The organism is Nocardioides mangrovi (genome assembly GCF_020073815.1).
GTDB lineage: Bacteria > Actinomycetota > Actinomycetes > Propionibacteriales > Nocardioidaceae > Nocardioides > Nocardioides mangrovi.
In genome coordinates this window covers 54,594-111,197 of sequence record NZ_JAIQZJ010000005.1, presented here as the reverse complement: position 1 = coordinate 111,197, position 56,604 = coordinate 54,594, and the positions used below count along the sequence as shown (strand labels likewise).

Sequence of the window (56,604 nt, the reverse complement as noted above, 5' to 3'; positions counted from 1 at the left end):
GACCCAGGTCAGGTCCGCGCCGATGACGGTCACCGACGCGAGGCCGGCCGGCGCCAGGCCGGTGCGCGCGTCGACGATGTGCGCACCCCGGTGAGCGGTGCCGGACGTCGCGACCGCGCCGCGGGCGACCGGCACCCGGGCCACCAGTCGTCCGGGGTCCAGCGGGTGCTCGATGCCGATCTCCCACGGCCGGCCGTCCGGGTCGGCGGTCCAGCAGGCCATGTCCCCTCCCCCGGACAGGCACGAGTCGGTCTCGTCGAGCGCGCGGAACCGCTGCGCCGCTCGCGCCACGGCCCAGCCCTTCACGACGCCGTCGAGGTCGAGCACGTCGCCTCGGCGTACGTCGAAGGCGCCACCGGACTGGCGCCGCGCCTGCTCGGCGAGGTCCAGCACCTCACCGAGCCCCTCCGGCGCCGGCGCGTCCTCGCCGCGGCGGCGCCGCGAGACCCAGGAGTCCGGCAGGTAGGAGCTGTACGCCGCGTCCACGGCCCGCAGGTCGTCGACGACCGCCGCCCAGGTCGCCGCGCCGGCAGGCGAGCCGGCGTGCCGCCCGCGGAGCGCGACGCTGATCGGCAGGCCCATGACCTGCTCGACCGCGCGCCAGACCGGGTCGGTCACGCGGACACCTGGTCGATCGCGCTCTGCAGGGACTGGACGTAGCCGGTGCTCGTGACGGTCGCCCCGCTGACCATGTCGATGTCGGCGCTCTGGGCGTCGATCGTCTCCTGGACCAGGATCGGCAGCGCGTAGGAGTTGATCTCCTGGTCGCGGCCGTTGCCGTTCGGGTACTGCACGACCGAGACGTCGGTGATCGTGCTGCCGTCCAGGGTCAGCTCGACCTGCACCGGTCCCCACTGGGTCTGGGCGGTGTCACCGGTGACGGTGGTGCCCGCGGCCGGTGCGGCGGTCGTACCGCTGCCGCTCGCGCCACTGCCGGTCGCACCGCTGCCGCTCACCACCGAGGTCTGCGATCCGGTGGAGAGCGGTCCGGACGTCGAGGTGTCGTAGCCGAAGAGCAGCACCACCACGGAGACGGTGCCGGCGAGGACGAGGACGATCTTCTTCACGCGGTCACCAACCGAAGGTCTCGACGTGGAGCCGCTCGGGCGGAAGACCCGCCCGGCGGAGGTCCGCACGGACCAGGTCCGCCCAGGGCGACGGACCGCAGAGGTAGACGTCGCGCTCGGCGAGGTCGGGGATCCAGAACATCAGCGCGTCGAGGTCGGCGTGCGGGCCGGCGGCACCCTGGCCCAGCCAGGAGTCCGGTGCGCGCCGCGGGCCCGGCAGGGCGAGCACCTCGAGCCCCCGCTGCTGCATGAGGGCGACGAATTCGGCCGCGAAGAGCGGCTCGTCGCGGTAGCGGTGCAGGACGACCGCCTCGCCGGGGCCGTAGTCGAGGCCCTCGGCGAGGGCGCGGATCGGGGCCATGCCGACGCCGGCGCCGATGAGCGCGACCTTGCGCCGCGAGCGGGCTCGGGGCGAGAGCCGGCCGAAGGGGCCCTCGACCACGACCCGCGTCCCGGGCCGCAGCGCGGCCAGCGAGGCGCTGCCGTCGCCGGCCGCCTGGACGGTGATCCGCAGGCTGCGGCCGTTCGGGGCTGCGGACAGCGAGTAGGGGTTGGCGCGGGTCCAGCCGGGCCGTCCGGCGAAGCGCCACAGGAAGAACTGCCCCGCCTCGACCCGCAGCCGGTCGAGCCGACGGCCGGTCAGGTGGACCGACACGATCCCGTGACCCTCGGGTACGACGGACGCGACCCGCAGGTCGTGGCGCACGGTGCGCCACAGCGGCAGCCCGACCCGCCAGGTCAGGACGGCGGCGGCGGTCGCCGCCCACGCGGTCCACCAGAAGACGGTGCGCGCGACCGAGGAGGTGAAGTGCTGGCCGCTCCAGAGCTGGTGCGGCAGCGCGAGGCCGACGCCGAGGTAGGCGTAGAGGTGGAGCAGGTGCCAGGACTCGTAGCGCAGCCGGCGCCGCGCGGCGCGGATGCTCGTGACCACGACCATCACGAGGCAGAGCGTCCCGGCCACCGCGAGCAGCATGCCCGGGTAGTCGACGGTCAGGTCCCAGAAGGTGATGGGGATCCGGACGAGGTCGCCGGCGGCGTACCCCCACGTGATCAGGACGACGTGCACGACCATCAGGTCGAAGGAGGTGAACCCGACGAGGCGGTGCCCGCGGGCGAGCCGGTCCTGGCCGAAGGCCCGCTCGAGCGCCGGCACCCGCGCCATCAGCACGACCTGGGCGAGCAGCAGGACCGACGCGGCGAGGCCGGCGAGCTGGCCGAGCGAGGTGAGGCCGCTCGCCCATCCGCCGAGGTCCTCGACCCCGCCGTCGGCCACCCACCAGTAGGTGACGAGCAGCAGCCCGGCCCACAGCGCCAGCACGGCCGCCGTACGGACGGCCGCGTCCAGGCGAGCGCGCGATGCCGGTCCCGGCGCACTCCGGGACACCGGGGCCGGCACGGTCACGCTCGCGGTCACGGCACCAGCATCGGTGCCTCTGCTGAGTGCTCCCGGTGGGTCTCCTGTGCGAAACCTGTGGGGATGTCGGGATCAGCCGACGGTGCGGATCAGCTTCTTGTTGACGAACTCGTCGATGCCGAAGCGACCGAGCTCGCGACCGAAGCCGGAGCGCTTCACGCCGCCGAACGGCAGCTCGACGCCCTCGGCGCCGACCCCGTTGACGAAGACCATGCCGGCGTCGATCTGGTCGGCGACGCGGGCCGCCTGCTCGGCGTCGTTGCTGAAGACGTAGGAGCCCAGGCCGTACGACGTGTCGTTGGCGACCTCGACGGCCTCCTCCTCCGAGCCGACCTTGAAGACCATGGCCACCGGGCCGAAGAGCTCCTCGCGGTACGACGCGCTCGCGCGGTCGATCCCGGTGAGCACGCCGGCCGGGTAGTGGGCGCCCTCGCGGTCGCCGGAGCTGGCCAGGCTGGCACCGTCGGAGACGGCGGCGGCGACCTGCTGCTCGAGCCGCTCGGCGGCCGCGGTCGAGGACAGCGGCGCCGATCCCGCGGCCAGGATCTTCTCGGTGAACTTGGCGACGAAGTCGTCGTACAGGTCCTCGTGCACGATCATCCGCTTGGCGGCGTTGCAGGCCTGGCCGGTGTTCTCCAGCCGCGCCTCGACGGCGGCCTCGACGGTCGCGTCGAGGTCGTCGGAGCCGAGCACGATGAAGGGGTCGGAGCCACCGAGCTCGAGGACGACCTTCTTCAGGTTGCGGCCCGCGATCTCGGCGACGGCGGCGCCGGCGCGCTCGGAGCCGGTGAGCGAGACGCCCTGGACGCGCGGGTCGGCGATGACCTGCTCGATCTGCTCGTTGCTGGCGAAGATGTTGACGTAGGCGCCGTCGGGGTAGCCGGCGTCCTTGAAGATCTGCTCGAGGGCGGCGGCGGAGTCGGGGCACTGCGGCGCGTGCTTGAGCACGATCGTGTTGCCCGCGGTCAGGTTGGGGCCGGCGAAGCGGGCGACCTGGTAGGCGGGGTAGTTCCACGGCATGATCCCGAGCAGCACGCCCAGCGGACGGCGGCGTACGACGGCGCTGCCCTCGCCGTCGAGCAGGTCGATCGGCTCGTCGGCCAGGAACTTCTCGGCGTTGTCGGCGTAGTACTCGTAGATCGCGGCGCTGAACTTCACCTCGCCGACGGCCTGCGGCATGGGCTTGCCCATCTCGCGGTTCATGATCGCGGCGAGCTCCTTGCGGCGCTCGTAGTGGAGCTCGGCGACCCGGCGGATCAGCGCGGCACGCTCGGCGACCGTGCTGGTGCGACCCCAGGACTGGTACGCCGCCTGGGCCTTGGCCACCGCGGCCAGCACCTGCTCGTCGGAGTCGGTCGGCACCTCCCGCACCAGCTCACCGGTGCTCGGGTCGGTCACGGCGTACTGCGTCATGGTGTCTCCCTCGGTTGTGCTCGGTCGTCGGTCAGGTCAGCGCTGGGTGATGCTCAGGGCGCGGACCGTGCTGAGCACGGTCCACTCGGTGCGGTCGCCGGCCCGGACGCGCACGCACGCCCCGGGCTGCAGCTCGATCGTGTCACCGTCCTCGAAACGTAGACGCCCGGCACCGACGAGGACCAGCAGGACCTCGTCGTTCTCGATGTCGGAGACGACCCCGTCGGTGATCTCCCAGACCGACACGTTGGTCCCGCCGACCTCGGCGAGCAGCGCGGTGTGCGCGGTCGGCCAGCCGCCGTCCACCCAGATGCCGGGGTGGCTCTCGTCGGTCAGCGGGACGGTGAAGGCGTCGGTCGCCAGGACCCGGGCGGACACGGTCGTCAGCCCAGGACCGACTCGAGGGCAGCCGCGTCGATGCCGACGGCCGCGCCGACCGGCGCGTTGGTCAGCTGGCCCGCGTGGGTGTTGAGGCCGAGCGCGAGCGACCGGTCGTCTCGCAGCGCCTGCTGCCAGCCCTTGTCGGCCAGCGCGACAGCATAGGGCAGCGTCGCGTTGGTCAGCGCGTACGTCGACGTGTTCGGCACCGCGCCCGGCATGTTCGCGACGCAGTAGAACGTCGAGCCGTGGACCTGGTACGTCGGGTCCGCGTGCGTGGTCGCGTGGGAGTCCTCGAAGCAGCCGCCCTGGTCGATCGCGATGTCGACCAGCACCGAGCCGGGCTTCATCCGGGAGACGAGGTCGTTGGTCACCAGCTTCGGCGCCGCGGCACCCGGGATCAGCACGGCGCCGATCACCAGGTCGGCCTCCATCACCTGCTGCTCGATCGCGAGCTTCGACGAGGCGAGCCCGTGCACGCGGTTGTTGTAGCGCCAGAACGACATCCGCAGCTTGTCGAGGTCGGTGTCCAGCAACGTCACGTCGGCACCCATGCCGAGCGCGATGTTCGCGGCGTTCTGACCCGACACCCCGGCGCCGATGATGACGACCTTCGCGTTGGCCACGCCGCCGACGCCGCCCATCAGCACGCCGCGGCCGCCCTGGGCCTTGAGCAGCGAGTAGGCGCCGACCTGCGGCGCCAGGCAGCCCGCGACCTCCGACATCGGGTAGAGCAGCGGCAGCCCACCCGAGGGCAGCTGCACGGTCTCGTAGGCGATGCCCGTGACCTTCCGCTTCAGCAGCTCCTCGGTCAGCGGCTTGTCCGCGGCCAGGTGCAGGTAGGTGAAGAGGGTCAGGCCCTCGCGCATCCGGTCGTACTCCTCCGCGACCGGCTCCTTGACCTTGAGCACCAGGTCGATGCCGCCGTCAGTGCCCCAGGCGTCCTCCGCGGTCGCCACGATCTTCGCGCCGGCGCCGACGTACTCCGCGTCGGGGATCTGCGAGCCCTCGCCCGCGCCCTGCTGGACGAAGACCTCGTGCCCGTGCGCGACCAGCTCGTGGACCCCGATCGGGGTGATCGCCACCCGGTACTCGTGGTTCTTGACTTCCTTCGGAACGCCGATCTTCATGGTGGTCCTTCACGTCGCTGTGGCAGGTCGGGTTCGACGGTACACGAAACTGCGGAATCAGTCGCCTCCGCTGATTGACGCGGGCCATTTCGTCTTTGTTACCGATGCGTCAAGACGGATTCGTTTGATTTCGGATCACGCATCTGCGCACCATGTGCCCCGTGACCGACCCCCGCACCTTGGCCGTCCAGGACCCCGCCACCCTCGCCACGATCGCGCAGGTCCCCGACGAGGGACCGGACGACGCCCGTCTCGCCGTCGACCGCGCCGCCGCCGCGTTCGCCGACTGGTCCCGCACCTCGCCGCGGCACCGCTCCGACGTGCTGCGCCGGGCCTTCGAGCTGATGCTGCGCGACAAGGACGAGCTGACCGGGCTGATCGCCGCCGAGAACGGCAAGTCCCTCGCGGACGCCGCGGCCGAGGTCGGCTACGCGGCGGAGTTCTTCCGGTGGTTCTCCGAGGAGGCGGTGCGCCCCGGCGGGCAGTACGGCGAGGCACCGGCCGGCGGCGTCCGCACGATCGTGTCGCACCGCCCGGTCGGCGTGGCCGCCCTCGTCACGCCGTGGAACTTCCCGGCCGCGATGGCGACCCGCAAGATCGCGCCGGCCCTGGCGTCCGGCTGCACCGTCGTCCTCAAGCCCGCGGCCGAGACGCCGCTGACCGCCCTGGCGATCGGCCGACTGCTCACCGAGGCCGGTGTGCCCGACGGCGCGGTCGAGATCGTCACCAGCACGGACGCACCCGGCGTCGTGACCGCCTGGCTGACCGACGACCGGGTCCGGAAGGTCTCCTTCACCGGCTCCACCGGCGTCGGCCGGGCGCTGCTGCACCAGGCCGCCGACCGGGTCCTCAACGCCTCGATGGAGCTCGGCGGCAACGCGCCCTTCGTCGTCACCGAGGACGCCGACCTCGAGGCCGCCGTCGCCGGCGCGATGATCGCGAAGTTCCGCAACGGCGGGCAGGCCTGCACCGCCGCCAACCGGATCTACGTGCACAGCGACATCGCCTTCGACTTCCTCGCCCGCTTCGGCGCCGAGGTCGAGAAGCTGGCCGTCGGTCGCGCCGCCGACGGCGCCGCGATCGGCCCGCTGATCAGCGCCGCCGCCGTCGATCGGGTGACCGCCGCCGTCGACCGCGCGGTCGCCGAGGGCGCCCGGATCTCACACCGGGCCGAGCTCCCGGACGCTTCCGGCTACTTCTACCCGCCGACCGTGCTCGCCGACGTGCCGGCCGACGCCGCGATCCTCACCGAGGAGATCTTCGGCCCCGTCGCGCCGGTCGTCGTGTGGCACGACGAGGACGAGCTGATCCGCCAGGTCAACGACACCGAGTACGGCCTCGCGGCGTACGTCTTCGCCGGCGACCTCGGCCGCGCCGTCCGCCTCGCCGAGCGGATCGAGGCCGGCATGGTCGGCGTCAACCGCGGCCTCGTCTCCGACCCCTCCGCCCCTTTCGGCGGCGTCAAGCAGAGCGGCCTCGGCCGCGAGGGCGCCCGCGACGGGCTGCGGGAGTTCCAGGAGACGCAGTACCTCAGCGTCGACTGGCCGGCCTGACCCGCGAGTTCTGTCGGCCGGCCGATGAAACTCACGCCTGGACGACGAAGCTTCATCGTCCAGGGAGGAGATCCATCGGCCGGCCGATGAATCTCTCTCGGGCCGCGAGGTCCAGAGCCGGTGACAGGAGTCGAACCCGCGACATCCTCTTTACAAGAGAGGCGCTCTACCAACTGAGCTACACCGGCCTCGCCGTCCAGCGGACGGCGAGGCCACATGCTACGGGCAGCGGAGCGGTCAGCTCATGCCGCCGTCGTGGGCGATGATGGCGCCGGTGACCATCCGGGCCGCGGGCGAGGCGAGCCAGAGGATGGTCTCGCCGATCTCCTTCGGCGCGATGGCGCCGCCGGGCAGCATCATCATCAGCCGGTCGGCGACCCGGGTGTCGAGGTCGTCGGTGAGCTTGTGGAAGACCTCGGCGACGATCGGGGTGTCGACGGTGCCCGGGCACACCGCGTTGACCCGGATGCCCTCGGGCGACAGCTCCAGCGCGAGCGCCTTGGTGAACTGGGTGAGCCCGCCCTTGGCGGCGGCGTACGCCGTGGCGTAGGGCTGCGCGACGTTGCCGGCCACCGACGAGACGTTGACGATGTTGCCCTTGGCCGCGCGGATGTGCGGCAGGGCGGCCTGGATCAGGAAGAACGGGCCGCGCAGGTCGACCGCGTGCACGCGGTCCCACTCCTCCGGGGTGACCGTCTCGATCCGGCCGAACTGCACGATGCCCGCGACGTTGGCGAGCACGTCGATCCGGCCCTCGCCGGCGCACGTCTCGACGGCCGCGTTGATCGAGTCGAGGTCGCCGACGTTGCACTCGACGTACGTGACGCCCTCGGGGACGGTCGGCTTGATGTCGAGCCCGAAGACGGTGTCGCCGAGGTCGCGGAAGAGCTCCGCCGTCGCGAAGCCGATCCCGGACGCTGCCCCGGTGACGACGACGACGCGGCTGCCCGGCTGGTGGGGGGTGTCGGTCATGCGCCGGACGCTACCACCGGAACTAGAACTCGTTCTAGAAGTACCCGCGATGGCGTAGTCCCGGACGTTTTCGCGGTCAGCACGCCCGACAACCCCGAAAAAAACCCGGGCGCACCCCGGGGAGGGCGTGGAGCGCGGGTCGTCCGGCTTGTTGCGGGGCCCCCCCCCCCCCCACCCCGCGAAAACGTCCGGGACTACCGCGGTGACGGACTTGAAGGAAGGTTGAGGTTCGGCGAGGCTGGTCACCATGACCCACCTGACCATCGGGCACCTCGCCGAGCGGGCGGGCGTGGCCACGTCGGCGATCCGCTTCTACGAGTCCAAGGGCCTGATCTCCTCGGTCCGCACGACGGGCAACCAGCGGCGCTACGAGCAGTCGACGCTGCGCCGGATCGCCTTCATCCGTACGGCGCAGCGCGTCGGCCTCACCCTCGAGGAGATCGGCGCCGCACTGGCGACGCTGCCCGACGGACGCACGCCGACCAAGTCCGACTGGCACCGGCTGAGCCGGGCCTGGCGGCCGCGCCTCGACGAGCAGATCGAGCGGATCGAGCGGCTGCGCGACCGGCTCGACAGCTGCATCGGCTGCGGCTGCCTGAGCCTCAAGACCTGCGCGCTGAGCAACCCCGACGACGAGGCCGGCGAGTGGGGCACCGGCGCCGTCTTCCTCGAGCCCCAGCGGAGGACCGCTCGATGACGCTCCTGCACGAGCCACACCACGACGGCTCCCCGATGTACGTCAACGACGAGGCCCCCGCCCCCGGCTCGGTCGTGACGGTGCGGCTGCGGACCGACCCGACCGACCCGGTCACCCACGTCTGGCTGCGCACGACGTACGACGCGGAGCCGACGTACCACCCCTGCGTCGAGACCTCGCGCGACGAGCACGTCGTGTGGTGGGAGGCCGACGTGCCGGTGCACAACCCGGTCACCCACTACCGCTTCCTGCTGGACGGGCCTCCCCGGGACGGGCACAGCGGCCAGGTGTGGCTGACCTCGACCGGCGTGGTCGACCACGACCCGCCGGACGCCTTCGACTTCCGGCTCAGCTCCCACGAGGCGCCGCCCGACTGGGCGCGCGACGCCGTCGTCTACCAGGTCTTCCCCGACCGCTTCGCCCGCTCGACCGCCGCCGACGAGCGCGAGGTGCCGGAGTGGGCGGTGCCCGCGCACTGGGACGACGAGGTCGTCTTCGAGGGCTTCGACCCCCGCACCCCGCTGCAGTTCTTCGGCGGCGACCTCGACGGGATCACCGACCACCTCGACCACCTCGCCGACGTGGGGGTCAGCGTCGTCTACACGACCCCGGTCTTCCCGGGCGAGAGCAACCACCGCTACAACGCCTCGACGTTCGAGGAGGTCGACCCGCTCCTCGGCGGCGACGTGGCGTACGTCCGGCTCGCGACCGCGGTGCACGACCGCGGCTGGCGGATCCTCGGCGACCTGACGACCAACCACACCGGCGACACCCACGAGTGGTTCGTCGCCGCGCGCGACGTCGAGGGCGCGCCGGCGCGGTCGTTCTACTACTTCCTGCCCGACGGCTCCTACGAGTGCTGGATGGGCCACGGCACCCTGCCCAAGCTCAACCACGCCGATCCCGCCCTGCGCGCCGCGATGGTCGACGGCCCCGACTCGGTGGTCGCGCGGTGGCTGCGGCCGCCCTTCGACCTCGACGGCTGGCGGGTCGACGTCGCCAACATGACCGGCCGCCTCGGCGCGGTCGACGTCAACCACGAGGTCGCCCGCCTGGTCCGGCGTACGGCGCAGGCCGAGCGCGCCGACGCCTTCGTGATCGGCGAGCACAACCACGACGCCTCCACCGACCTCGACGGCGACGGCTGGCACGGGACGATGAACTACTCCGGCTTCTCCTGGCCGGTCTGGTCGTGGCTGCGCGACCCCGCCTCCCCCGCCCGCGCGTTCGGCCGGCCGGTGCCGGTGCCGCGGCGCCCCGGCGAGCGGGTCGTCGAGAGCCTCCGCGAGTGGCAGGGCCGCTACGGCTGGCGTGCGACCACCTGCTCCTGGAACATCCTCGGCTCCCACGACAGCGCCCGGATCCGCACCGTCGTCGGGTCCGGCGAGGTGCACCGGGTCGCGGCCGGCCTGCAGTTCACCCTGCCCGGCGTGCCGATGCTCTTCGCCGGCGACGAGATCGGGCTCGAGGGCGTGCTCGGCGAGGACTCCCGCCGCCCCTTCCCCTGGGACCGGCCGGACGCCTGGGACGACGACACGCTCGCGGCGTACGCCGGGCTGGCGCGGCTGCGCCACACCACCGAGGCGCTGCGGCGTGGCGGTCTCCGGTGGGCGCACGTCGACGACGACACCCTCGTCTACGTGCGCGAGCACCCGGCCGGGTCGGCGGTGGTGGCCGCCCGGCGGGCCGCCGCACCGGCGGTGAGCCTGGACGCCGGGCGTCTCGGCTTCGGCGACGGGTCGCTGCTGCTGACCACCGGCTCGGACGCCGACCTGGTCGAGGTCGACGGGGTCGTCACGCTGCCGGCGACCGACGGGCCGTCGTTCTCGGTCTGGACGCTCTAACCTCAGGAGCGTGGCACTCCGCATCGTCGCCAACCGGCCGGACCCGGCGCTCCTCGCGCTGCCGTGGTCGACCCCGCTGGAGGAGTGGACCGAGCACGTGGTCCCGCTCCCCCGCGGCCTCTCGCGGCACGTGGTGCGGATCGTGCGGCTCGGCGACACGACGTACGCCGTCAAGGAGACCGTCGAGGAGATCGCGTTCCGGGAGTACCGCCTGCTGCGCGACCTGCACCGCATCGGCCTGCCCGCGGTGGTGCCGAAGGGCGTCGTCACGGGCCGGGTCGATGCCGACGGCGAGGAGCTGGGCGCCTGCCTGCTGACCGAGCACCTGCGCTTCTCGCTGCCCTACCGCAGCCTCTTCGCGCACGGCCTCAGCGCCGACAACCTGCCCTCGCTGGTGGACGCGATGGTGGTGCTGCTCGTGCGGCTGCACCTGGCCGACTTCTACTGGGGCGACGTGTCGCTGTCGAACGTGCTCTTCCGGCGCGACGCGGGCGGGTTCGCGGCGTACCTCGTCGACGCCGAGACCGGCGAGCTCAAGCCCAACCTCTCCCGCCAGCTGCGCGAGCACGACCTGACCGTGGCCACCGAGAACGTCTTCGCGGAGCTGCTCGACCTGCAGGCGAGCGACTCCCTCGACCACGAGGTGCAGGCCCACGACATCGTCGAGCTCCTGCGTGACCGCTACGACTCGCTGTGGGCGGAGCTGACCGCGGTCGAGGAGTTCACGACCGCGGAGATGTGGCGGATCGAGCAGCGGGTGGAGCGGCTCAACGACCTCGGCTTCGACGTCGACGAGCTCGACATCGTCACCGACTGGGACGGCGACGAGGTCCGGATCCAGCCGAAGGTCGTCGAGGCCGGTCACCACAGCCGGGAGCTCCAGGCGCTGACCGGCCTGCACGTCGAGGACGCGCAGGCCCGGCGGCTGCTCAACGACATCGCGGCCTTCACCGCCGCCAACGACCTCGGCCGCGAGGACCGCAGCCTGGTCGCCAACCGGTGGCTGACCCAGGTCTACGAGCCGGTCGTCGCGCTGATCCCGCCGCAGGCGCGGGGAAAGCTCGAGCCGGCGGAGTTCTTCCACGAGGTGCTGGTGCACCGGTGGTACCTCTCCGAGCGCGCCGGCCTCGAGGTCGACATCCGGGTCACCGCCCGCGACTACGTCGACACCGTGCTCGTCGAGAAGCCCGAGGAAGCGGTCACCGCCGACGACGAGTGACGGGTCACGGTCGACACACGCGGCAGACCGTGAGGTGGCCGTTGTCCTCGCCGACCGGGCGCAGGTCCTCGCGGTGCGCGATGAGGGCGCAGTCGCGGCGGTGCACGGTCGTGCCGTCGCCGGCGGTCACCGGCAGCGCCGAGACGTCGACGCCGTCGTCCCGGGTGGCGGCCGACCGGGACGTGACGTCGGCCAGCACCAGCAGGGTGTCGGCGAGGCGGCGGTTGGACTCACGACCGTCGGCGGCGATCCGCGCCAGCCAGGCGCCGAAGTAGAGGAACCCGCCGGTGAAGGTCAGGCCGAGGCCGAGGAGGCCGCCGGAGACGAGGTAGGACAGCTGGTCGTACTGGTAGGGCGTGTTGGCCGCGCCGTACCACCCGAGCACGATCACCACGAGCCCGAGCGGGAGCAGGATCGCGCCCGCCCAGAACAGCACGAGCTGGAGCAGCTGGTAGTGGTTGTCCTTCAGCGGCGCGGCACCGGAGCCGGTCCGGCTGCCTGCCCGGGGCAGTCCGACCGAGAGCCGGTCACTGGCGGCCGGGGTCGCGGGGGTCATCGCGGTCATGGCGGGTCACGCCTTTCGGAGGTCGGGCAGGCCGCTGTCGAGGCCGTGCGAGCAGGATCCGGCGCCACCGAGGGTGAGGACGCCGATACGACGGAGCCAGGTGCCGGCGACGGCGCCGAGGGCGATGCCGCCGGCGAGGATCGCGCCGGGGATGGAGTAGAGCGGCGGGAGGCCGGACCCGGCGAGCTGGGCGTCGCCCAGGTCGTCGGCCGCGGCGGGTGCGTCGCCACTGGTGGCGGGAGGCGCCCCGCCCGAGCTCGGGGCGCTCCCGCCGGAGGCGGCGGAGCCGCCCCCACCCGAGCCCGTGCCGCCGGACGCGCTCGGGTCGTTGTCGGGGATGTCGGTGGGGACCTTGATCCCCTGCACGGTGTCGACCGAGGTCGACGCGTTGCCCAGGCTCAGCACGATCTTCGGCGAGAGGCCGGCGACCGCCTGCAGCAGCGACTTGAGCTCGCCGGCCTCGCTGGGCACGGCGTCCACGAGCTGGTCGATCGGCAGCGCGTCGAGCTTCTTGCGGAGCTGGGCGAGGTCGAGGACGACCCGCAGCCCGGTCATGGTGCTGATGGCTTTGGCGCCGTCCTTCGTGCGCACCGGCTTGGGCAGCTCGAGGCGTACGCCGAGCTGCTTGAGCGCCGCGGACGCCTGGTCGGGCAGACCGGGGATCGCCTGCTGCTGGCCGGCGGCCTCGAGGCCGTCGGGTCCGAAGGAGAACTCCTGGCCGGCGATCGTCAGGCCTCCGATCGTGGCCTTCCCGGCCGGCTTGCCGGTGGCACCGTCGGTGCTGCTGGAGCTGGTGACGACGAGGCCGTCGAGGGTGATGACGCCGCCGAGCAGCGACACGTCGCCGAGAGCGGACCGGGCGGTGGTGACGACGCTGCCGGCCTTCGCGACCGACTGGCTGGAGGAGGTGAGCCCCTCGACGTCGACGACCGCCGCGAGCTCGGGCGGCAGGCCGGGCGTGGTGGAGCCTGCGTCGTCCCCGCTGCCGTCTCCGTCGCTGCCGCCGGCGCCGGCCCCCGAGGAGCCGGTGATCGCGGCGCCGAAGTCGGCGAGCGCGTCCGAGGCACCGGGCAGCCCGGGCAGCCCGGGCAGCTGGGGGAGGCCGGGGACGCCGGGCGTGCCTTCGTCCCCGGCCTGGTCCTGGTCGTCGCCGCCGGTGCCGTCCTGCACCTGGCCGTCCGGCGAGAAGCCGGCCTGGGCGACGGTCCTCCCCGTGCTCGCGCTGGTGCGCATCACGGTGCCGGGGAACGGCTCGTCCGTCTGCTGGTCCTCCCCGCCGGGCTGGGTGGAGTTGACCTGCACCGGGTAGCCGTTCTCCCCGAGCTGCTCGGGGAGCCCCAGCTGCTCGACGAAGGTCTTGAACCCCTCGCCGACCGGGTCGCCCGGCCACAGCCAGCTGGCCCGGCCGGCCGAGCTGCCGGAGTCGGCCTCGACGGTGGTGTAGCCGACCTCGACCTCGAGCTGCGGCGTCGCCGGGATCGGGATGGTCGGCTCGTAGACCTCGATCATCAGCGGCGTCGCCGTCGCGGTCGAGCTGTAGCCCGAGAACCCCGCCTTGGCGTCCGCGGCCTGCGCGCTCGGCCCGGCCGAGACCGGGAGGGCGGCGCCGGCCAGGGCCGCGACCGCGAGGGGAACGAGGTACCGCTTCATGCTGCGCCTCCCAGGATGACGTCGGCCATGGTGGCCATGACCTCGGCGGGCTCGCCGGTGGCCACGATGCGTCCGCCGGTCATGACGGCCGCGTAGTCGGAGACCCGCAAGGCGGTGCGGGCGAACTGCTCGATGCAGAGGATGGAGACACCGCTCTCGGCGATCTGCGCGACGGTGTCGTAGAGCTCGTCGACGATCAGCGGCGCCAGGCCCATCGAGAGCTCGTCGAGCAGCAGCAGCGCCGGGTCGGAGGCGAGCGCCCGCGACATCGCGAGCATCTGCTGCTCGCCGCCGGACATCGTGCCGGCGAGCTGGTGGCGGCGCTGGTGGAGCCGGGGGAAGTAGGTGTAGGCCGTGTCGAGGACGGCGTCGACGGCGACCCCGGCGTACGACATCAGCGTGAGGTTCTCCTCGACCGAGAGGTTGGGGAAGACCGACCGGCCCTCGGGGATGGTGCACAGCCCCAGCCGCGCGAGCTGCTCGGGGTCGGCGTCCTGCACGTGCACGCCGCCGAGGTGGATGTCGCCGGAGGTCGGCCGCTTCTCGCCGCTGATGACCTTGACCAGCGTCGACTTGCCCGCGCCGTTGGGCCCGAGCAGCGCCATCACCGCGCCCTTGGGCACCTGGAGGTCGACGCCGCGCAGGACCTCGATCCGGCCGTACGCCGCGTGCAGGTCCATCACCTCGAGGATCGGGACGCTCATGGGGTCACCGCCGGGATGCTCATCGTGGTCTCCACCGCCGGGAGGTCGGTGCGGGTGTCGTCGTTCGCGCGGTCGTGGTCCTCGGGCTCGTCGGCGTAGCCGAGGTAGGCCCGCTGGACCTCGCGGTCGGCGCGGATCACGGCCGGCGGCCCGGACGCGATCACCCTGCCGAAGTCGAGGACGTGGATGTCGTCGCAGACCGACATGACGAGGTCCATGTCGTGCTCGACCATGAGGATCGCGCGACCCTCGGCGGCGAGCTCCGCGAGCAGCTCGCCGAACGCGTCGGTCTCGCTCTCGTCGAGGCCGGAGGACGGCTCGTCGAGCAGCAGGATCTTGGGGTCGCCGGCCAGGCAGCGGGCCAGCTCCAGGAGCCGCGCGGCGCCGGTCGGGATCGAGTCGGCCCGGTCGCCGGCGTACGCTGCGATGCCGACCCGCTCCAGCAGCCCGTCGACGTCGACGGCCGAGGGCCGCAGCACACCGAGCAGCCCGCGGTGGATGTCGCGGGCGACCCGGACGTTGTCCCGGACGCTCAGCGAGCCGAAGGCCTCCAGCCGCTGGAAGGTGCGCCCCATCCCCCGGCGCGCGCGACGGTGCACGGGCAGCCGGGTGACGCTGCGGCCCTCGAAGAGCACCCGCCCGTGGGTCGGGCGCTGCAGGCCGCTGATCACGTTGAAGCAAGTGGTCTTGCCGGCACCGTTGGGCCCGATGAGGCCGGTGATCCGGCCGGCGTCGGCGGTGAAGGCGGCGTGGTCGACGGCGGTCACCCCGCCGAACTGGACGACGACGTCGTCAACCTCGAGCAGCGACATGGACGCCCACCTCCTCGTCGTGGGCAGGGTCCGGAATCGTGGTCAGTCCCGAGAGGGGTACGGCGTTGTCCTCGCCGGAGTCGGCGCGGCTCCGGGGTAGGGGCAGCACCGGGATCGCCGTGCGGATCCGGTCGCCGAAGCGCCGGTCGAGCCGGTGGCCCAGGCCGAAGAGCAGGTTGGCGATGCCGTTGGGGTCGCGGCCCAGCGCGACCGCACCGAAGCCGAGGATCGCGAAGACCAGCCCCGCCAGCTCGGGCCGGGAGCTCTGCAGCACCGGCAGCAGCATCAGGCCGACACCGCCGAGCGCCGCGCCGGTCACCGAGGTGACGCCGCAGACCACGGCGAGCAGCAGAAGCGGCAGGCTGTTGAAGAGCTGGAAGTCGGCGGCGCCGATGGTGCCGCGGAGGCCGGCGAAGAGTCCGCCGGCGAGGCCCGCCATCCCGGCGGAGAGGCCGAACAGCGCGACCCGGAACCACCGCATGTCCAGGCCGAGCGTCCCGCACGCGGCCGGGCTGTCGCGCATCGCGATGAGCAGCCGGCCGAGGACCCCACGACGCAGCTGGAGCAGCACGACCGCCATCAGCACGAAGAACACGCTCATCACGAGGACGTAGCCACCCGTGGAGGTGAAAGACCGGCCGAGCACCGAGAGCCGCTCGGCGTGGAGCGTGCCGTTGTAGCCGAAGGCGAAGTCGGCCTGGAAGACCAGCTTGTCCATCAGCACGCCGAAGGCCAGCGTCGCGAGCGCGAGGTAGAGACCCGTCAGCCGCAGCACCGGCAGCGCGACCAGCGCCCCCACGAGCGCGGCGATCAGCGCCGACATGAGGAGCCCGTAGAGGTTGGGCTCGTCGAGCTTGGCGTAGGCCAGCGCACCGACCCCCGCGAAGGTGAACTGCGCGAGCGAGACGTGGCCGCCGTACCCGGTCAGCAGCACCAGCGACAGCATCACCATGGCGTACGTCGCCGCCGTCCCGACGAGCAGGAGGTTGGCGTCGGACATGGCGGCGGTGAGCACCGCGACGCCGAGGACGAGGACGAGGCCCCAGCCGAGCGACTTCGGGAAGGACGGCTGCGGCGCCGAGACGATGCCCTTGACCTGGCCGATCCGCAGCTGGGCCTGGGGCATCGCGATGATCACGACGAAGAGGAAGAGCGCGGGAACCACGGCGCGCAGCCCGGCGAGGTTGCCCTCGGTGGGCAGGTAGGCGACCGCGAAAGACTGCAGGATGCCCAGCCCCATCGCGCCGACGAAGGTCAGCGGCAGGCTCTTGAGCTTGCCGAGCATCGCGGCGGCGTACGCGTTGATCACCAGCAGCGTGAGGTCGTAGTAGGAAAGGCCGATGACGGGCGTCAGCAGGATGCCGGCGAGCGCCGCGAGTGAGATGCCGATCGCCCACGACAGCGAGGCGACCCGGTCGGGCCGGCCGCCGAAGAGGCGCAGCAGCATCGGGTTGTCGACGGCGGCACGCATGGCGGTGCCGATCCGGGTGCGGTTGAGCAGCAGGTAGAGCAGCCCCGCGACGACCACCGACAACGCGATGGTGATCATCTGGTGCGCGGTCACGTAGGTGCCGCCGATCTCCATGCCCTGGTCGGGCAGGAAGGGCGGGAGGGTGCGCGGCTCGGGCGGCCACAGGTACTGCGCGAGGCCGATCAGGCCCACGAACAGGCCGACCGTCACGACCAGCGAGACGCTGACCGGCGCGTCGCCGAGGCCGCGGGTGACGAACCGCTGCACGAACCAGCCCGTGCCGGGCGCGACCACGCCGAGCACCAGGACGAGCGAGAGCCACAGCGGCATCCCCTGGCGCTGGCTGAAGTCCCAGAAGATGAAGGCCATCACCATGCCGAACGCGCCGTGGGCGATGTTGAAGACGCGCGTGGTCGTGTAGGTGAGCACCAGGCCGCTGGCCGCGATCGCGTACGCCGCGCCCGTGAAGAGGCCGAGGATCGTGAAGGAGAGGATGGTCGACATCCGAGGTCAGCTCCCGTCGAGGAGAGGTCCGCACTGGAAGCCCGAGACCTGGTGCCACTTGCCACCGTCGAGCTGGAGGAGACCGCCACAGTTGGCGGTCGTCTTGGCGCCGACCTGCTGGGGCACGTGCAGCCCGTTGCCGGTCCAGTTCCGCACGCCCTTGAGCGCGGCGACCATCGACGCGCGGGTGAGCCTGCCGCCCAGCTCGACGGCCTTCTCGACGAAGAGCCGGGCCGCCGACCACGCGTAGAGGCCGTAGTAGTTGGGCACCGCACCCGGCTTCACCTGGTCCAGCCAGGAGCGATAGAGCTGCATCTCCTTGACGGAGTAGTCGTCGAACATCTTGGTGGTCGTCCAGGCGTAGACGCCGTCGCCGTTGTCACCGGACTGGTCGACGAAGTTCTGGTCGTAGATCGTCGAGTCCTGGACGAACGCGTCCGGCTCGAATCCCTGCTGCTGCATGGCGTCGAGGAGCTTGACGGTGTTCTGGTAGGGGCCTGTGTAGGTGACGAGCTTGATGCCCTTGTCCTTCATCTGCTGGACGTACGGCGCGTAGTTGAACTCCGAGACGTCGATCCCCTGGAAGTAGTCGACCTTCCAGCCCGCCCGGTCGTAGGCGTTGCGGAACTTCTCGGCGTTGACCGACGCGGCGCCGGCGTTGATGTAGAGCACGGCCGCGTGCTGGGTGGCGTCCTTGTCCTTGCCCAGGAAGTAGCGCGGCATCGCGCCGTTGACGGCGTCCGGGTCGACGGCCTGGGCGGCGAAGCAGGTCGAGCAGTCGCGCCGCTCGGGCGTCGTCGTGGTCGAGCGGATGTCGGGGAGGCCGCAGGACTGTGCCGCGGCGGCACCGCCCGAGTCGAAGGCCGACATCGAGCCGACCGCGGCGAACGCGTCGTCGCAGGCCTTCGTGTAGGCCGTCTGGTCGGCGCCGGCGTCGGCGCGGCTGTCGAGCGACTCGACCTCGAGCTTGCGCCCGCAGATGTCGTTGGCGGAGTTGAAGTAGGCGGCGTAGGCGCGGGTCGCCTGCTGGGCCGACTCGAAGATGCCGGGCACCGGTCCGCTGATGTCCGACACGTTGGCGATGGTGATCGTCTTGTCGGTGATGCCGGTCTGGTTCTTGAAGCCGTCGCAGCTGCCGGCCTTCGTGTCGCCCGCGGCGGCGTTGGCGCCCGTGCCCTGCTGGGCGTCACCGGCGCCGCCGCCCGACGACCCGGACGAGTCGGACGAGCCGGAGCCGCCGCCCGACGTACTGCCGTCGCCACCGAGGTCGCCCGAGGAGCCGCTCGTGCCGCCGGAGCCGCCCGCGGCGCTGCCGTCGCCGAGGGCGCCCGAGCCACCGGTCGTCGTGCCGTTGACCTGCGCCACCGTCTCCGGGTCGAGCTGGGACCCGCAGGCGGCCAGGGCCGCGCACAGGGCGCCGGCGGCGAACACGGACAGGAGCCTGCGCATCGTCTTCCCTCCACGAATCAGAACACGTTCCACCTCCCCAACGAGGGCCTCGGAGGAAGGTGACGGGGAACACATGAGAAATCTGGACAGGTGTCTAGCCGACGGTGGTGACGCCGGAGCACTGGTACCTGGTGCCGCCGGCCGGGACCCACTTCCCGTGCTCGAGGCGGATGAACCGCCAGCAGGGCGGCGCGTGCTTGCTGCCGACGAGCTGGGGTGCGTGCAGGCCGTTGGCCGTCCAGTCGTCGACCGTCTTCAGGTCGGCGACCAGGGCGCTCCGGCTGAGCCTGGCACCGAGGCCGGTCGCCCGCTCGACGAAGAGGCGCGCGGCCGACCACGCGAAGAGCCCGAAGAACGACGGCGTCGCGCCCGGCTTCACCTGGTCGAGCCAGCTCAGGTAGAGCTGGAGCTCGCGGTTGCTGCCCGCCTCCTCGAACGGCGTGAAGTTGATGAAGACGGTCGTGCCCTCGACGGCGTCGCCGCCGGACTCGACGTACTCCGGCGAGTAGGCGGTCGGGTCGATCATGAAGACGTCGGGCTTGAAGCCCTGCTGCTTCATCGCCTGCGCGAGCCGGACGAACTGGGCGCTCGACGCGATCATCTGGACGTACTCGACGCCCTTGTCCTTCATCTGCTGGACGTACGGCGCGTAGTTGAACTCGGAGATGTCGATGCCCTGCACGTAGTCGAAGTGCATGCCGCGCTTGGTCATCGCGGCCGCCTGGGTCTTGCCGTTCTCGGCAGCCGCGCCCGCGTTGATGTAGAGCATCGCCGCATGGTCGGCCGCGTCCGGGAAGTTCTTGATGACGTAGTCGGGCACGGCGTTCTGGAACTCGTGCGCGTTGGCGGACTCGGCGGCGAAGCACGTGGTGCAGGCCTGGCGGTCCGTGGTCGTGGCCGCTGCGCGGATGTCCGGCAGCCCGCAGCCCTGGGCCGTCGAGGCGCCGCCGGAGTCGAAGGCCGACATCGACCCGACCATCGCGAAGGTCTCGTCGCAGCCCTTGGCGTAGGCCTGCTGGTCGGCGGCCGCGTCGGTGCGGCTGTCGTAGGTCACCAGCTGGAGCTTGCGGCCGCAGATGTCGCTCTGGGAGTTGAAGTAGGCGACGTACGCGCGGGCGCCCTCCTGGGCGGACTCGAAGAGCCCCGGCACCGGACCGCTGATGTCGGAGGCGTTGCCCAGGGTGATCGTGTCGTCGGTGATCCCGGTCTGGTTCTTGAACCCGTCGCAGCTGCCGGCCTTGGCCGACCCGGTCGCGGCGTTGGCCCCGGTGCCCTCCGTCGCCGCCCCGTCACCGCCCGACCCACCCGTCGCGGACGAGCCGCCGGTGCCGCCGTCACCGGTCGAGCCGCCGCCCCCGGTCGTCGTACCGGGTACCGATCCGTCCGGCCCGGCGGCCGTCCCGCCGCCCGTGTCCGAGGTGCCGACACCGGTCCCACCGACCGCGGCCACCGTCTCCGGATCGAGCTGGGACCCGCAGGCGGTGAGGCCCAGGACCAGGCTCGCGGACGCGGCCATCGCGGCCAGTGCGGTGCGGTTCATGGCCCGTCAACGACGGGCTCCTCCCGAGGTGACGTCGGTCACTCGGCGTCCGGAATGGAGGTCTACTCCGCCGGGGTCAGCGAGAGCGGCACCCAGCTGCCGATGGCGTAGTCGCCGTTGGTGCGCAGGGTGACCCACTGGATGCCGGTGGGCCGGCCGTCGGCGTAGGTGATCAGGCTGATGTCGGCGTCGCGGCGCGGCTTGCTGCCCAGGGCGATGGCGTACGCCGCGCCACCGGTGGTGCCGGTCGTGTAGCTGTAGCCGGCCTGGCCGTTCTCCCCGACGACCCGGGTCGGGCCGACGCGGACGTGCAGGTGGCCGCCGAGGACGAGGTCGGTGCAGCCGCGGTCGAGCGCCTCGCGGCCGAGGTTCGCGTCGTGAACGAGGATCGTGGTGACCCGCTCGTCGGCAGCGCAGGCGGCGTCGGCGATCCGGTCCTCGACGTCGGTGAAGCTCAGGCCGGTCTCGTCGCGCCAGCTGCCGAGGCCGCTCGATCGCGGGTCGTCGACGCCGAGCAGGGTGGTGTCGCCCGGGCCGTCGACGACCTCGCCGTCGAGCATCGTCCAGCCGTGGTCGGCGAGGTAGTCGTGGACGAAGTCGCCGTGGTCGTGGTTGCCCGCCACGCCCCACCGGTCGAGCCCCGCGAAGGCGGCGCTGACCGAGTCGAGGGAGAAGGCCTCCCAGCTCTTCCCGGCCGAGGTGTCGTCGCCGCCGTCGAAGACCGCCGTCGCGCCGGCGGCGTCGGCGACCGCCCGGGCGACCGGGTCCATGCCGATGTTGTCGTGCCGGTCGGAGACGAACGCGACGACCGTCTCCCCCTCCTGCGGCTCGCGGAGCGAGAGGCCGGCGGCCTCGTCGGCGGCCTCGGCGTAGAAGGTCTTGCTCTTGTCGTAGGTGTCGACCGCGCTCTCGATGAGCCGGTGGGTCTGGTCGGTGGTGACGTCGCCGCGCACCTCGATGTCCTCGGCGTCGTCGGGCAGGGGTACGTCGGGCCCGAGGAAGTCGGCCAGCGACACCCAGTCCTCCTCGTCCTCCATGTCGTCGTCGCCGGTCGACCAGGGCTGCCAGAGCGCGAGGCCGAGGAGCACGACCACGCCGACCGCGATCACGGCGTGGGGCGGCCGGAGCCGCGCGCGGATCTCGGCGCGGCGCGAGCGACCGACCAGCAGCCAGACGCCGATCGGCACCAGGCCGATCACGGCGCCCCGCAGCGCCGCGTCGAGCGCCATGTCCTGCACCGCCGCGCTGACCTTGGCGATCTGGCCCTCGGGCTGGCTGGCGATCAGCGCGTAGCGCTCCACGAGCTCGTCGGTCGACGCGGCGTCGGACTTGCCGAGCCGGATGTCGACGCCGATGCGCCCGCCGGCCGGGAGGCGTACGTCGGGCAGGACCGGCCCGGTGTAGACGACGGCCTCACCGGTGAAGTTCGGTCGCACGGTGGCGTCGTGGCTGGCGAGCACGACCTGGCGGCTGCTCGTGAGGAAGAGCGCGAGCCCGACAAGGACGGCACAGACCAACCAGACCCCGGCGTACGCCAGGGCCGTGATGATAGTGCGGCGGGACAGCCTCAGGCCCGCGCCTGCGCGATCGCGTAGAGGGCGACCGAGGCGGCCACGCTGGCGTTGAGGGACTCCACGGAGTTGACCATCGGGATCGACACGACCTCGTCGCAGGTCTCGGCCACCAGGCGGCTCAGCCCGCCGCCCTCGGCGCCGACCACGACGACCACCGGGCCGGTGCCCAGGTCGGCGAGCTCGCCCATCGACAGCGTGCCGCCCATGTCGAGGCCGACCGCCATGCAGCCGGCGTCCTGGTAGGCCTTGATCTGACGGGTGAGGTTGACCGTCTGCGCGACCGGGATGCGCGCCGCGGCACCGGCCGAGGTCTTCCAGGCCGCGGCGGTCATGCCCGCCGCGCGCCGGTCGGGGATGACGACGCCGTGCGCCCCGAAGGCGGCCGCGGAGCGCACGATCGCGCCGAGGTTGCGCGGGTCCGTCACGTGGTCGATCACGACGATCAACGGCGGCTCGCCGGCGTCGCTCGCCCGGTCGAGCAGGTCGTCGGCGTGGGCGTAGCTGTAGGCCGGAACCCGCGCCGCCAGGCCCTGGTGGCCGTTGAAGCCGGTGGTCCGGTCGAGCTCGGGCTTGGTGACCTCGAGCAGGCTGACGCCCAGCTCGGCGGCGAGCTGGAAGGCCTCGCGGAGCCGCCCGTCGCGCTCGGTGCCCTCGGCGACGTAGACGGCGTTGACCGGGACGCCCTCGCGCAGGGCCTCGACGACCGCGTTGCGGCCGATGATCCACTCCGCGTCACCGGTCGACCGCTTGCGCTGCGGCTTCCCTCCGCGCTTCGCGGCCGACCGCTCGGCGAGCTCGGCGTTCTTGTGCGCCTTGTGGTAGGGCCGGTCCTTGGCCTTCGGCGTCGGCCCCTTGCCCTCCAGGCCGCGGCGCACCCGGCCGCCCGACCCGGCGGTCGGCTTCTTGGCGGTCTTGCGGACCGACCCCTTGCGCTGACTGTTCCCTGCCATCAGGCGAGACTCCACTTCGGTCCATCGGGGGTGTCCTCGACCTCGATGCCGGCGGACTTGATCTGGTCGCGGATCGCGTCGGCGGTCGCGAAGTCCTTGGCCGCGCGGGCGGCCGCCCGCTGGTCGAGGAGGCCGGCGACGAGCGCGTCGACGGCGTCGGTGAGCTGCTGGTCGTCGCCGCCGCTGCCGCCCCACGCCGGGTCGGCGGGGTGCAGGCCCAGCACGTCGAGCATCGCGAGCACCTGGCCGGCGTACGGCGCCGGGTCGGCGGCCTTGTTGCCCTCGCGGACGGTGTCGTAGAGCACCGCGACGGCGGCCGGCGTGCCGAGGTCGTCGTCCATGGCGGCCACGAACGCGGCCGGCAGCTCGCCGGCCTCGGTGACCCCGGCGCGGTCGAGGAAGCTCTCGATCCGGCGGAAGCCCACGGCCGCCTCGTCGAGCGCCTCGAACGAGAACTCCACGTGGCTGCGGTAGTGGGCGGCGACGACGTAGTAGCGCAGCTCGATGCCGCGGTACTTCTCCAGCACCGCCGGAATGGTCAGCGAGTTGCCGAGCGACTTGCTCATCTTCTCGCCGGCGGTGGTGATCCAGGCGTTGTGCATCCAGTACGACGCGAACGGGTGGCCGGCCGCGCGGGACTGGGCCTGCTCGTTCTCGTGGTGCGGGAAGCGCAGGTCGACGCCGCCGCCGTGGATGTCGAAGGCGGGCCCGAGGTACTTGCCCGCCATCGCCGAGCACTCGATGTGCCAGCCCGGCCGGCCGCGGCCCCAGGGGCTCGGCCACGAGGCGGTCTCCGGCTCGGTCGCCTTCTTCCAGCCCTTCCAGAGCGCGAAGTCACGGGGGTCGCGCTTGCCGCGCGGGTCGGCGTCGCCGGCCGCCTCCATGTCGTCGATGCCCTGGCGGGTCAGCTCGCCGTACGACGGCCACGACCGCACGTCGAAGTAGACGTCGCCCGAGCCGTCCTCTGCGGCGTACGCGTGACCGCGGACGATGAGCTGCTCGATGAGCTCGACCATCTCCGGGATGTGGCCGGTGGCCAGCGGCTCGTACGTCGGCGGGGCGACGTTGAGCGCGGCGTAGGCCCGGTCGAGCTCGCGCTTCATGTCGTAGGCGAGGTTGTACCAGGGGCGACCCTGCGCCTCGGCCTTGCTGAGGATCTTGTCGTCGATGTCGGTGACGTTGCGGATGAACGTCACGTCGAAGCCCTTGACCCGCAGCCAACGCTGGAGCACGTCGAAGTTGACCGCCGAGCGGACGTGCCCGACGTGCGGCTCCGACTGGACCGTGAGACCGCAGACGTAGAGACCCGCCTTCCCCTCCTCGAGGGGAACGAAGTCACGGACTTCGCGGGTCGCGGTGTCGTACAGCCTGAAGGTCACCCGCCCAGTCTAGGGAGCCCGGGCGCTCCGCCTCACATCGTCGGGGCGGAGGTCAGGCGCCGTAGCCGCCGTCCACGTCGAGCTTCTGGCCGGAGACGAATCCGGCGCGGTCGGAGGCGAGGAAGCAGACCGCCTCGGCGACGTCGGTGGCGGTGCCGAAGCGACGCAGCGGGATGTTGCTCCGGGTGACGGCGAGCGCCTCCTCGGACAGCTCACCGGAGTCGATCAGCCGGGCGGCCATGCCGTCGGTGAGCATCCCGGGACCGACGGCGTTGACCCGGACGCCGTACCGGCCCTCCTCGGCGGCCAGCGCCCGCACCATCGCCTCGACCGCGGCCTTGGGCGCCGACGACAGGCCGTCGCGGACCGGGAAGCGGGTGGTGGCGGCGGTGGTGACGGCGACGATCGCGCCCTCGGTACGGCGCAGGTGCGGCAGCGCCGGGTGTGCGACCGCGAAGAAGCCGGCCGAGTCGGCCGCGAGCTGCGCGGCCATGTCGCGGGGGTCGACCCGGGAGAGGTGGGTCATCGGCACGTGCGGGCCCGCGGCGTAGACCAGCGTGTGCAGGCCTCCGTGGATCTCCGCCGCCTCGGCGACCGCCCGCGCCGCGTCGTCGGCGGCGCCGTCGCCGACCAGGTCGACGCGGTGCGACGAGGCGTGCACGCCCCAGCCCCGGGCCGCGTCGACGACGGCCTCGCCCTTCTCCGGCCGGGAGTGGTAGGTGACCGCGACGTTGCTGCCGCGGCTGGCCAGCATCCGGGTGATCGCGAGCCCCAGGCCGCCGCTGCCGCCGATCACCAGCGCAGCTCCCGTCCGGTCGCTGAACTCACCCATCGCTGTCGTCCTCCTCCGTCGCGGTGAACTGGATCGTGTGCCAGCCGGTGGCGCCATCGGGCAGCACGTCCTGCACCTCGCCGGTCTGCTGGGCTCCGGTCCGGTCGAGCGCGCGCACCTGGAGCTGGTGGTCGCCGGGCTCGACGTCGAGCGTCGCGGCCCACTGCACCCAGGTGTCGGCGTTCGGCACCGTCCCGATCTCCGCAGCCTGCCAGGGGCCGTTGTCGACCGAGACCTCGACCCCCGCGATGCCGGTGTGCTGGGACCAGGCCACGCCGCCGACCCGGCCGCCGGACGCCGCGATCGACCCGCCGTCCTCCGGTACGTCGATCCGCGACGCCGTCTTCACCGGGCCCATCTCCGACCACCCGCGCTTGGTCCAGAAGGCCTCGATGTCGTCGAAGCGGGTCACCTTCATCTCGACGACCCACTTGCAGGCGGAGACGTAGCCGTAGAGCCCCGGCACGATCGTCCGCACCGGGAAGCCGTGCTCGATCGGCAGCGGGCTGCCGTTCATCGCCACCGCGAGCATCGCGTTGCGACTGTCGGTCAGGGCGGCCAGCGGCGTCCCGCAGGTCCAGCCGTCGTCCGAGGTCTGGAGCACGGCGTCGGCGCCCTCCTGCACCCCCGCCTCGGCGAGCAGGTCGGCGATCCGGACGCCGCTCCACCACGCGTTGCCGATCAGGTCGCCGCCGACCGGGTTGGAGACGCAGTTGATCGTCACCCATGCCTGGGTGACCTGCCGCTCGATGAGCTGGCTGTAGGTGAGCACGACCTCGCGGTCGACCATGCCGTGGATGCGGAGCATCCAGTCCGACGGCTCGACGGTCGGCACCACGATCGCGGTGTCGACCCGGTAGAAGTCGGTGGCCGACGTCGCCCACGACGTCACGCCGGGTAGGCCGACCCGCACGCCGGCCGGCACCTCGGGAGCGCTGACACCGGGCAGCCGCAGCAGCCGTCGCGCCTCCTCGACGTGCCGGCGTCCGCGGCCGACGGTGCGTCCGACGACGCCGAGGGCGATCGAGCCCGCCACCATGATCCCGCCGCGGAGCAGGAACTCCCGCCGCGTGTGGTCGCGCGACAGCGGCTCCTCGGTCCGGGCGGCCACGTCGTGCCGGCGCAGCGGCTCGGTCAGGAGCGAGAGGCAGACCAACCAGGTCGCGAGCCCGAGCGCGACGGGCAGCAGGTCGACCGTGGTGGTCCCCCGCGTGGCGTGCACCGCGAGCCCGCCGACGACCGCCAGGGCCCCGAAGACGATGGTCGGCGCCCACCAGGTGCGCCGCGCGAGCAGGCCGGCCCACGCGAACAGCAGGGTGACCAGCAGCAGCACGATGAGCTGGAGGACGGTCTTGTCGTGGTGACCGAGCAGCCCGATCGCCCGCTCGACGATCCCGCCGGGGGTCAACCGGATGACCTGCTCGGCCACGGCGACCAGCGGCCACTCGTGGATGGTCACCACCATGGCGAGGCAGTAGCTGGCGGCCAGGCCGGCGTACCCGGCGACGAGGCCGGCGATCGACCAGGCGCTGCGGGAGGTCCTCACGGACTGATTCTCGCTCAGGCATGATCGACGCGTGCAGCAACCATGTCGTGTCGGCGTCGGCACCGACGTCCACCGGCTCGTGGACGGCGTCCCCCTCCACCTGGCCGGCCTGTCCTGGCCCGACGAGCCCCAGGGCCTCGAGGGGCACTCAGACGCCGACGTCGCCGCCCACGCGGCGTGCGACGCGCTGCTCTCGGCGGCCGGCCTGGGCGACCTCGGGTCCACCTTCGGCACCGCCGAGCCCGAGTGGGCCGGTGCCTCCGGCGTCGCCCTGCTCGAGGAGACGGTACGACGCGTCCGCGCCGCCGGGTTCGAGGTCGGCAACGTCGCGATCCAGGTGATCGGCAACCGGCCGCGGCTGGGCCCGCGGCGTCACGAGGCCCAGACGGTGCTCGGCGCAGCCGTGGGCGCCCCGGTGAGCGTCTCCGCGACCACCACCGACGGGCTCGGCCTCACCGGGCGCGGCGAGGGCGTGGCCGCGATCGCGACCGCGCTGGTCTACGAGGTCTAGCCCGGACTACGCGGCATCGTCGGACTTCCGGTGGCCCACCAGCACGACGCCCTCGACGACCCGCACGTCGTACGCCGGGACCGACACGTGGTGGTCGTCCAGGCACCTGCCGCTGCGCAGGTCGAAGGCGTGCTTGTGGCTGGGTGAGGCGACGAACGGCACGCCGTCGCGGACCCCGACGATCCCCTTCGCGATGACCGAGGCCTTGGCGAAGGGGTCGTGGTTGCCCAGCGCGTACACGCGGTCGTCGAGGGTCCGGAAGATCGCGATCGCCTGCCCGTGCACGAGCGCGGTCGCGCCGCGCTCCACCTCGAGCTCGGCGACCCGGCACACGGGTTGCCACTCCTCGGTGCTGCTCCCGGGCGCCATCCGGTCCCCTTCCGTGGCCCCGCCCAGTCCCCGGTGCGGGTGCCATGAACCTAGGAGTGACGCGTCAAGCACCTGTTTCGCCGTGTAACAGCCGTGAAAACACTTCCCCGACAGGCCCAGCGCGCGGCCTTCGTAGACTCCCCCCCGTGCCCGCCGCCGTCGTCGTCCTCGCCGCCGGGACCGGCTCGCGCGTCGGGGCCGACACCAACAAGGTGCTCCTCCCGCTCGGCGACGCGCCCGTCCTGGCCTGGTCGGTGCGCGCAGCGCTCGCCCTGGACGACGTACGCCGCGTCCTGGTCGTGGTGCGCGACGGGGAGCAGGAGGCGGTCGCGGCGGCGCTGGCCCCGCACCTCGGCGACGGCGAGGTCGGCCTGGTCGAGGGTGGTGCGACGCGGCACGCCTCGGAGTGGGCCGCGCTGGAGGCGCTGGCGCCGGAGATCGACGCCGGCGGGATCGACGTGGTGGCGATCCACGACGGCGCCCGGCCGCTCGCCGGGGCGGGTCTCTTCGAGGCCACGCTCGCCGCGGCGCGGGAGCACGGCGGCGCGATCCCGGTGGTCCGGCTGCCCGGGCTGCTGGCGCTGGACGGTCACGCGCTGCCGGCCGAGCTCGACGGCGTGCAGACCCCGCAGGCGTTCCGCGCCGGCGCGCTGCTCGCGGCCTACACCGCCGCCGCCTCGGACGGCTTCGAGGGCACCGACACGGCGGCCTGCTGGAGCCGGTACGCCGGCCTGCCGGTCGCGGCGGTGCCGAGCTCGGCGGCCAACCTGAAGGTGACCTTCCCCGAGGACCTCGCCCTCGCGCTGCGCCTGGCCTGACCGGGGCTCAGACGGAGCTCACTCGTGGGCGGTCAGCGCCTCGAGCACGCGGATGTCCTCGGTGGAGCCCACCCGCCGCGCCTCCGCCGGCGCCTGGACGAGCTCGACCGGGAAGCGGCGGCGCAGCTGGGCGACCAGCTCGACGAAGTCGGTGGTCGGCACGTCGTCGAGCGCGCCGACGACCTCGGGCGGCAGCACCACCGGCGAGGCCACGCTCACCAGCGCGTCCCGGTCCACCGTGGCCCCGACGAGGCCGTCCTCGACGACCTTGACGGTGTCGGTGACGGGTCGGACGCCGACCACGACGCAGGCGTGCTCGACCGCCCGCTCGACGCACGCGGCGAGGAAGGCCGGCGGCGTCATCGGGCACAGCGCATCGTGGAGCACGAAGGGCTCCTCCGCGGCCGTGATCCCCGCCCAGGTGGTCCCCGTGTCGACCGGGGTCACCCCGGCCTCGCCGAGCGCCCAGACGGCGGCAGCCACCAGCGCCTCGCCGTGGATCAGGGCGTAGGGCAGGTGGCCCCGGTCCTCGTCGACGACCGTGCCCAGCGCCTCCAGCTCCATGGGGACGACCCTACAAACGGCCCCGGACATGCGACGAGGCCCCGGACCAAACGGTCCGGGGCCTCGTCGTACGTCGTGCTGCGGCTCAGGAGGCGAGCACCTCGTCGAGGAGGGCCTCCGCCTTGTCCTCGTTGGTGTGCTCGGCCAGCGCCAGCTCGGAGACCAGGATCTGCCGGGCCTTCGCCAGCATCCGCTTCTCACCGGCCGAGAGGCCGCGGTCGCGCTCACGGCGCCACAGGTCGCGGACGACCTCGGCCACCTTCATGACGTCGCCGCTGTGCAGCTTCTCCAGGTTGGCCTTGTAGCGACGCGACCAGTTCGTGGGCTCCTCGACGTGCGCGGCACGGAGGACGTCGAACACCCGGTCGAGACCTTCCTTGTCGACGACGTCACGAACACCCACGAGATCGAGGTTGCACGCCGGGACGCGCACCACGAGGTCCTGCTGGGCGACGATCCGGAGTACGAGGTACTGCCTGTCCTCTCCCTTGATCTTCCGCATCTCGATGTCCTCGATGACTGCGGCTCCGTGATTCGGGTAAACAACCGTTTCGCCGACGGTGAAAGTCATATGTCAGGTACCCCTTCCTAGGTGAACATTCTAACACGTCCCTGCGTGGGCTCCCGAAGCGTTTGCGCAGGTCAGAGCGGCTATCCGGGCTTGACAGAACCCGCTGTGGTGTGGTGGCGGCCCTGCCCGGCAGTGGTCCGGACGTCCGGAATCCGGGCACCTCGGGGCGGTTTCCGGTGCCGCCGAGCGGTCGATACTGCCGGGTATGTCACGCACGTTGCGCCGGCGGCCGGAGGCCGCTGAGACGGACCAGGAGGAGGCCCCCGGATCGGGCGTCGAGGCGCTCGCCGCACGGCGGGCCGAGCGACGCCGCAGCCTGGGCCACACCACGGCCGTGCTGCTGCTCCGGGCCGCCCACCCGCGCCAGGCGCTGCTGACCGCCGGCGGGATGGCCGTGGCCGCTGCGATCAGCGGTCGGTCCGGTCGCGAGGTGGTGCTCGTGCTCGCCACCGTGCTCGTCGGGCAGGCGATCCTCGGCTGGCACAACGATCTGGTCGACCGAGCCCGCGACGAGGCTGCGGGCCGCACCGCGAAGCCGGTGGCCGGCGGCCTGCTCGACCCCGGCACCGCGTGGTTCGCGCTCATCTGCGGCGTCCTGCTGCTGGTCCCGCTCTCGATCTCCAACGGCGTCACCGCCGGCTGCCTCTACCTCGTCTCCGTCGCGATCGGGCTGACCGGCAACGTGCTGCTGCGCCACGGCCTCCTCTCGTGGCTCACCTGGGCGGCGTCGTACGCGCTCCTGCCGGGCTTCCTCTCGTACGGCGGGTGGGGCGGCGCCACGGTCGGCGACCCGCCCCAGGTGGCGATGGTCGTCCTCGCGGCGCTGCTCGGGGTCGGCGTGCACGTGCTGAGCGCGCTGCCGGGCCTGGTGGCCGACCACGAGGCCGGCGACCGTCACCTGCCGCTGCGGATCGCGCTGCGGATCGGGGCCACGCGGCTGCTGGTCCTGTCCCTGCTGTGGACCCTGCTCGTGCTGGTGGCGATGCTCCTGGTCGGCGACTCGGTCGGGCTGCGGGCCTGACCACGGGCTCCTCGGCAGGACGAGGAGCGCGAACGCTAGGCTGTGCCCGCACCGTCCTCGCCGACCCGTGAAGGCCTCAGAGATGCCCCTCCGCCAGTCCGCTCGCCTGCTCGCCGCCACCGGCGCGCTGCTGCTCGCCGCGCCCGTGCTCACCTCGTGCGGCTTCGACTACGCGACCGACCGCGACTACACCCCCGGGGCAGGCACCAACGACCGGGACGCCCTGGTCGACGTGCTGGCAGCCGTGGTCGTGTCGGGCCAGGAGGGCTCCGGCACCTTCATCGCCTCCTTCGCGAACAACAAGGACGACGAGGAGGCGACGGTCACCGGGATCTCGGGCACCGTCACCAAGAGCCCCGACGACGAGGGCGCGTCGACCGACCTGTCCTTCGACTCGTTCTCCCCGATCACCATCCCGGCCGGTGGCCTGGTCAACCTCGCCGACGACGACAGCGGGATCGTGGTGACCGGCGACTTCGCGGCCGGCGACTTCCTGGACGTGACCGTCACCTTCGGCGACGGGACGAGCACCGACCTCGAGGTGCCGACGTACACCAACTGCGGTGACTACGAAGGCCTCGACACCTCGTCCGACACGCCGGACCCCGACCAGTGCACGGTCGAGACCCCGGACGCCGAGACCGACCACTGACACGAGGCACCCGATGACCTACACCCTGGTCCTGCTCCGCCACGGCGAGAGCGAGTGGAACGCCAAGAACCTCTTCACCGGGTGGGTCGACGTCCCGCTCAACGACAAGGGCCGCGCCGAGGGTCAGCACGCCGGTGAGCTGCTGCGCGACGAGGGCGTGCTGCCCGACGTCGTGCACACCTCGCTCCTGCGCCGGGCGATCAACACCGCCGCGATGGCGCTCGACGTCGCCGACCGGCACTGGATCCCGGTGCGCCGCTCCTGGCGGCTCAACGAGCGCCACTACGGCGCCCTCCAGGGGAAGAACAAGAAGGAGACCCTGGACGCCTACGGCGAGGAGCAGTTCATGCTCTGGCGGCGCTCCTTCGACGTCCCGCCGCCGCCGATCGAGGACGACAGCGAGTGGTCCCAGGCCGGGCTGCCGCAGTACGCCGACCTCGGCGACGAGATGCCGCGCACCGAGTGCCTCGCGGACGTCATCGAGCGCTTCCTGCCCTACTGGGAGTCCGACATCGTGCCGGACCTCCGAGCCGGCCGGACCGTGCTCGTCGCCGCGCACGGCAACAGCCTGCGCGCCCTGGTCAAGCACCTCGACGGCATCAGCGACGAGGACATCGCCGGCCTCAACATCCCGACCGGCATGCCGCTGGTCTACGAGCTCGACGACGACCTGCGCCCCACCGTGCCCGGCGGGCGCTACCTCGACCCCGAGGCGGCCGCCGAGGCCGCTGCCGCGGTCGCCAACCAGGGCCGCTGACGCGGCCCCGACTGCCTGACCGATCCCCTCAGGCGTCGACCGAGGTGGGGTTCTCGCCGGTGACGACGAAGACGACCCGGTTGGCCACCGAGACCGCGTGGTCGGCGATCCGCTCGTAGTAGCGCCCGAGGAGGGCGATGTCGACCGCCGCCTCGACGCCGTGGCTCCAGTCGGCGGAGAGCAGCGCGGTGAAGCTGCCGCGGCGCAGCCGGTCCATCTCCTCGTCGGCGCGGACGAGCGCGAGGGCCTCGTCGACGCTGCGCTCGCGGATGATGGTCGAGACCCGGCTGACCATCTCCTCGGCGACCTCGGCCATCCGCTCGATGGTCGGTCGGACGTCGTCGGGCACGGCGAGGTTGGGCACCCGCAGCCGCGCGATCTTCGCGACGTGGACGGACAGGTCGCCCATCCGCTCCAGCTCGCTCACCATCCGCAGCGCGGCGACGACGGTGCGCAGGTCGCTGGCGACCGGCTGCTGCAGCGAGAGCAGCAGGAACGCGGAGTCCTCGACGCGCTCGCGCGCCCGGTCGATGTCGACGTCGGCGCTGATCACCTTCTCCGCCGTCGAGGCGTCGCCGGTCAGCAGCGCCTCGGTGGCGAGTCGGACCGCGGTCTCGACGCTCCCGCAGATGTCGGCGAGGTCGCCGAACATGGTGTCGAGCTGGTCGTGGAATGCCTCGCGCATGCTCCGAGCCTATGCGCGGCGGGTGACCCGCGTGAAAGGACGGGTGAACTCGGCGTGAACATCGAGCAGCCGGGGTCCCGGACGGGCGAAGCCCCGGTGAATACCCTCGTACCATTGAGTCGTGGATGCGACGACGCAGGCGTTTCTCGCTGCCGCCATCGGCGCCGTCGTCGCTGGAGCGGCGGTGCTCGCGTGGCACGTCAGCGACCGCCAGCAACACAGCGCGGCGGCGGTGGAGGAGCCCGTCGTGCCTCCCGGCGTCGCGACCGTCCTCTCCGTCCTGCGCAGCAGCGCGGTGGTCGTCGACGACAGTGACGTGGTGCTCAAGGCCTCGGCGCCGGCGTACGCCATGGGCCTGGTGCGCGGCTCCAACCTGGTCTCCCTCGAGCTCGCGGACCTGGTCCGCAAGGTCCGCCGCGACGGTCAGATCCGCGAGACCGAGCTGCTCCTCGCCCGCCCCAGCGGCCCCGCGCGGCACGTGACCGTCCGGGTCGCGCCGATCGGCTCGCGACTGGTCCTGGCGCTCGTCGAGGACCGCACCCGCGAGCGTCGCGTGGAAGCGGTGCGCCGCGACTTCGTCGCCAACGTGAGCCACGAGCTGAAGACGCCCGTCGGCGCCATCCGGCTGCTCGCCGAGGCGGTCCACGACGCCGCCGACGACCCGGAGGCGGTCAAGCGCTTCTCCGCGCGGATGCTCACCGAGAGCGACCGCCTCTCCCGGCTCGTGCAGCAGGTCATCGAGCTCTCCCGCCTCCAGGGCGACGAGCCGCTGGACACGCCGCTGCCGGTCCACATCGACGACGTCATCGGCGTCGCGGTGGACACCAGCGCGATCGACGCGGACGCCAAGGGCATCTCGGTCGTCACCAGCGGCGCCCGCGACCTCGAGGTGCTCGGCAACGAGGAGCAGGTGACCGCCGCGGTGGCCAACCTGATCGCGAACGCCGTCTCCTACTCCGACCCCGGCGCGACCGTCGTGGTGTCGACGAAGGCCGACGACCAGGTGGTGACCATCGCGGTCGTCGACCAGGGCATCGGCATCCCGGCCGACGAGATCGACCGGATCTTCGAGCGGTTCTACCGGGTCGACCCGGCCCGTCACCGCTCCACCGGCGGCACCGGCCTGGGCCTGTCGATCGTCAAGCACGTCGCGGCGACGCACGGCGGCGAGGTCGACGTCTGGTCCGTCGAGGGTCAGGGGTCCACGTTCACCCTGACCCTGCCGCGCCACCTCTCGACCCACTCGGGACCCATGAGCACAACCATCATCCAGCAGGAGGCACGACGGTGACCCGCGTACTGGTCGTCGAGGACGAAGAGAGCTACAGCGAGGCCCTGGCCTACATGCTGCGCAAAGAGGGCTTCGAGGTGGCGATCGCCGCTGACGGGAACGCCGCACTGACGGAGTTCGACCGCAACGGCGCCGACATCGTGCTGCTCGACCTGATGCTGCCCGGCCTGCCCGGGACCGAGGTGTGCCGCCAGATCCGGCAGACCTCCACGGTGCCCGTGATCATGGTCAGCGCCAAGGACGACGAGGTCGACAAGGTGGTCGGGCTCGAGCTCGGCGCCGACGACTACGTCACCAAGCCCTACTCCCCCCGCGAGCTGGTCGCCCGGATCCGGGCCGTGCTGCGGCGCGGCCAGGAGCCCGACCTCTCCCCGGCGACCCTCGAGGCCGGCCCGGTGCGGATGGACGTCGAGCGGCACGTGGTGACGGTCGACGGCAACACCCAGAAGCTGCCGCTCAAGGAGTTCGAGCTCCTGGAGATGTTCCTCCGCAACCCCGGCCGGGTGCTGACCCGCGGTCAGCTCATCGACCGGGTCTGGGGCTCGGACTACGTCGGCGACACGAAGACCCTCGACGTCCACGTGAAGCGGCTGCGCGCCAAGATCGAGCCGGAGCCGAGCGAGCCGAAGTTCCTCGTCACCGTGCGCGGCCTGGGGTACAAGCTGGATCTCTGACCCGCGTCGTCGGAGTTGGCGGGATCTCCCGCTCCGACGTCCGAAAACCGCGTGTATGCGGGGTTCGCGCGTCCCTAGGCTGGCGCGGTGAGCACGACGATCCCCGCGACCGAGCCCGACACCAGCACGCCGCCGACCTGGCTGCCGCTGGCCGCGGTGGGGATCACGCTGGTCTTCTGGGCCTCGGCGTTCGTGGCGATCCGGCACCTCGGTGAGGACTTCTCCCCCGGCGCCCTGTCGCTCGGCCGGCTGCTGGTCGGCGCGACCTGCCTCGGCGTGGTCGCGCTGAGCCGCGGGCTGCCGCGCCCGACCGGGCGGGAGTGGGTCTCGATCGTCACGATCGGCGTGCTGTGGTTCGGCGTCTACAACGTCGCCCTCAACGCCGGCGAGCGCCGCGTCGACGCTGGTACGGCGGCGATGCTGATCCAGATCTCGCCGGTCCTGATCGCGCTGCTCGCGGCGGTCTTCCTGCACGAGCGCTTCACCCTCTACCTCGGCATCGGGCTCGCGCTGGCCTTCGGCGGTGTCGGGCTGATCAGCCTCGGCAGCGCCGGCAACGGTCACGACAACGACGTCCTCGGCGTGGTGCTCTGCCTGGTCTCGGCGGTCGTCTACTCGGTCAGTCTGATCCTGCAGAAGCCGCTGGTCGCCCGGCTGCCCGCCATCCACGTCACCTGGCTCGCCTGCACGGTCGGCGCCGTGGTGTGCCTGCCCTTCCTCGGCGACCTGGTCGACCAGGCCCGCGACGCGTCGGCGTCCTCGATCTGGTGGGTCGTCTACCTCGGTGTCTTCCCGACCGCACTGGCCTTCACGACCTACGCCTTCGCCCTGCGCCACATGAGCGCCAGCAGCCTCGGCGTCACGACCTATCTCGTCCCGCCGATCACGATCGTGATGGGCATCGTCTTCCTCGGCGAGGCCCCGCCCGCGATGGCGTACGTCGGCGGCGCGCTCGCCCTGGTCGGCGTGGCGGTCGCGCGGCGCAAACCCCGGACCATCGCCGAGGAGGTCAGTCCTCCGGCCTAGTCGACGACGGGTCGGGCTCCTCGCCGGACTCCAGCCAGCCGCGGAAGGCCTCGAGGTTCTTGGTCGGCTCGCCGCGCAGCTTGCGCCACTCCCACTCCTTGCGGATCGAGGAGGCGAAGCCCAGCTCGAGGATCGAGTTGAAGGACTCGTCGGCGTAGCTGAGCACCGAGCCGAGCAGCCGGTCGAGCTCGTCGGGCGTCACCGCGGCGAGCGGCAGGCGGGCGTCGAGGTAGATGTCGCCGGCCGCGTCGACGGCGAAGGCCACGGCGTACATCCGCAGGTTGCGCTCGAGGAGCCAGCGGTAGACCCGCTCGTGGTTCTCGTCGGGGTTGCGGCAGACGAAGGCATGGACGCCGAGCGCGTGCGGTCCGATGTCGAGGCGCACCGGCGTCTGGAGCTTCTTCTCACCCGGCAGCGCGAAGGAGAAGACCCCGTCGGCGATCTCGTCGTACTCGAGCTCGGCGGCGGCCAGGTGGTCGCGGACGACCTGGGCCGGGTCCGCGGCAGCGTCGGTCACACCGTCTCCCGCAGGTCGCTGCGCGCGCGCTGGTAGACGCGGAGGGTGCGCTCGGCGGTGGCGTCCCAGGAGTAGCTCTTCGCGTTGCGCAGCGCGCCCCGGCCCATCAGGCCGGGCAGGTGGTCCATCTCGATGAAGGGACGCAGCGCGGCCGCCCAGGCCCGCGGCTCGTGGCCCTCGACGAGGAAGCCGCTCCGCTCGTCCTGGACGACCGTGGTGAGGCCGCCCACGGCGGCGGCCACGACCGGGGTGCCGCACGCCTGGGCCTCGACGGCGACCAGGCCGAAGGACTCGTTGTAGGACGGTACGGCGACCAGGGTCGCGGCGCCGTACCACTTCGCGAGCTCCTTCTGCGTGACCGGCGGGACGAAGCGGACCACGTCGTCGAGCCCGAGCTCGGTGGCGAGCTGGGCCAGCGACTCGGGGTGCTCGAGGCCGCTGCCGGAGGGTCCGCCGACGATGGGGACGACCACCTGGGAGCGGATCCCGGGAGTCTGGTGGAGCAGCTCGGCCACCGCGCGCAGCAGCACGTCGGGCGCCTTGAGCGGCTGGATCCGGCCGGCGAAGAGGAAGACCGACGCGTCCACCGGCAGCCCGAGCTGGGCCCGCAGCTTCGCGCGGTCGCGCGGCGGCTTGAAGACCTTGAGGTCGACGCCGGGGTGGACCACCTGGACCCGCGAGGGGTCGGCGTCGTAGAGGTTGATCAGCTGCTTGGCCTCGAGGTCGGTGTTGGCGATCAGCATGTCGGCCGCCTCGACGACCTGCTCCTCGCCGATCACGCGGGCAACCGGCTCGGGGGTGTCGCCCTCGGCGAGCGCGTCGTTCTTGACCTTGGCCATCGTGTGCATGGAGTGGACCAGCGGCACGCCCCAGCGGTCGCGGGCGAGCGCGCCGACCTGGCCCGAGAGCCAGTAGTGGGAGTGGACGACGTCGTAGTGGCCGACCGGCTGGGCGGCCTCGGCGCGCAGCACCTCGCGGGCGAAGACGCAGAGCTGACCGGGCAGCTCGCCCTTGGTCAGGCCCTCGAACGGGCCGGCGTGGATGTGGCGCACCTGCACCCCGTCGTACGCCGTCACGACGGGCTCGAGCGTCGAGCTGGTGGCGCGGGTGAAGATGTCGACCTCGATGCCGCGGGCGGCCATCTGCCGGGCCAGCTCGATGACGTAGACGTTCATGCCGCCCGCGTCGCCCGTGCCGGGCTGGTCGAGCGGCGAGGTGTGCAGGCTGATCATCGCGACGCGCCGGATCGGCTCCGCACCCACCTGAAGTCCTCTCGCTCGTCGGGACGCTGCGGCCTCGTAGGCCCAAGAAGGCACAACCTCCGGAAGCCGTGTCTGATTCCCGCCGGACATCGGGGTACCCCCTCAGCGGGTGTGGGAACCGCGCGACGGCGGGCGCCGGGAGAGCGCGATCCCGCCCACGACGACGGCGACCGCGCCGCACGCGAGGTAGACCGTCGTGTCGTCGAGGTTGTCGCGGAGCACCTGGACGACCGAGCCGACGAGGGCGAGGAAGCCGAGGCCGGCGACCAGGCGCAGCCAGACCGGACCCTTGCTCACCAGACGCGTCCCGGCGGCGGCGACGCCGACGGCGAGGAGCGCGGCCCCGACGGGAGCGAGGAGGTCGACCCAGGGGGCGCCCACCCAGCAGAGGCCACCGAGCACGGCGATGACCGCCACGACTGCGCGCATGGCAGGCCAGTGTGCCAGTCGCCCGGCGGCCGGACCAGAATGGTCGCCATGGACCAGCAGACCCCCCGCCGTACGGCCGTCGTCACCGGCGCGAGCAGCGGCATCGGTGCGGCGACCGCGCGGGCCCTGGCCGCCGCCGGCTACCACGTCTTCTGCGCCGCGCGACGCCGCGACCGGATCGAGGCGCTGGTCGCCGAGATCGGCGGTACGCCGGTCGCGTGCGACGTCACCTCGGAGTCCTCGGTGGCGGCTCTCGCGGAGCTGGTCGGCGACCGGCTCGACCTGCTCGTCAACAACGCGGGCGGCGCCTTCGGGGCGGCCCCGGTCGCCCAGGCCGACAGCGACGACTGGCGCCGGATGTACGAGGTCAACGTGATCGGCCTGATGCAGGTCACCCGAGCCCTGGTGCCCGCGCTCGTCGCCAGCGGGGCCGGCGCGATCCTCAACGTCGGGTCGACGGCGGGCCGGATCGCCTACGAGGGCGGTGCCGGCTACACCGCCGCCAAGCACGGCACCCAGGTGGTCACCGAGACGCTGCGGCTCGAGCTCTGGGACCAGCCGGTGCGGGTCATGGAGATCGCGCCGGGCATGGTGAAGACCGACGAGTTCGCGCTGGTCCGCTTCGAGGGCGACCAGGACAAGGCCGACGCGGTCTACGCCGGTGTCGCCGAGCCGCTGACCGCCGAGGACATCGCCGACGCGATCACCTGGATGGCCACCCGGCCGCCGCACGTCAACGTCGACGAGCTGGTGATCCGTCCGCGGGCGCAGGCCGCGCAGCACAAGGTGCACCGGGTCTGACAGAGTGCCGGTCATGCAGACGATCGGACTGGTCGGTGGACTCAGCTGGGAGAGCAGCGCGGTCTACTACCGCGACCTCAACCGTGGCGTCGAGGACCGGGTCGGCGGGCTGTCGTCCGCCCAGACCGTCCTCGCTTCCGTCGACTTCGCCCGGGCCAACGCCCTGCAGGAGCAGGAGCGCTGGGACGAGGTCGCCGACCTGCTGGTCGGGGCGGCCCGCGGCGTCGAGGCGGCGGGCGCCGACTTCCTGCTGCTCTGCACGACCACCTTCCACCGGGTCGCGGACCAGGTCGCCGAGGCTGTCGACATCCCGTTGCTGCACCTGGCCGACGTGGTCGCCGAGGCGGTGAAGGCCCAGGGGCTGGACTCGGTCGGCTTCCTCGGCACGACGTTCGCGATGTCGCGGTCGTTCTTCACCGACCGGGTCGCCTCGCACGGCCTGACCGTGCACGTGCCCGACGAGCGGCACCACGACACGCTCAACCGGATCATCTACGACGAGCTCGTGCACGAGAAGGTGCTCGACGGCTCGCGCCGTAGCGTCGTCGGCCTCATCGACGAGCTGTGGGACGCCGGCGCGGGCGGGGTGATCCTCGGCTGCACCGAGCTCGAGCTGCTGGTCCGCCAGGCCGACGCCGACATCCCCGTCTTCCCGTGCACGACGCTGCACGTCGCCGCGGCCCTCGACCGCGCGCTCGCCTGACCCGACCGACCGGCGCGACTACCAGCGCAACGCGGACGACGGGTTCGGCACCGCCACAGTGATCGTGTCGGTGTAGACCGTCGCGGCCGTGTCGAAGCGCACCGACACCGTCGTGTCCATCGCCAGGCCGGGGATGGACGGCACCGTCCAGGAGTAGGTGCAGCCGTCGACGAGCGGCACCGACGCGGCACCGGAGAAGTCGCCGTCGTCGGTGATCTGCACGCTGTGCGCACCTACCGGCGGCCTGATCGAGAGCGTCACCTGCGCCGAGCCGGTGCTCGCGTCGCCGCCGTTGATCACGACGCCGATCGCGCCGCCGCAGCTGTTGCCCCCGATCGCGTCGGACCGCGCGGCCCCGGAGGCGACCCCGGGGACGGTCGCGACCACGACGCACCGGACCGAGGCGGTCGCGTCGGCGGCGGACAGCGTGTAGGTCGAGCCGGTGCCGACAGTCGCTCCGTTGCGTTGCCAGAGGGTCAGGTAGGTCGGCGTGGTCGCCGAGGTCCAGGTGCCGCGGTTGCAGGTCAGCGTCTGGCCGGTCGCGGCGGTGCCGGCGATCGACGGGGCCACCGTCGGCACCGGCGTGCTCCCCGTGAGCGGGTCGGCGGTGACCGCTGTCGTGGTCCGCGACGTGCTGCCGGCACTGTTGGTGGCGGTGACCGTGCAGGTCAACGACGCGGTGGCGTCCTGGTTGAGCACGAGGTACGTCGCAGCCCCGGTGTCCGCGATCGGCGAGCCGTTGCGGTTCCAGCGGTAGGCATAGGTGAGGCCGCTGCCGCTCCAGCTGCCCTTGTCGCAGGTGAGCGCGGAGCCGATCCGCGCGGCTCCGGCGATCGACGGCTGCGACACGACCGCCGGCGCAGCGGGCAGCACGGTCACCGGGCTGGTGGCCAGGGCCGCCTTGCCCTCGCCGTTGGCCGCGATCACCACGCAGGCCAGGCGGGAGCCGACCTCGCCGGCGCCGATCGTGTACGTCGACCCGGTGCCGACGTCCTGGCCGTCGCGCTGCCACTTCGTGGAGGTCGTCACCGGCGGCAGGCCACCCCACGAGCCGGGGTCGCAGGTGAGGGTCTGGCCGACGACCGGGCTGCCGGAGACCGACGGGAGGGTGCCCGTGCTCGACGGGGCGTGGCCGGACCAGGCTCCGATCACCTTGCCGGCCGAGGTCGCCGACGAGGAGCCGGAGGTCACCGTGCAGGTGAGCAGGGTCCCGGTGTCGAGGAGCGGGTCGGTGCTGAGCACCGTGTAGGTCGACCAGGTGGCGAGCGCGATGGGGGTGCCGTTGCGCTGCCACTGGTAGCTGACGCCCGAGCCGAAGCCGTTCGGCGGCGTACACGTGAGGACCTCGCCGGGCGCCGCGTTGCCGCCGATCGTGGGCGGGACGGGGATCGCCACCGGGTCGGTGGTCGCGGTGGTCTGGCCGCCTGAGGTCTTCCCGGTCACGGCGCAGGTCAGCGAGGTGCCGGTGTCGGCGCTCGCGACGACGTACTGGGCGGAGGTCGCGCCGGAGATGTCGGTCCCGCCGCGCTTCCACTGGTAGGTGAACGTCGGGGTGCCGGTCCAGGCTCCGGAGCCGCAGGTGAGGGTCGAGCCGACCGTGGTGGAGCCGCTGATCGAGGGCCGTACGGCGTTGGTCGGGCCGCCGGTGCCCCCGATCGTGACGGCGGCGGAGACGACGGTCGTCGTGCCGGCGCTGTTGGACGCGGTGACGGCGCAGGTCAGCGCGGCGCCGTTGTCGGCGGACACCACGACGTACGTGGCGGCGGTCGCGCCGGCGACGGCGGTGCCGGCGCGCCGCCACTCGTAGGCGTAGTCGATCGGGGTGGCGCCGGCCCAGGTGCCCTTGGCGCAGGTGAGGGTCGACCCGACCGCGGTCGTGCCGGAGATGGTCGGGGGGTCGCTGTTGGTCGGACCCGTGCCCGCGCCGCCCCCGCCGGAGATCGTGACCGCGGCGCTGGTGACGCTGGTCGTCCCGGCCGCGTTGGTCGCGGTGACCTTGCAGGTGACGGCGGTGCCGGCATCGGCGGCGGCGACGGTGTAGGTCTCGCCGGTCGCGGCGCTGATGGAGGTGCCGTTGCGCTGCCACTGCCGCGCGTAGGACAGGGTGCCGCCGCCGGGCGGGCTCGCCCACGAGCCGCGGTTGCAGGTGAGGACGCCCCCGACGGCCGCGGTCCCGGTGACCGACGGGGCGTCGGTGTTGACCGGCGCGCTCGCCGAGCCGCCACCGCTGCCGCCGTCGTCCCCGCCGTCGTCCCCGCCGTCGTCGCCACCGTTGTCGCCGCCGTCGTCCCCGCCGCCGCAGTTCCAGTCGCTGCCGTCGCAGTCGCCACCGCCGCCACCACCGCCGCCGGAGGACGTGGTCGCCCGCGTCGCCCAGTGCGTGTAGCCGCCGGTGTCCCAGCGCTGGACCCGGCCGTTGCTGGTGTCGGCGATGAAGAGGTTGCCCGACAGCGAGCCACCGTCCTGGTCGTGCTGGGCCAGGGCGCTGGGGTTGTCGAGGCGCCCCGCCTGCCGGCTCGCGCGCGGCGGGTGGCCGAGGGTGCGGTAGAGCGAGTAGCCGTTGTTGGTGTCGAGCAGGTAGACCGCGTTGTTGGCGGTGTCGCTGACCGTGAGCTGGCCGTAGCGGTCGACCGCCAGGCCGCTCGGGCGCGGCGCGCGGCCGCCGTACGGGCGCTTGAGGGGCACGGTGTCGGCGGGCTTGGACGCGTTGCGGATGGTGCGGGCGCGGAAGGCGAGGACCTTGCCGGCGTCGGGCATCGCGACGTAGACCATCGCGACCCGCCCGGCCTGGGCGTCGCCGTACGTGATGCCGCGCGGGTGGCCGGCGCCCGGGAGGTCGACGGTCGCCACGACGCCGCCGTTGCGGTGGTAGACGGTCATCGTGCTCGAGCACCGGTCGGCGACCCACACCTTGCCGGCGCCGAAGGCGATGCCGCCGTACTTCGCGGCGGGCCAGTCGCTGCAGGTCTGCACGGGGTCGTGGTCGAACTGGTCGATCTGCTTGCCCTTGCGGTTGAGCACCATCACGCTGGTCTCGAGGTCGACGAGCACGGTGTTGTCGTCGGTGACCACGATGCCGTCGACGGACTCGTCGGTGTCCAGCGAGACCGGGCTGAGCTTCTTGCCCTTGGGCCCGATCCGGACCAGCTTGCCGCCGCCGGCGAAGCCGACCCACGACGTGCCGTCGCCACTGACACCGATGGCCGTGGGACCGTCGGTCGCTGCAGCCTGGGCGGTCTCGGCGGTCACCAAAGACACGGTCCCGAGGCCGGTGCAGATCAAGGCAAGACCGATGAGGCGGCCCAGGGGGGCGAAGCCGCGCACGCCGGAACCTTAACGTCGGATCGCGTGCTCCCGGGCCGCCCGTCTGGACCGGTGCCGGCCCCTACTCCGGTGCGCGATCGGGCGGGAAGCCGCCGGTCGCGATCGGACCCCACGACTCCACGGTGATCCGGACCAGCGACTTGCCCTGGCGGCGCATGGCGGCGCGGTAGTCGTCCCAGTCGGGGTGCTCGCCGGAGATGCAGCGGAAGTACTCGACCAGCCCGTCCTCGGCCTCGGGAGAGGGCATGTCGAGCACCTCGGCGGTGCCGTCGACCTGCACCCAGGCGTCGTCCCACTCGTCGGAGAGGACGAGGACGGACGCCGCCGGACGGCGGCGCAGGTTGGTGGCCTTGGCGCGGTCGGGGTACGTCGAGATGACGATCCGGCCCTCGGCGTCGACCCCGCCGGTCACGGGCGAGAGCTGGGGACGCCCGTCGGAGCGGGTGGTTACGAGCACTAGGTGGTGCCGGGTGCGGACGAAGTCGAGCAGCTGGTCGCGGGAGACCCGGTCGGCGGTGGCGATGCGCGGCATGCCTCCACCCAAGCACGACGCCGGTGAGACCCACGCCGAGATATGTAACGCGGAGTTATGGACGCTACCGAGCCGGTCTAACGGATCACCGGACCCCATAACTCCGCGTTACATATCCGGCCGCCTCCCGGTGACCGGCCCGGTCAGATCCGGAGGCGGTACCAGCCGCTCGCGTTGCCGGCGTGGTCCCAGACCCGCACCCAGCGCAGCTTGGAGCTGTCGACGTCGTTGACCGGGTGGCGCCACGGCACCCACCGGGTGTCGCCGCGGGTGTGGCCGACCTGGACCTTGGCGATGCCGGTGCCGCGGTCGGAGGCGTGGATGGTGAGCACCCACGACCACCACGAGTCGCGCCACCGCGCGGTGATCCGCCGGATGTGCGGGGCGGCGGAGTCGAGCACGACCTGGTCGGAGGCCTTCCCGCTCGCGCCGGTGAACCGGACCCATACGGTCTTCGGCGTCCGGCTCGACCGCTTGTCGAGGGTCCAGGGGTAGGCGCACGAGCGGGTCAGGCCGCGGGTGTCCGCGTGCCGGAAGGACGCGTCGTTGCTGATCACGACGCCGGTCGCACCGCGCGGCGCGCGGATGCGCAGCGACACGTAGGGGTCGCGGGCGTAGCGGTGGCCGTGGTCGATCGCCACCGACGGGCGACCGCGGCAGGTGGAGGTGGAGCCGGTGCCCGGGTCGTCGGGGTCGTCGTCCCCGCCGCCGCTCCCGCCCGTCGGGACCACGGCCGGGGACGTCGCGGTCGCCGCCCCCGCGGGGTTGGTGCCGGTCACCTCACAGGTGAGGGAGGCGCCCCGGTCGTCGGCGACGACGGTGTGGTGGTCGCCCTGGCTGCCGCCGATCGCATCGCCGTCGCGCCGCCAGGTGTAGCTGAAGAGCGGCGCGTTCTCCCAGGTCCCGGGGTCGCAGAAGAGCACCGAGCCGACCGTCGCCGTGCCCTCGATGGAGGGGCGGCGGTCGTTCGACGGTGGGCCGACCTCGTCGCCGCTGCCGCCGTCCTCGATCACCACCGCGTCGCTGACCGCGGGCCTGCTGGCGCCGTAGGCGTTGCTCGCGACCACCCGGCAGGTCAGCCGGTGGTAGAGGTCGCTCGCGGTCACCAGGTAGTCGGCGGCGTTGGTGCCCGCGAGCAGCTGGCCGTCGCGCAGCCAGCCGTGCACGGAGGACTCCGGGCTCGGATCGGTCCAGGTGCCGGGCGAGCAGTGCAGCACCGAGCCGGGCGTGGTCACGCCGCTGATCTCGGGACGGGTCACGACGTACGGCGGGGACGTCGCACCGGGGATCGGGAAGGCGTCGCTGACCGCGGGCGCGCTCCGCGCACCGGTGGCGCTGGTCGCGACGACCGAGCAGCTGAGCTCGGTCGAGACGTCGGCGGAGGTGATCGTGTGGGTCGGTCCGGTCGCCCCGATAGCCCGACCGTCGCGCAGCCAGCTCTCGACGTACGCCGCCACGTCGCCCTCCCACGCGCCGTCGTCGCAGGTGAGCTCCTGCCCGACGGCCGGCGAGCCCTCGACCGCGGGCAGCACCGTGTTGACCGGGGCCCCCTCGTCGGCGGGCGGCTGGGCGTTCGTCATCCACTGCGTGGTGCCGTCGGTGGACCAGCGCTGGACCCGGCCGTTGCCGGTGTCGGCGACCCAGAGGTGGGCGTCGAGGCTCTCGCCGGCCTGGTCGATCGCGGACGGGTCGTCGAGGTAGCCCTTGTCGGGCGCGGGGTCCGGCGGGTGCCCGAGGGTCCGGTAGAAGTGGTAGTCCTTGGTGCCGTCGTAGAAGTAGAGGGCGTTGTTGGCGACGTCGGTGACGACCAGCTGGCCCTTGGCGTCGGCGGCGAGGCCGCCGGGCACGGGGGTGACGTAGCCGGGCTTGTCCTTCTCGATCCTCAGGGTGCGCACCGGGTCGGAGGTCGCCTTCAGCCCGGCGAGGTCGTAGACGAGGACCTTGCCCGCGTCCGGCAGCGAGACGTAGAGGCGGGCGGGGACGCCGGCGCCGGCCCTGCTGACCGCGATGCCGCGCGGGTAGCCGCTGCCGGGCAGGTCGAGGGTGAGCTCGAGGTCGCCGAGCGGGCTGTAGACGCCGACCGTGCGGGCGCAGCGCCCGGCGACGTAGATCGCGTCGGCCGTGGCCTTGATGCCGCCGTAGGTCCCCGGGTCGTGGGCGGCGTCGTCCGGGCAGGAGAGCGAGGGCCGGTGGCTGAAGTGGGCCAGCAGGGTGCCGTCGGCCGGATCGAGCTGGGAGATGCTGTCGCCGTAGTCGACCCAGAGGGTGCCGGCCGGGTCGACGTCGAGGGCGGTGACCGGGTCGTCGCGGTCGAGCGTCACCGACCCGTCCGGGTCGCCGTCCGGCGTCAGCCGGAGGACCCGACCGCCCGCCGCGAACCCGGCGTACGACGTCCCGTCGGCGGCGACCGCGACGGCGATCGGCCGCCCGGTGCTGACCGCGTCGGCGGGCGCCGCGGGCACGGCGAGCACGCCGACGAGGACCACCGCCGTCGTCAGCGCATGCCGCAGCGCGCCCCCCACGCGTCGAGGGTAGGTCGGCGCCGGACCCGGCCGCGGTGGCTTGCGGAAGTCTTGATGCGGCCTGCGGATTCCGAGCCGGACACACTGCGCCACTAGACTCGACCCTCGTGCCTACCACTGCTCGTACCGATCTCCGCAACGTCGCCATCGTGGCGCACGTCGACCACGGGAAGACCACCCTCGTCGACGCGATGCTGAAGCAGGCGGGTGCGTTCACCGAGCACCAGGCCGAGGGCGTCGCCGAGCGGGTGATGGACTCCGGCGACCTCGAGCGCGAGAAGGGCATCACGATCCTCGCGAAGAACACCGCGGTCCACTACGCCGGCCCCGCGGCCGAGGGTCAGCCGATGACCATCAACATCATCGACACCCCCGGGCACGCCGACTTCGGCGGCGAGGTCGAGCGCGGCCTGTCGATGGTCGACGGGATCGTGCTGCTGGTCGACGCCTCCGAGGGCCCGCTCCCCCAGACCCGCTTCGTGCTGCGCAAGGCGCTCAACGCTGACATGCCGGTGATCCTGGTCGTCAACAAGACCGACCGCGGCGACGCCCGGATCTCCGAGGTCGTCGACGAGACCTACGAGCTCTTCATGGACCTGCTCGACGAGCACCACAGCCAGGACGCCCTCGACTTCCCGGTCGTCTACGCCTCGGGCCGGGCCGGCGTCGCCGGTCTCGAGATGCCGGAGAACGGCGAGCTGCCCGACTCCAGCGACCTCGAGCCGCTCTTCAAGACGATCCTCGAGACGATCCCCGCGCCGACGTACGACGAGGGCGCGCCGCTCCAGGCCCACGTCACCAACCTCGACTCCTCGCCGTTCCTCGGTCGCCTCGCGCTGCTGCGCATCAAGGAGGGCAACCTGAAGAAGGGCCAGACCGTCGCGTGGATCCGCCGCGACGGCGAGGTCAAGAACGTCCGCATCACCGAGCTCCTCATCACCGAGGGCCTCGAGCGCAAGCCGGGCGAGACCGCCGGTCCCGGCGACATCGTCGCGGTCGCGGGCATCCCCGACATCACGATCGGCGAGACCCTCGCCGACCCCGAGAACCCCATCGCGCTGCCGCTCATCCACGTCGACGAGCCGGCGATCTCGATGACCATCGGCACCAACACCTCCCCGCTGGTCGGCAAGGTGAAGGGCGCCAAGGTCACCGCCCGCCTGGTCAAGGACCGCCTCGACTCCGAGCTGGTCGGCAACGTGTCGCTGCGCGTCCTCCCGACCGAGCGTCCCGACGCCTGGGAGGTGCAGGGCCGTGGCGAGCTGGCGCTCGCGATCCTGGTCGAGCAGATGCGCCGCGAGGGCTTCGAGCTCACCGTCGGCAAGCCGCAGGTGGTCACCAAGGAGGTCGACGGCAAGGTCCACGAGCCCGTCGAGCGCCTGACCATCGACGCCCCCGAGGAGTACCTCGGCGCGATCACCGAGATGCTCGCCACCCGCAAGGGCCGGATGGAGCAGATGACCAACCACGGCACCGGCTGGGTGCGGATGGAGTTCCTGGTCCCGGCCCGCGGCCTGATCGGCTTCCGGACCGAGTTCCTCACCACCACCCGTGGCACCGGCATCGCCCACCACATCTCCGAGGGCTACGAGCCGTGGGCCGGCGAGATCCGCTCGCGCGCCTCGGGCTCCCTGGTCGCCGACCGCAAGGGCGCGGCGACGGCGTACGCCATGACCTCGCTGCAGGAGCGCGGCGTGATGTTCGTGGACCCGACCACCGAGGTCTACGAGGGCATGATCGTCGGCGAGAACTCCCGCGCCGACGACATGGACGTCAACATCACCAAGGAGAAGCAGCAGACCAACATCCGGTCCGCCACCTCCGACAACTTCGAGAAGCTGATCCCGCCGCGCAAGCTCTCGCTCGAGCAGTGCCTGGAGTTCTGCCGCGACGACGAGTGCGTCGAGGTCACCCCCGAGACCGTGCGGATCCGCAAGGTCGTGCTCGACCAGAACGAGCGGGCCAAGATCGCCAGCCGCGCGCGCAAGGCGAGCAAGTAGTCAGTTGAGCGATGCCGGTGGGCGGCCGCGGCTGCTGCTGCCCACCCTGGCGCTGCTCACTACCATCACCGCGGTGGTGTCGTCGCTCGGCGCCCCGCTCGTGCCGAGCATCGCGTCGGCGTACGACATCCGCCTGACGACTGCGCAGTGGTCGCTGACCGCGACCCTGCTGACGGGTGCGGTGGCGACCCCGATCGTGGGGCGGTTCGCGAGCGGCCGGCTGCGCCGGCCGACGATCCTGGCCGGCCTGGCGGTCGTCACGCTCGGCACCGCGATCGCGATCGTGCCGACGTCGTACGGCGTCCTGGTGGCGGGTCGCGCGATGCAGGGCGTCGGGATGGCGCTGCTGCCCCTGGCGATCGCGGTGGCCCGCGACGCCTGGGTCGGCGAGCCGATGAACCGCGCGATCGCGCTGCTCTCGGTCACCACCGTCGCGGGCGCCGGCCTCGGCTATCCCGTGACCTCGCTCGTCGCCGAGCTGGGCGGCCTGCCCGCGGCGTACGCACTCGGCACGGTGCTGACCGGCGCGACGCTGCTGATGGCGTGGCGGCACCTGCCCGGGTCGGCCGAGCCCGTGCCGATGCGCGTCGACTGGGCGGGCGCCGTGCTGCTCAGCCTCGGCATGCTCGCGGTGCTGCTCGCGGTCAGCGAGGGCGAGGTGTGGGGCTGGACCTCGCCGCGGACGCTCGGGCTGGGGCTCGCCGGTGCCGCTGTCCTGGTCGGCTGGGTGCTCTGGACGCTGCGCAGCGCGACGCCCCTGGTCGACCTGCGGATGGCGGTGCGTCCCGGCGTGGCCGCGCCCAACCTGGTCGCGCTCATCGCCGGCCTCGGCATGTACTGCCTGCTGACGCTCTCGGTGGTGCTCGTCCGCGCCGACGAGCCGGGCTTCGGCCTGGCGATGCCGGTGTGGGTGGCCGGCGTGATCCTGGTGCCCTACTCCGTGATGAGCGTGCTCGGCAACCAGCTCGCCCGCGGTGCCCGCGTCACGCTCGGCCCGGGCTTCCTGCTGCCCACCGGCTGCCTGACCTTCCTGGCGTCGACGGTGCTGCTGGCGCTCGCGCACGACCACCTGTGGCAGCTGCTGCTCGCGATGGGCATCGGCGGGGTCGGCAGCGGCTTCACCTTCTCCTCGCTCGCGGTGCTGATGGTGCCGCACCTGCCGCAGGCCGAGACGGGCAGCGCGATGGCCTTCAACCAGGTGCTGCGCTACCTCGGCTTCACGATCGGCAGCGCGGCGAGCGTCGCGCTGATGGCGGCGTACGGCGGCCGGTCGCACGGCTTCGAGATGACGTTGCTGACGGTCTCGTCGCTCTTCGTGGTCGCGGCGGCCGGTGCGGTCGCGCTGGACCGCGCCGCACCGCGCCGTGCGGCCGCCCTACCGACCGCCTGACCACTCAGGGTCGCAGCAGCACCTTGCCGACCCGTCCGGCGCCGAGGCTGGTGGTGACGGCGGCCGCGATCTCCTCGAGGGGGTAGGTGGCCGCCACCGGCAGGGTGAGCTCGCCGGCCGCGATGCGCTGGATCAGCTCACCGAAGAGCTGCGCCTTCAGCGGCCCGGACATCGCCTCGCTGACCTTGCTGCCCCAGAAGCCCTTCACCGTGGCCTGCTTGAAGATCAGGTCGCCGGCGGAGAGCTCCAGCTTCGGCGATCCCATCGAGCCGAAGGACACCAGCGTGCCGCCCTCGGCCAGCAGCGAGAGCACCTCACCCGCGGCCGCGCCCCCGACCGAGTCGACACCGGCCACGATCGGCGCGCCGCCGGTGACGGCCTCCGCCTGCTCGCGCCAGTCGTCCGCGTCGGTGGCGACCACGCCGTGGATGCCCTGCTGGGCGAGCTCCTCGACGCCCTCGCCCCGGCGTACCAGCCCCAGCACGTGGAGGCCACGGGCCTGTCCGAGCTGGGCGACCAGCCGACCCACGGCGCCGTTGGCGGTGTTCTGGACCAGCCAGTCGCCGGGCTCCAGGTCGAGGAAGTGCAGGAGGCTGATCGCGCTGAACGGCATCGCGACCAGCTGGGCGGCGGCCTCGTCGGGGATGGCGTCGGGCACGGGGACCAGCCCGGCGGCGGGCACGGTGACGTACTCCGCCCAGGCGCCGAACCCGGCGCCGCTGACCACGCGCTGCCCGACCGCGACCCGGTCGACGCCCTCCCCGAGCGCGTCGACGACGCCGACGGCCTCGGTGCCGGCCCGCGCCGGGAGCTCGGGCTTGAAGCCGTAGGTGCCGCGGACCGTCCACAGGTCGTGGTTGTGGATCGCGGCGAGCACGACCCGCAGGCGGACCTGGCCGGGGCCGGGCTCCGGCACGGGCTGCGGGCGGACGACGAGGACGTCCTCCGGCTCGCCGAAACGGTCGTGCATGACGGTGCGCATCTGCTTCTCGGTCATCGTTCGAGCGTACGCCGTTCAATTGTGCACAAATCAATTCTGGCGACCGTCGGATGCGCCACACTGACCGCGTGCTGCTCGACCTCCAGCTCGACGCCCGCCCCGACCTCGCCGTCGACCGCGCCCGTGAGCTGACCTCGACCGGGATCGCGGGGCTCTTCACCTTCGAGGGACCCCACGACGTCTTCCTGCCCCTCGCCGCCACCGCCGCGGCCGGGATCGAGACCGACCTGATGACCAACGTGGCGATCGCGATCCCCCGCAGCCCGATGCACCTGGCCAACCTCGCCTACGACCTCCAGCTGATGTCGAAGGGGCGCTTCCGGCTCGGCCTGGGCTCGCAGATCCGCCCGCACATCGAGCACCGGTACGGCGCGACCTGGGACCGCCCGGCGGCCCGGATGCGCGAGTGGGTGCTGGCCGTCAGGGCGATCCTCACGGCCTGGCAGGACGGCACCCGGCTCGACTTCCGCGGCGACTTCACCCGGCACACGCTGATGCCGCCGACCTTCGTCCCCGGCCCCAACCCGTACGGCGTCCCGCCCGTGCTGCTCGGCGCCCTCGGCCCGATCATGACCCGGACCGCGGCCGAGGTCGCCGACGGGCTGCTCGTGATGCCGTTCCACAGCCACCGCCACGTCCGCGAGCGCACGCTCCCGGCCGTCGACGAGGGCCTGGCTCGCGCCGGCCGGACCCGGGCGGGCCTGGCGATCCTGCCGCAGGCGATCGTCGCGATGGGCCGCACCGAGGAGGAGTTGGCCCGCGCCGACACCGGCGTCCGTGGCCTGCTCGCCTTCTACGGCTCGACCCCGGCGTACCGGCCGGTCCTCGAGGTCGAGGGCTGGGGCGAGGTGCAGCCGGAGCTCAACCGGCTGTCGAAGGAGGGCGACTTCGCCTCCATGTTCGGCCTGGTCACCGACGAGATGCTGGCGACCCTCGCCGTACGCGGCACCCCGGAGGAGTGCGCCGCCGAGCTCGGCCGCCGCTTCGGCGACCTCGCCGACCGGGTGTGCTGCTACTTCCCGGGCTACGAGCCACCGCTCGACCAGGTCGCGGCGCTCGCGAGCGCGCTCGGTCCGCTCTGACGCCCGCGGCGCGGCACGAGGGCGGGAGATTCATCGGCCGGCCGATGGCGCCCCGCGACCCCGTCAGGCGCCGGCGTCAGCGCGGTGTCGGCAGCCGCCGCGCGTCGGGCGCCGTCACCTGGACGGCGACGCCCGCGAAGCCGGCGACCAGGAGCAGGATCGTGGCCTTGGCGAGCAGCTCGGGGAGCACGCCGCTGAGGAAGATCGTGGCGACGTGCAGCACCAGCACGAGCGGCACCCACCGCGGCACCGTCCGGGCGCGCAGCAGCGCGATGCCGAGCAGCAGCTCGCCGATGAAGAAGCCGGCGATCCAGGCGTAGAGGAAGACCATCAGCCCGGTCTCGTGGGCGATGTCGTCGATCCCCTGGTCCTTGATCGTGTTGGTGACGACCAGCGAGCGGAAGAAGACCATCAGCATCGCGTAGCCCGCGGTGCCGATGAAGCCGAACTCCAGCACCACCGCGGCGACGAGCCCGAGCACCCGGGCGCGCTGCTGGAAGAGCATGAGCACCGACGGCAGCCCGAGGGTCAGGAAGACGGCGGCCAGGAAGTAGATCGCCGCGGCGGCGAGCCACCGACCGCCCTGCTGCTGCACGACCCGCAGCGTCTCGGCCGTGCCGTCGGCGGACGGGATCAGGAAGGAGCCGAGCGCGAGCGCCAGCGCGCCCGTCAACAGCAGGGCCGCCGAGAAGGGCACCCAGTCCATCCGCATGGCGCACACCGTAGGACCTCCGGGCCCCTCTGTACGACGAACGCGCGCTCGTGTTCAGACCAGCGGTCAGACCAGGAGCTCGGCGAGCTCCTCCACCTGGAAGACCGACGAGGACGTCGGGATGAGCTGGACCTCGTCGCAGCCGAGGTCCTCGACCCGCCTCAGCAGGTCCCGCAGCTCGGCGACCGACCCGGCGAAGCCGGCGGTCTGGGCGAGCGCGTCGACGTACTGGGGCGGGACCCAGTTCATGTAGTGCCGCAGGTGCCGGTGCACCTGGGCGCGGGCGTCGGCGGCCTCACCGAGGGCGAACCAGAAGGAGGTCGTGACCCGCGGCGCCGGTCGCCCGGCGTCGGCCCACGACGTCCGGCAGAGCTCGAAGACCGAGGCCATCTCGTCGAGGTCGACGGTCAACGACATGCCGGCGAGGCCGTCCGCCCAGGCGGCCGCCGACCGGATGGTGCGTGGTCCGAGGGTGCCGACGAGGAGTGGCGGACCCCCGGGCTGGACGGGCGCGGGCCCGACCGGCAGGACGGAGTCCGCCGGCCGCTCCCCCGCCCAGACGGCGCGCATCGCGGCGACCCGGGCGGCCATCTCGCCCATGGTCCTGCTCGCCAGCGGCGCCGAGACCGACGCGTAGTCCTCGTCGCGACCTCCGACGCCGAGCCCGACCGTGAGCCGCCCCGACGAGAGCCGGTCGGCGGTCGCCAGCGCCTTCGCGAGCAGCACCGGGTCGTGCAGCTGCGGCACCAGCACCGTCGTCACGAGCCGCGCCCTCGACGTCCAGGCGGCGACCGCGCCGAGCAGGGTCAGCGCGTCCGGGTTGGCGAAGGCGATCCGCTCCCCGAAGCACAGCGACGACCACGGGCCCTCGTCGATCGCGCGCGACCAGGCCTCGAGCACCCCGTCGGCGTCCCACAGGTCCGGCTCCATGACCGGCAACGTCATCCCCAGGTCCACGGGCGTGAATGTAACGCGGAGTTATGGGCCCTACCGCGGCGTTGTGCCGGCTCATCAGTCCCCATAACTCCGCGTTACATATCTCGCCGGCACCTCCCCGCACCCGCCGGCCCGACTCAGCGCCGGCCCCGCCGCGGCGTCCGGATGATGTACGGCGCCAGGTCCGCGACCGAGGTGCCGAACCGGCTGTTGGTGTCGCGGATCTCCCGATACAGGCGCTCCTTGGTGCGCTCCCACGTGTCCGGTTGGAGGTCGGTCCAGGTCGGACGCGAGATGCCGAGCTTGTAGCCGCACAGCCAGTCCTGCCGCCGCTTCTCCTCCCAGAGCACCTTCTCCGGCGGCTGGGTGGCGACGCCGCCCTGCCCGACCGGCAAATACTTGAGATGGCCGTCGGGTTCGATCAGGTGCCGGCCCACGCGGAAGTCGACCCATGCCTCCCGAGTGGAGTCGCGGAATCCCCACTGCACGTGGATCTTGCCGATCGCCATCTCCTTGAGCATCAGCAGCACGAGGTCCTCGAGCACGGTCTCGCACCGCTTGTCGCCCCAGTCCGCGACCCGACGAGCGACCCTGACGTTCGGCCAGAACTCCATCGCCTCGATGCTCGCCTTGATCGCCTTCCGGCGTACTCCGGCCCGGAGCGCGGAGTTGACGGCCACGATGCCGTGCCGGGCACCGTGCGCCCGCGCGATGTCGGCGACGGTGCGGGGCAGGTCGAGCACGGGATGATCGTCGATGAAGACAACCTGCTCCGGGGTCCGCGGCGCCAGGTGGTGCTTGATCCCGTTCTTGGTGCCGCCCAGCGCGCCGTCCCTCGTCACGTGGACGAAGCGCGGCATCTCGGCCAGGATCGGCAGGCCGTGCAGGTACGCCGCCGAGTCGTGGCTGACGACGTGCGGCACGGTCGTCACCAGCACCCCGGCCCACACCTCGAGCCGCGGGCGACCGACGTTCGGGTCCAGCGTCGCCCAATAGGCCCCCGTCGTGTAGACACCCCGGCGTACGGCGATCCACTCGCCGGTCTTCAGCAGACGGCGCACCTGATCCTCCTCGAGCCCCGACCGCAGCGCCTGCTTGCGCGTGATGAGGCCGTGCTGGTGCGCGAGGTACCACCCGAACGTCGTCTGCATGCCGGTGACCATCGCCGCCGGCTCCCCCGGTCCGCGGCCGTCCGATCCGCGACTGTGGAGAGCCGTGTCCGGGGCGCCGCTGTGGACGACCTCTGGCTCGGCCCGGCCCCAGGGGGGTGCCGGCGTATGTAACGCGGAGTTATGGGGTCTGCCGCCCCGTCACAACGACTCCGCAGATCCCATAACTCCGCGTTACATATCTCGCCGGCCGACCCCTAGTGTGACCCGCATGACATCGCCCCTCGTGGACCAGGCGCGTCAGCAGACCCTCGGCGAGCTGCCCCGGCGTACGGCGCGCCGGGTGCCGGACAAGCTCGCGCTGGTCGACGGCGACACCCGACTCACCTTCGCCGAGCTCGACGCCGTGGTCGACCGGGTGGCCGCCGCGCTGCACGCCGCCGGGCTGACCACCCGCGACCGGCTGGCGCTGCTGTGCCACAACAGCTGGCAGTTCGCGGTGCTCAACTTCGCGTGCGCCCGCGCCGGGGTGGTGCTGGTGCCGATCAACTTCATGCTCAACGCCGAGGAGATCGCCTTCATCCTCGACCACAGCGGCGCCGAGGCGTTCGTGGTCGAGGACGCGCTGCTGCCGGTCGCGGAGCAGGCCCTGGCGCAGAGCACGGGCACCGCGAGGACGCGGGCCGTCGTACGTCTCCACGACGGCGACGTGCCGGACGGCTGGCGCGACCTGCAGGAGTGGCTCGATCACGACGGCACGCCGCCGGCGGTGATCCTCGAGGACGACGACCCGGTGCGGATGATGTTCACCTCCGGCACCGAGTCGCGGCCCAAGGGCGCGCTGCTGAGCAGCCGGAGCCTGCTGTGGCAGTACGTCTCCTGCGCGATCGACGGATCGATGTCCGCCGACGACATCGAGCTGCACACGCTGCCGCTCTACCACTGCGCGCAGCTCGACTGCTTCCTCGGCGTCGACGTCTACCTCGGCGCGACCAGCGTCATCCTGCCCGCACCCGATCCCGGCACGATCCTGAGGAAGATCGAGGAGCACCGGGTCACCAAGTTCTTCGCGCCGCCGACCGTCTGGATCGGCCTGCTGCGCCACCCCGGCTTCGACGACGCCGACCTCTCGAGCCTGCGCAAGGGCTACTACGGCGCCTCGCCGATGCCGGTCGAGGTGCTCCGCGAGATCCAGGCCCGGCTGCCCGACGTGGCGCTCTGGAACTTCTACGGCCAGACCGAGATGGCCCCGCTGGCCACCATCCTCGGGCCCGACGAGCAGCTGGCGTACGCCGGGTCGGCGGGTCGCGCGGCGCTCAACGTCGAGACCCGGATCGTCGACGACCAGGACCAGCCGGTGTCGGCCGGGACCGTCGGGGAGATCGTCCACCGCTCCCCGCACGCCACCCTCGGCTACTACCTCGACCCGGAGCGCACCGACGAGGCGTTCCGCGGCGGCTGGTTCCACTCCGGCGACCTCGGCTACCTCGACGACGGCGGCCGCCTCTACGTCGTGGACCGCAAGAAGGACATGATCAAGACCGGCGGGGAGAACGTCGCCAGCCGCGAGGTCGAGGAGGCGATCTACGAGCTCGACGGCATCGCCGAGGTCGCGGTCTTCGGCATCAGCCACCCCCGCTGGGTGGAGGCGGTGGCGGCGGTCGTCGTACCCAAGGACGGGGCGGAGATCTCCCCCGACGGGGTGATCGCGCACTGCCGGGAGCGGCTCGCCGGCTTCAAGACGCCCAAGTACGTCGTGGTCGCGGACGCCCTCCCGAAGAACCCCAGCGGCAAGATCCTCAAGCGCCAGCTCCGCGACCAGCACGCGGATCTTGCGGATTCCTAACAGGGGATTTACCGGACAACTGCTGACGGGAACCGGTTCTGTCGGTTCCAATGTCCTCATGATGTCGGGGGACACGCCGCGGGAGCCTGCCCGGGCGGAGCGTCGGAGCCGCGGACGGCCGCGGAGAGCGGGCGCGGACGAGCGGATCATCGAGGCCGCGATCGTCGAGTTCGGCGAGCAGGGCTGGTCGGGGTTCACGATCGACAAGGTCGCCAAGCGCGCGGGCGTCGGGAAGTCGACGGTCTACCTGCGCTGGGCCGACAAGGAGGCGCTGCTCGCCGACGCGATGCGCGCGAACGACGCCACGCTGGCGCTACCCGCGGACACCGGGTCGCTGCGCGGCGACCTCTACGAGCTGACCCGGGTGCTGCTGCGTCGCTTCCGCGACCCGGTCGGCTGGGCGTCGTACCGGATCTTCCTCGACGCGGCGATCACCGAGAACCGCACCGGGATCCTGCCGCCCGACGTCCGCGACGACTACATGGCCCGCGGGGTGCAGATCTGCGCCCGGGCCGAGGCGCGCGGCGACCTGACGGTCCAGGCGTCGCCGGCGACGCTGATGTCGGTGCTGCACGGTGCCGCGATCCACACGCTGCTCGCGATGCGGGTCGACTCGATCGAGGTGACCGACGAGGTGCTCGACAAGATCGCCGACAACATCACCGCCTGCCTGGTCGATCGCCGATAGGCACACCGGGGAGCCGGTCAGGCACCCTGCCTGACCTGTCCGATCCAGGGTCGACGCGACGCATGGCGCCGGGCGACCTGCTCGACGTACGTGACCTGTCGCCGTTCCGCGGCGCCGCCCACCAGGACCTCCGGCACGGGGAGGTGCTC

53 protein-coding genes and 1 tRNA gene (2 of these 54 running past the window's edge) are annotated in these 56,604 nt (G+C 72.5%); 19 read left to right on the top strand and 35 right to left on the bottom strand.

Features of this window, described 5'->3' with window-relative positions:
• The 6 genes from K8U61_RS10485 to ald all read right to left on the bottom strand — a co-directional run.
• Positions 1-618, bottom strand: the 5' portion of a protein-coding gene (locus tag K8U61_RS10485; protein WP_224122958.1) for an FAD:protein FMN transferase. The gene continues 141 nt to the left of window position 1, outside the view; only the first 618 of its 759 coding nucleotides appear in the window; it begins with the start codon at positions 616-618; its stop codon lies off the left edge, out of view.
• A complete protein-coding gene (locus K8U61_RS10480) occupies positions 615-1,067 on the bottom strand; it encodes an FMN-binding protein (protein ID WP_224122957.1) in 453 nt (150 codons plus the stop codon). The genes K8U61_RS10485 and K8U61_RS10480 overlap by 4 nt, the downstream gene beginning before the upstream one ends.
• A gap of 4 nt (positions 1,068-1,071) precedes the next feature.
• Positions 1,072-2,481 carry a ferredoxin reductase family protein gene (locus K8U61_RS10475; protein WP_224122956.1) on the bottom strand — a complete coding sequence of 470 codons (1,410 nt, stop codon included), beginning with the start codon at positions 2,479-2,481 and terminating at the stop codon, positions 1,072-1,074.
• Positions 2,482-2,553: 72 nt separating this feature from the next.
• Entirely contained in the window at positions 2,554-3,894 is a 1,341-nt protein-coding gene (locus K8U61_RS10470) for an NAD-dependent succinate-semialdehyde dehydrogenase (protein ID WP_224122955.1), read from the bottom strand.
• Between the two features lie 36 nt (positions 3,895-3,930).
• Positions 3,931-4,272, bottom strand: coding sequence for a cupin domain-containing protein (locus K8U61_RS10465; RefSeq protein WP_224122954.1), 342 nt, complete (start codon positions 4,270-4,272; stop codon positions 3,931-3,933).
• 5 nt (positions 4,273-4,277) lie between these two features.
• The gene (gene ald, locus K8U61_RS10460) at positions 4,278-5,402 is read right to left on the bottom strand and encodes an alanine dehydrogenase (protein ID WP_224122953.1); all 1,125 of its coding nucleotides are present in this window, start codon (positions 5,400-5,402) and stop codon (positions 4,278-4,280) included.
• Between the two features lie 161 nt (positions 5,403-5,563).
• On the opposite strand from ald, the gene K8U61_RS10455 reads away from it, so the two are divergent.
• Positions 5,564-6,955, top strand: coding sequence for an NAD-dependent succinate-semialdehyde dehydrogenase (locus K8U61_RS10455; protein ID WP_224122952.1), 1,392 nt, complete (start codon positions 5,564-5,566; stop codon positions 6,953-6,955).
• 115 nt (positions 6,956-7,070) lie between these two features.
• Here the strand turns inward: K8U61_RS10455 and K8U61_RS10450 are convergent.
• Positions 7,071-7,143 (bottom strand) — tRNA-Thr (locus K8U61_RS10450).
• Positions 7,144-7,192: 49 nt separating this feature from the next.
• Positions 7,193-7,927 carry an SDR family NAD(P)-dependent oxidoreductase gene (locus K8U61_RS10445; RefSeq protein ID WP_224122951.1) on the bottom strand — a complete coding sequence of 245 codons (735 nt, stop codon included), beginning with the start codon at positions 7,925-7,927 and terminating at the stop codon, positions 7,193-7,195.
• 247 nt (positions 7,928-8,174) lie between these two features.
• Between K8U61_RS10445 and soxR the strand changes: the two genes are divergently transcribed.
• Genes soxR through K8U61_RS10430 form a run of 3 tightly spaced genes read left to right on the top strand, consistent with a single transcriptional unit; the run spans position 8,175 to position 11,687 of the window.
• Positions 8,175-8,624, top strand: coding sequence for a redox-sensitive transcriptional activator SoxR (gene soxR / locus K8U61_RS10440; protein WP_224122950.1), 450 nt, complete (start codon positions 8,175-8,177; stop codon positions 8,622-8,624).
• Positions 8,621-10,468, top strand: coding sequence for a glycoside hydrolase family 13 protein (locus K8U61_RS10435; RefSeq protein WP_224122949.1), 1,848 nt, complete (start codon positions 8,621-8,623; stop codon positions 10,466-10,468). Before soxR ends, K8U61_RS10435 begins: the two co-directional genes overlap by 4 nt.
• Positions 10,469-10,478: 10 nt before the next feature.
• The gene (locus K8U61_RS10430; protein ID WP_224122948.1) at positions 10,479-11,687 is read left to right on the top strand and encodes a DUF4032 domain-containing protein; all 1,209 of its coding nucleotides are present in this window, start codon (positions 10,479-10,481) and stop codon (positions 11,685-11,687) included.
• Between the two features lie 4 nt (positions 11,688-11,691).
• Here the strand turns inward: K8U61_RS10430 and K8U61_RS10425 are convergent, their stop codons facing one another.
• From K8U61_RS10425 to K8U61_RS10370, 12 genes are all read right to left on the bottom strand, one after another.
• Positions 11,692-12,252: a hypothetical protein gene (locus K8U61_RS10425; RefSeq protein WP_224122947.1), complete on the bottom strand. Its 561-nt coding sequence runs from the start codon at positions 12,250-12,252 to the stop codon at positions 11,692-11,694.
• A 6-nt stretch (positions 12,253-12,258) separates the two neighbouring features.
• The gene (locus tag K8U61_RS10420) at positions 12,259-13,902 is read right to left on the bottom strand and encodes a choice-of-anchor P family protein (protein WP_224122946.1); all 1,644 of its coding nucleotides are present in this window, start codon (positions 13,900-13,902) and stop codon (positions 12,259-12,261) included.
• A complete protein-coding gene (locus K8U61_RS10415) occupies positions 13,899-14,606 on the bottom strand; it encodes an ABC transporter ATP-binding protein (RefSeq protein ID WP_224122945.1) in 708 nt (235 codons plus the stop codon). The genes K8U61_RS10420 and K8U61_RS10415 overlap by 4 nt, the downstream gene beginning before the upstream one ends.
• The gene (locus tag K8U61_RS10410) at positions 14,603-15,418 is read right to left on the bottom strand and encodes an ABC transporter ATP-binding protein (protein WP_224122944.1); all 816 of its coding nucleotides are present in this window, start codon (positions 15,416-15,418) and stop codon (positions 14,603-14,605) included. The genes K8U61_RS10415 and K8U61_RS10410 overlap by 4 nt, the downstream gene beginning before the upstream one ends.
• On the bottom strand, positions 15,399-17,393 hold the full coding sequence (locus K8U61_RS10405) for a branched-chain amino acid ABC transporter permease (RefSeq protein ID WP_224122943.1): 1,995 nt from the start codon (positions 17,391-17,393) through the stop codon (positions 15,399-15,401). Before K8U61_RS10405 ends, K8U61_RS10410 begins: the two co-directional genes overlap by 20 nt.
• A gap of 6 nt (positions 17,394-17,399) precedes the next feature.
• The gene (locus tag K8U61_RS10400) at positions 17,400-18,842 is read right to left on the bottom strand and encodes an ABC transporter substrate-binding protein (protein ID WP_224122942.1); all 1,443 of its coding nucleotides are present in this window, start codon (positions 18,840-18,842) and stop codon (positions 17,400-17,402) included.
• Positions 18,843-18,936: 94 nt separating this feature from the next.
• A complete protein-coding gene (locus tag K8U61_RS10395; protein ID WP_224122941.1) occupies positions 18,937-20,382 on the bottom strand; it encodes an ABC transporter substrate-binding protein in 1,446 nt (481 codons plus the stop codon).
• A gap of 62 nt (positions 20,383-20,444) precedes the next feature.
• A complete protein-coding gene (locus K8U61_RS10390) occupies positions 20,445-21,899 on the bottom strand; it encodes a metallophosphoesterase (protein ID WP_224122940.1) in 1,455 nt (484 codons plus the stop codon).
• Positions 21,900-21,949: 50 nt separating this feature from the next.
• Complete coding sequence (gene rlmB, locus K8U61_RS10385; RefSeq protein WP_224122939.1) at positions 21,950-22,906, bottom strand: 23S rRNA (guanosine(2251)-2'-O)-methyltransferase RlmB; 957 nt, start codon at positions 22,904-22,906, stop codon at positions 21,950-21,952.
• The gene (gene cysS / locus K8U61_RS10380; RefSeq protein WP_224122938.1) at positions 22,906-24,285 is read right to left on the bottom strand and encodes a cysteine--tRNA ligase; all 1,380 of its coding nucleotides are present in this window, start codon (positions 24,283-24,285) and stop codon (positions 22,906-22,908) included. The genes rlmB and cysS overlap by 1 nt, the downstream gene beginning before the upstream one ends.
• Before the next feature lie 52 nt (positions 24,286-24,337).
• Entirely contained in the window at positions 24,338-25,117 is a 780-nt protein-coding gene (locus K8U61_RS10375; protein WP_224122937.1) for an SDR family NAD(P)-dependent oxidoreductase, read from the bottom strand.
• Complete coding sequence (locus K8U61_RS10370) at positions 25,110-26,663, bottom strand: molybdopterin-dependent oxidoreductase (protein WP_224122936.1); 1,554 nt, start codon at positions 26,661-26,663, stop codon at positions 25,110-25,112. Before K8U61_RS10370 ends, K8U61_RS10375 begins: the two co-directional genes overlap by 8 nt.
• A 31-nt stretch (positions 26,664-26,694) precedes the next feature.
• Between K8U61_RS10370 and ispF the strand changes: the two genes are divergently transcribed.
• The gene (ispF, locus tag K8U61_RS10365) at positions 26,695-27,174 is read left to right on the top strand and encodes a 2-C-methyl-D-erythritol 2,4-cyclodiphosphate synthase (RefSeq protein WP_224122935.1); all 480 of its coding nucleotides are present in this window, start codon (positions 26,695-26,697) and stop codon (positions 27,172-27,174) included.
• 6 nt (positions 27,175-27,180) lie between these two features.
• Here ispF and nirD read toward each other — a convergent pair whose 3' ends face one another.
• A complete protein-coding gene (gene nirD / locus K8U61_RS10360) occupies positions 27,181-27,543 on the bottom strand; it encodes a nitrite reductase small subunit NirD (RefSeq protein ID WP_224122934.1) in 363 nt (120 codons plus the stop codon).
• 146 nt (positions 27,544-27,689) lie between these two features.
• Between nirD and K8U61_RS10355 the strand changes: the two genes are divergently transcribed.
• Positions 27,690-28,361, top strand: a complete 672-nt coding sequence (locus K8U61_RS10355; protein ID WP_224122933.1) for an IspD/TarI family cytidylyltransferase — start codon at positions 27,690-27,692, stop codon at positions 28,359-28,361.
• An 18-nt stretch (positions 28,362-28,379) separates the two neighbouring features.
• On the opposite strand, the gene K8U61_RS10350 is transcribed toward K8U61_RS10355, so the two are convergent.
• The gene (locus tag K8U61_RS10350; RefSeq protein ID WP_224122932.1) at positions 28,380-28,925 is read right to left on the bottom strand and encodes a 2-C-methyl-D-erythritol 4-phosphate cytidylyltransferase; all 546 of its coding nucleotides are present in this window, start codon (positions 28,923-28,925) and stop codon (positions 28,380-28,382) included.
• Positions 28,926-29,010: 85 nt separating this feature from the next.
• Positions 29,011-29,496, bottom strand: coding sequence for a CarD family transcriptional regulator (locus tag K8U61_RS10345; protein WP_011757466.1), 486 nt, complete (start codon positions 29,494-29,496; stop codon positions 29,011-29,013).
• 205 nt (positions 29,497-29,701) lie between these two features.
• Here K8U61_RS10345 and K8U61_RS10340 point away from each other — a divergent pair, with 205 nt between their 5' ends.
• From K8U61_RS10340 to K8U61_RS10330, 3 genes are all read left to right on the top strand, one after another.
• Positions 29,702-30,517: a UbiA family prenyltransferase gene (locus K8U61_RS10340; RefSeq protein WP_224122931.1), complete on the top strand. Its 816-nt coding sequence runs from the start codon at positions 29,702-29,704 to the stop codon at positions 30,515-30,517.
• Between the two features lie 82 nt (positions 30,518-30,599).
• Entirely contained in the window at positions 30,600-31,169 is a 570-nt protein-coding gene (locus K8U61_RS10335; protein ID WP_224122930.1) for a hypothetical protein, read from the top strand.
• 13 nt (positions 31,170-31,182) lie between these two features.
• Entirely contained in the window at positions 31,183-31,926 is a 744-nt protein-coding gene (locus K8U61_RS10330; protein WP_224122929.1) for a phosphoglyceromutase, read from the top strand.
• A gap of 28 nt (positions 31,927-31,954) precedes the next feature.
• On the opposite strand, the gene phoU is transcribed toward K8U61_RS10330, so the two are convergent.
• Positions 31,955-32,611, bottom strand: coding sequence for a phosphate signaling complex protein PhoU (gene phoU, locus K8U61_RS10325; protein ID WP_224122928.1), 657 nt, complete (start codon positions 32,609-32,611; stop codon positions 31,955-31,957).
• A gap of 121 nt (positions 32,612-32,732) precedes the next feature.
• On the opposite strand from phoU, the gene K8U61_RS10320 reads away from it, so the two are divergent.
• The 3 genes from K8U61_RS10320 to K8U61_RS10310 all read left to right on the top strand — a co-directional run bounded on the left by K8U61_RS10320 (position 32,733) and on the right by K8U61_RS10310 (position 35,602).
• Positions 32,733-33,902 (top strand): sensor histidine kinase, encoded by a 1,170-nt coding sequence (locus tag K8U61_RS10320; RefSeq protein ID WP_224122927.1) that lies wholly within the window; start codon positions 32,733-32,735, stop codon positions 33,900-33,902.
• Positions 33,899-34,576, top strand: a complete 678-nt coding sequence (locus K8U61_RS10315) for a response regulator (protein WP_224122926.1) — start codon at positions 33,899-33,901, stop codon at positions 34,574-34,576. Before K8U61_RS10320 ends, K8U61_RS10315 begins: the two co-directional genes overlap by 4 nt.
• A gap of 87 nt (positions 34,577-34,663) precedes the next feature.
• On the top strand, positions 34,664-35,602 hold the full coding sequence (locus K8U61_RS10310) for a DMT family transporter (RefSeq protein WP_224122925.1): 939 nt from the start codon (positions 34,664-34,666) through the stop codon (positions 35,600-35,602).
• On the opposite strand, the gene K8U61_RS10305 is transcribed toward K8U61_RS10310, so the two are convergent.
• From K8U61_RS10305 to K8U61_RS10295, 3 genes are all read right to left on the bottom strand, one after another.
• The gene (locus K8U61_RS10305) at positions 35,586-36,119 is read right to left on the bottom strand and encodes a type III secretion system chaperone family protein (RefSeq protein WP_224122924.1); all 534 of its coding nucleotides are present in this window, start codon (positions 36,117-36,119) and stop codon (positions 35,586-35,588) included. The genes K8U61_RS10310 and K8U61_RS10305 overlap by 17 nt on opposite strands.
• Complete coding sequence (gene mshA / locus K8U61_RS10300; RefSeq protein ID WP_372454232.1) at positions 36,116-37,381, bottom strand: D-inositol-3-phosphate glycosyltransferase; 1,266 nt, start codon at positions 37,379-37,381, stop codon at positions 36,116-36,118. Before mshA ends, K8U61_RS10305 begins: the two co-directional genes overlap by 4 nt.
• Positions 37,382-37,483: 102 nt before the next feature.
• Positions 37,484-37,810: a hypothetical protein gene (locus tag K8U61_RS10295; RefSeq protein ID WP_224122923.1), complete on the bottom strand. Its 327-nt coding sequence runs from the start codon at positions 37,808-37,810 to the stop codon at positions 37,484-37,486.
• 48 nt (positions 37,811-37,858) lie between these two features.
• On the opposite strand from K8U61_RS10295, the gene K8U61_RS10290 reads away from it, so the two are divergent.
• Together K8U61_RS10290 and K8U61_RS10285 are read left to right on the top strand one after the other, a co-directional pair.
• Positions 37,859-38,611, top strand: a complete 753-nt coding sequence (locus K8U61_RS10290) for an SDR family NAD(P)-dependent oxidoreductase (RefSeq protein ID WP_224122922.1) — start codon at positions 37,859-37,861, stop codon at positions 38,609-38,611.
• A gap of 13 nt (positions 38,612-38,624) precedes the next feature.
• Positions 38,625-39,314, top strand: coding sequence for an aspartate/glutamate racemase family protein (locus K8U61_RS10285; protein ID WP_224122921.1), 690 nt, complete (start codon positions 38,625-38,627; stop codon positions 39,312-39,314).
• 18 nt (positions 39,315-39,332) lie between these two features.
• Here K8U61_RS10285 and K8U61_RS10280 read toward each other — a convergent pair whose 3' ends face one another.
• The 3 genes from K8U61_RS10280 to K8U61_RS10270 all read right to left on the bottom strand — a co-directional run bounded on the left by K8U61_RS10280 (position 39,333) and on the right by K8U61_RS10270 (position 45,692).
• Positions 39,333-42,563, bottom strand: a complete 3,231-nt coding sequence (locus K8U61_RS10280) for a hypothetical protein (RefSeq protein WP_224123039.1) — start codon at positions 42,561-42,563, stop codon at positions 39,333-39,335.
• 136 nt (positions 42,564-42,699) lie between these two features.
• Positions 42,700-43,170: a PPOX class F420-dependent oxidoreductase gene (locus tag K8U61_RS10275; protein ID WP_224122920.1), complete on the bottom strand. Its 471-nt coding sequence runs from the start codon at positions 43,168-43,170 to the stop codon at positions 42,700-42,702.
• Between the two features lie 143 nt (positions 43,171-43,313).
• The gene (locus K8U61_RS10270; protein ID WP_224122919.1) at positions 43,314-45,692 is read right to left on the bottom strand and encodes a hypothetical protein; all 2,379 of its coding nucleotides are present in this window, start codon (positions 45,690-45,692) and stop codon (positions 43,314-43,316) included.
• Between the two features lie 107 nt (positions 45,693-45,799).
• Between K8U61_RS10270 and typA the strand changes: the two genes are divergently transcribed.
• A complete protein-coding gene (typA, locus tag K8U61_RS10265; protein ID WP_224122918.1) occupies positions 45,800-47,692 on the top strand; it encodes a translational GTPase TypA in 1,893 nt (630 codons plus the stop codon).
• Positions 47,693-47,696: 4 nt separating this feature from the next.
• Positions 47,697-49,082 (top strand): MFS transporter, encoded by a 1,386-nt coding sequence (locus K8U61_RS10260; RefSeq protein WP_224122917.1) that lies wholly within the window; start codon positions 47,697-47,699, stop codon positions 49,080-49,082.
• Between the two features lie 4 nt (positions 49,083-49,086).
• Here K8U61_RS10260 and K8U61_RS10255 read toward each other — a convergent pair whose 3' ends face one another.
• The gene (locus K8U61_RS10255; protein ID WP_224122916.1) at positions 49,087-50,079 is read right to left on the bottom strand and encodes a zinc-binding dehydrogenase; all 993 of its coding nucleotides are present in this window, start codon (positions 50,077-50,079) and stop codon (positions 49,087-49,089) included.
• Between the two features lie 71 nt (positions 50,080-50,150).
• On the opposite strand from K8U61_RS10255, the gene K8U61_RS10250 reads away from it, so the two are divergent.
• Positions 50,151-51,164, top strand: a complete 1,014-nt coding sequence (locus K8U61_RS10250; protein ID WP_224122915.1) for a TIGR03617 family F420-dependent LLM class oxidoreductase — start codon at positions 50,151-50,153, stop codon at positions 51,162-51,164.
• Between the two features lie 76 nt (positions 51,165-51,240).
• On the opposite strand, the gene K8U61_RS10245 is transcribed toward K8U61_RS10250, so the two are convergent.
• The 3 genes from K8U61_RS10245 to K8U61_RS10235 form a co-directional block, all read right to left on the bottom strand.
• A complete protein-coding gene (locus tag K8U61_RS10245) occupies positions 51,241-51,876 on the bottom strand; it encodes a hypothetical protein (RefSeq protein WP_224122914.1) in 636 nt (211 codons plus the stop codon).
• Positions 51,877-51,942: 66 nt separating this feature from the next.
• On the bottom strand, positions 51,943-52,833 hold the full coding sequence (locus K8U61_RS10240; protein WP_224122913.1) for an LLM class flavin-dependent oxidoreductase: 891 nt from the start codon (positions 52,831-52,833) through the stop codon (positions 51,943-51,945).
• 116 nt (positions 52,834-52,949) lie between these two features.
• On the bottom strand, positions 52,950-53,963 hold the full coding sequence (locus K8U61_RS10235) for a type IV toxin-antitoxin system AbiEi family antitoxin domain-containing protein (protein WP_224122912.1): 1,014 nt from the start codon (positions 53,961-53,963) through the stop codon (positions 52,950-52,952).
• 229 nt (positions 53,964-54,192) lie between these two features.
• Here K8U61_RS10235 and K8U61_RS10230 point away from each other — a divergent pair, with 229 nt between their 5' ends.
• Together K8U61_RS10230 and K8U61_RS10225 are read left to right on the top strand one after the other, a co-directional pair.
• Positions 54,193-55,767, top strand: coding sequence for an acyl-CoA synthetase (locus K8U61_RS10230; RefSeq protein WP_224122911.1), 1,575 nt, complete (start codon positions 54,193-54,195; stop codon positions 55,765-55,767).
• Positions 55,768-55,825: 58 nt separating this feature from the next.
• Positions 55,826-56,455 carry a TetR/AcrR family transcriptional regulator gene (locus tag K8U61_RS10225; RefSeq protein WP_224122910.1) on the top strand — a complete coding sequence of 210 codons (630 nt, stop codon included), beginning with the start codon at positions 55,826-55,828 and terminating at the stop codon, positions 56,453-56,455.
• 17 nt (positions 56,456-56,472) lie between these two features.
• Here the strand turns inward: K8U61_RS10225 and K8U61_RS10220 are convergent, their stop codons facing one another.
• A protein-coding gene (locus K8U61_RS10220; protein WP_224122909.1) for a sigma-70 family RNA polymerase sigma factor crosses the window boundary here: on the bottom strand, positions 56,473-56,604 show its 3' portion. It continues 714 nt past the right edge of the window; the window shows 132 of its 846 coding nt (coding positions 715-846); the start codon falls outside the window, past its right edge — the gene reads right to left on this strand; its stop codon occupies positions 56,473-56,475.

Bases quoted from the DNA above. Each gene is read 5' to 3' on its own strand.
- K8U61_RS10275 (WP_224122920.1), bottom strand. From the start codon at position 43,170: ATGCCGCGCATCGCCACCGCCGACCGGGTCTCCCGCGACCAGCTGCTC.
- K8U61_RS10410 (WP_224122944.1), bottom strand. From the start codon at position 15,418: ATGTCGCTGCTCGAGGTTGACGACGTCGTCGTCCAGTTCGGCGGGGTG.
- soxR (WP_224122950.1), top strand. From the start codon at position 8,175: ATGACCCACCTGACCATCGGGCACCTCGCCGAGCGGGCGGGCGTGGCC.
- K8U61_RS10445 (WP_224122951.1), bottom strand. From the start codon at position 7,927: ATGACCGACACCCCCCACCAGCCGGGCAGCCGCGTCGTCGTCGTCACC.
- K8U61_RS10395 (WP_224122941.1), bottom strand. From the start codon at position 20,382: ATGAACCGCACCGCACTGGCCGCGATGGCCGCGTCCGCGAGCCTGGTC.
- nirD (WP_224122934.1), bottom strand. From the start codon at position 27,543: ATGGCGCCCGGGAGCAGCACCGAGGAGTGGCAACCCGTGTGCCGGGTC.
- K8U61_RS10420 (WP_224122946.1), bottom strand. From the start codon at position 13,902: ATGAAGCGGTACCTCGTTCCCCTCGCGGTCGCGGCCCTGGCCGGCGCC.
- K8U61_RS10285 (WP_224122921.1), top strand. From the start codon at position 38,625: ATGCAGACGATCGGACTGGTCGGTGGACTCAGCTGGGAGAGCAGCGCG.
- K8U61_RS10345 (WP_011757466.1), bottom strand. From the start codon at position 29,496: ATGACTTTCACCGTCGGCGAAACGGTTGTTTACCCGAATCACGGAGCC.
- K8U61_RS10225 (WP_224122910.1), top strand. From the start codon at position 55,826: ATGATGTCGGGGGACACGCCGCGGGAGCCTGCCCGGGCGGAGCGTCGG.
- K8U61_RS10290 (WP_224122922.1), top strand. From the start codon at position 37,859: ATGGACCAGCAGACCCCCCGCCGTACGGCCGTCGTCACCGGCGCGAGC.
- K8U61_RS10400 (WP_224122942.1), bottom strand. From the start codon at position 18,842: ATGCGCAGGCTCCTGTCCGTGTTCGCCGCCGGCGCCCTGTGCGCGGCC.
- phoU (WP_224122928.1), bottom strand. From the start codon at position 32,611: ATGCGCGAGGCATTCCACGACCAGCTCGACACCATGTTCGGCGACCTC.
- K8U61_RS10425 (WP_224122947.1), bottom strand. From the start codon at position 12,252: ATGACCGCGATGACCCCCGCGACCCCGGCCGCCAGTGACCGGCTCTCG.
- ald (WP_224122953.1), bottom strand. From the start codon at position 5,402: ATGAAGATCGGCGTTCCGAAGGAAGTCAAGAACCACGAGTACCGGGTG.
- K8U61_RS10375 (WP_224122937.1), bottom strand. From the start codon at position 25,117: ATGGGTGAGTTCAGCGACCGGACGGGAGCTGCGCTGGTGATCGGCGGC.
- K8U61_RS10470 (WP_224122955.1), bottom strand. From the start codon at position 3,894: ATGACGCAGTACGCCGTGACCGACCCGAGCACCGGTGAGCTGGTGCGG.
- K8U61_RS10350 (WP_224122932.1), bottom strand. From the start codon at position 28,925: ATGGAGCTGGAGGCGCTGGGCACGGTCGTCGACGAGGACCGGGGCCAC.
- K8U61_RS10235 (WP_224122912.1), bottom strand. From the start codon at position 53,963: ATGCAGACGACGTTCGGGTGGTACCTCGCGCACCAGCACGGCCTCATC.
- rlmB (WP_224122939.1), bottom strand. From the start codon at position 22,906: ATGGCAGGGAACAGTCAGCGCAAGGGGTCGGTCCGCAAGACCGCCAAG.
- K8U61_RS10335 (WP_224122930.1), top strand. From the start codon at position 30,600: ATGCCCCTCCGCCAGTCCGCTCGCCTGCTCGCCGCCACCGGCGCGCTG.
- K8U61_RS10295 (WP_224122923.1), bottom strand. From the start codon at position 37,810: ATGCGCGCAGTCGTGGCGGTCATCGCCGTGCTCGGTGGCCTCTGCTGG.
- K8U61_RS10330 (WP_224122929.1), top strand. From the start codon at position 31,183: ATGACCTACACCCTGGTCCTGCTCCGCCACGGCGAGAGCGAGTGGAAC.
- K8U61_RS10230 (WP_224122911.1), top strand. From the start codon at position 54,193: ATGACATCGCCCCTCGTGGACCAGGCGCGTCAGCAGACCCTCGGCGAG.
- K8U61_RS10340 (WP_224122931.1), top strand. From the start codon at position 29,702: ATGTCACGCACGTTGCGCCGGCGGCCGGAGGCCGCTGAGACGGACCAG.
- K8U61_RS10435 (WP_224122949.1), top strand. From the start codon at position 8,621: ATGACGCTCCTGCACGAGCCACACCACGACGGCTCCCCGATGTACGTC.
- K8U61_RS10255 (WP_224122916.1), bottom strand. From the start codon at position 50,079: ATGACCGAGAAGCAGATGCGCACCGTCATGCACGACCGTTTCGGCGAG.
- K8U61_RS10415 (WP_224122945.1), bottom strand. From the start codon at position 14,606: ATGAGCGTCCCGATCCTCGAGGTGATGGACCTGCACGCGGCGTACGGC.
- K8U61_RS10245 (WP_224122914.1), bottom strand. From the start codon at position 51,876: ATGCGGATGGACTGGGTGCCCTTCTCGGCGGCCCTGCTGTTGACGGGC.
- K8U61_RS10405 (WP_224122943.1), bottom strand. From the start codon at position 17,393: ATGTCGACCATCCTCTCCTTCACGATCCTCGGCCTCTTCACGGGCGCG.